53 protein-coding genes, 1 tRNA gene and 1 pseudogene (1 of these 55 running past the window's edge) are annotated in these 55,013 nt (G+C 71.3%); 36 read left to right on the top strand and 19 right to left on the bottom strand.

The annotated features are described in order from the left end of the window. The 6 genes from ACP95_RS10045 to ACP95_RS10020 form a co-directional block, all read left to right on the top strand. Nucleotides 1–1,245, top strand: the 3' portion of a protein-coding gene (locus ACP95_RS10045) for an ABC transporter substrate-binding protein (RefSeq protein WP_049981080.1). It extends 654 nt beyond the left edge of the window; the window shows 1,245 of its 1,899 coding nt (coding positions 655–1,899); its start codon lies off the left edge, out of view; it ends in the stop codon at nucleotides 1,243–1,245. A 126-nt stretch (nucleotides 1,246–1,371) separates the two neighbouring features. Next, entirely contained in the window at nucleotides 1,372–2,418 is a 1,047-nt protein-coding gene (locus tag ACP95_RS10040; protein WP_049981079.1) for an ABC transporter permease, read from the top strand. Between the two features lies 1 nt (nucleotide 2,419). Next, on the top strand, nucleotides 2,420–3,844 hold the full coding sequence (locus ACP95_RS10035; RefSeq protein ID WP_049981078.1) for an ABC transporter permease: 1,425 nt from the start codon (nucleotides 2,420–2,422) through the stop codon (nucleotides 3,842–3,844). Beyond that, nucleotides 3,841–4,863: an ABC transporter ATP-binding protein gene (locus ACP95_RS10030; protein ID WP_049981077.1), complete on the top strand. Its 1,023-nt coding sequence runs from the start codon at nucleotides 3,841–3,843 to the stop codon at nucleotides 4,861–4,863. The genes ACP95_RS10035 and ACP95_RS10030 overlap by 4 nt, the downstream gene beginning before the upstream one ends. Next, entirely contained in the window at nucleotides 4,860–6,374 is a 1,515-nt protein-coding gene (locus tag ACP95_RS10025; RefSeq protein WP_049981076.1) for an ABC transporter ATP-binding protein, read from the top strand. Before ACP95_RS10030 ends, ACP95_RS10025 begins: the two co-directional genes overlap by 4 nt. A gap of 60 nt (nucleotides 6,375–6,434) precedes the next feature. Beyond that, entirely contained in the window at nucleotides 6,435–8,804 is a 2,370-nt protein-coding gene (locus tag ACP95_RS10020) for a heavy metal translocating P-type ATPase (protein ID WP_049981075.1), read from the top strand. Here the strand turns inward: ACP95_RS10020 and ACP95_RS10015 are convergent, their stop codons facing one another. Further along, nucleotides 8,805–8,987: a hypothetical protein gene (locus ACP95_RS10015; RefSeq protein ID WP_049981074.1), complete on the bottom strand. Its 183-nt coding sequence runs from the start codon at nucleotides 8,985–8,987 to the stop codon at nucleotides 8,805–8,807. A gap of 92 nt (nucleotides 8,988–9,079) precedes the next feature. Here ACP95_RS10015 and ACP95_RS15875 point away from each other — a divergent pair, with 92 nt between their 5' ends. From ACP95_RS15875 to ACP95_RS09985, 6 genes are all read left to right on the top strand, one after another. Next, entirely contained in the window at nucleotides 9,080–9,307 is a 228-nt protein-coding gene (locus tag ACP95_RS15875; protein WP_049981073.1) for a hypothetical protein, read from the top strand. Between the two features lie 20 nt (nucleotides 9,308–9,327). Next, entirely contained in the window at nucleotides 9,328–10,248 is a 921-nt protein-coding gene (locus tag ACP95_RS10005; protein WP_161782066.1) for an LEA type 2 family protein, read from the top strand. Nucleotides 10,249–10,355: 107 nt separating this feature from the next. Beyond that, nucleotides 10,356–10,760, top strand: a complete 405-nt coding sequence (locus ACP95_RS10000; RefSeq protein WP_049981071.1) for a DUF7528 family protein — start codon at nucleotides 10,356–10,358, stop codon at nucleotides 10,758–10,760. Between the two features lie 74 nt (nucleotides 10,761–10,834). Further along, the gene (locus ACP95_RS09995) at nucleotides 10,835–11,854 is read left to right on the top strand and encodes an AIR synthase family protein (RefSeq protein ID WP_049981070.1); all 1,020 of its coding nucleotides are present in this window, start codon (nucleotides 10,835–10,837) and stop codon (nucleotides 11,852–11,854) included. Nucleotides 11,855–11,916: 62 nt separating this feature from the next. After that, nucleotides 11,917–13,257, top strand: a complete 1,341-nt coding sequence (kynU, locus tag ACP95_RS09990) for a kynureninase (RefSeq protein ID WP_049981069.1) — start codon at nucleotides 11,917–11,919, stop codon at nucleotides 13,255–13,257. A 66-nt stretch (nucleotides 13,258–13,323) separates the two neighbouring features. After that, nucleotides 13,324–14,514, top strand: a complete 1,191-nt coding sequence (locus tag ACP95_RS09985; RefSeq protein WP_049981068.1) for an NAD(P)/FAD-dependent oxidoreductase — start codon at nucleotides 13,324–13,326, stop codon at nucleotides 14,512–14,514. Nucleotides 14,515–14,575: 61 nt separating this feature from the next. Here ACP95_RS09985 and ACP95_RS09980 read toward each other — a convergent pair whose 3' ends face one another. Continuing rightward, nucleotides 14,576–14,755: a DUF5786 family protein gene (locus ACP95_RS09980; RefSeq protein ID WP_049981067.1), complete on the bottom strand. Its 180-nt coding sequence runs from the start codon at nucleotides 14,753–14,755 to the stop codon at nucleotides 14,576–14,578. 113 nt (nucleotides 14,756–14,868) lie between these two features. On the opposite strand from ACP95_RS09980, the gene ACP95_RS09975 reads away from it, so the two are divergent. The 5 genes from ACP95_RS09975 (at nucleotide 14,869) to ACP95_RS09960 (ending at nucleotide 18,626) form a co-directional block, all read left to right on the top strand. Next, nucleotides 14,869–15,093, top strand: a complete 225-nt coding sequence (locus ACP95_RS09975; protein ID WP_049981066.1) for a DUF5795 family protein — start codon at nucleotides 14,869–14,871, stop codon at nucleotides 15,091–15,093. Nucleotides 15,094–15,141: 48 nt separating this feature from the next. Further along, nucleotides 15,142–15,317, top strand: a tRNA-Trp gene (locus tag ACP95_RS15770). Nucleotides 15,318–15,572: 255 nt separating this feature from the next. After that, nucleotides 15,573–16,265 carry a hypothetical protein gene (locus ACP95_RS09970; protein ID WP_049981065.1) on the top strand — a complete coding sequence of 231 codons (693 nt, stop codon included), beginning with the start codon at nucleotides 15,573–15,575 and terminating at the stop codon, nucleotides 16,263–16,265. Then, entirely contained in the window at nucleotides 16,252–16,503 is a 252-nt protein-coding gene (locus ACP95_RS09965) for a hypothetical protein (protein ID WP_049981064.1), read from the top strand. The genes ACP95_RS09970 and ACP95_RS09965 overlap by 14 nt, the downstream gene beginning before the upstream one ends. Next, nucleotides 16,500–18,626 (top strand): type B DNA-directed DNA polymerase, encoded by a 2,127-nt coding sequence (locus ACP95_RS09960; RefSeq protein ID WP_049981063.1) that lies wholly within the window; start codon nucleotides 16,500–16,502, stop codon nucleotides 18,624–18,626. Before ACP95_RS09965 ends, ACP95_RS09960 begins: the two co-directional genes overlap by 4 nt. A 4-nt stretch (nucleotides 18,627–18,630) precedes the next feature. Here the strand turns inward: ACP95_RS09960 and ACP95_RS09955 are convergent, their stop codons facing one another. Beyond that, the gene (locus ACP95_RS09955; protein ID WP_049981062.1) at nucleotides 18,631–19,065 is read right to left on the bottom strand and encodes a universal stress protein; all 435 of its coding nucleotides are present in this window, start codon (nucleotides 19,063–19,065) and stop codon (nucleotides 18,631–18,633) included. 99 nt (nucleotides 19,066–19,164) lie between these two features. Here ACP95_RS09955 and ACP95_RS09950 point away from each other — a divergent pair, with 99 nt between their 5' ends. After that, a complete protein-coding gene (locus ACP95_RS09950) occupies nucleotides 19,165–19,437 on the top strand; it encodes a DUF2249 domain-containing protein (RefSeq protein WP_049981061.1) in 273 nt (90 codons plus the stop codon). A gap of 3 nt (nucleotides 19,438–19,440) precedes the next feature. Here the strand turns inward: ACP95_RS09950 and ACP95_RS09945 are convergent, their stop codons facing one another. Then, entirely contained in the window at nucleotides 19,441–19,656 is a 216-nt protein-coding gene (locus ACP95_RS09945) for a DUF2249 domain-containing protein (RefSeq protein ID WP_049981060.1), read from the bottom strand. Nucleotides 19,657–19,784: 128 nt separating this feature from the next. Between ACP95_RS09945 and ACP95_RS09940 the strand changes: the two genes are divergently transcribed. The 7 genes and pseudogenes from ACP95_RS09940 (at nucleotide 19,785) to ACP95_RS09910 (ending at nucleotide 26,965) form a co-directional block, all read left to right on the top strand. Next, nucleotides 19,785–20,450, top strand: a complete 666-nt coding sequence (locus ACP95_RS09940) for a helix-turn-helix domain-containing protein (RefSeq protein WP_049981059.1) — start codon at nucleotides 19,785–19,787, stop codon at nucleotides 20,448–20,450. A 227-nt stretch (nucleotides 20,451–20,677) separates the two neighbouring features. Next, complete coding sequence (locus ACP95_RS09935) at nucleotides 20,678–21,166, top strand: plastocyanin/azurin family copper-binding protein (RefSeq protein ID WP_049981058.1); 489 nt, start codon at nucleotides 20,678–20,680, stop codon at nucleotides 21,164–21,166. Nucleotide 21,167: 1 nt separating this feature from the next. Next, a pseudogene (gene nosZ / locus ACP95_RS09930) lies at nucleotides 21,168–23,173 on the top strand (TAT-dependent nitrous-oxide reductase). A 4-nt stretch (nucleotides 23,174–23,177) separates the two neighbouring features. Beyond that, entirely contained in the window at nucleotides 23,178–23,897 is a 720-nt protein-coding gene (locus ACP95_RS09925; protein ID WP_049981057.1) for a hypothetical protein, read from the top strand. After that, the gene (gene nosD / locus ACP95_RS09920; RefSeq protein ID WP_049981056.1) at nucleotides 23,897–25,288 is read left to right on the top strand and encodes a nitrous oxide reductase family maturation protein NosD; all 1,392 of its coding nucleotides are present in this window, start codon (nucleotides 23,897–23,899) and stop codon (nucleotides 25,286–25,288) included. The genes ACP95_RS09925 and nosD overlap by 1 nt, the downstream gene beginning before the upstream one ends. Further along, the gene (locus tag ACP95_RS09915; protein ID WP_049981055.1) at nucleotides 25,266–26,027 is read left to right on the top strand and encodes an ABC transporter ATP-binding protein; all 762 of its coding nucleotides are present in this window, start codon (nucleotides 25,266–25,268) and stop codon (nucleotides 26,025–26,027) included. The genes nosD and ACP95_RS09915 overlap by 23 nt, the downstream gene beginning before the upstream one ends. Beyond that, complete coding sequence (locus ACP95_RS09910; RefSeq protein WP_154018516.1) at nucleotides 26,024–26,965, top strand: ABC transporter permease; 942 nt, start codon at nucleotides 26,024–26,026, stop codon at nucleotides 26,963–26,965. Before ACP95_RS09915 ends, ACP95_RS09910 begins: the two co-directional genes overlap by 4 nt. Nucleotides 26,966–27,009: 44 nt before the next feature. Here ACP95_RS09910 and ACP95_RS09905 read toward each other — a convergent pair whose 3' ends face one another. From ACP95_RS09905 to ACP95_RS09895, 3 genes are all read right to left on the bottom strand, one after another. Then, on the bottom strand, nucleotides 27,010–27,204 hold the full coding sequence (locus ACP95_RS09905; protein WP_049981054.1) for a hypothetical protein: 195 nt from the start codon (nucleotides 27,202–27,204) through the stop codon (nucleotides 27,010–27,012). 196 nt (nucleotides 27,205–27,400) lie between these two features. Beyond that, on the bottom strand, nucleotides 27,401–27,667 hold the full coding sequence (locus tag ACP95_RS09900; protein WP_049981053.1) for a DUF7521 family protein: 267 nt from the start codon (nucleotides 27,665–27,667) through the stop codon (nucleotides 27,401–27,403). Then, entirely contained in the window at nucleotides 27,664–28,038 is a 375-nt protein-coding gene (locus ACP95_RS09895) for a winged helix-turn-helix domain-containing protein (protein WP_049981129.1), read from the bottom strand. The genes ACP95_RS09900 and ACP95_RS09895 overlap by 4 nt, the downstream gene beginning before the upstream one ends. 342 nt (nucleotides 28,039–28,380) lie before the next feature. Here ACP95_RS09895 and ACP95_RS09890 point away from each other — a divergent pair, with 342 nt between their 5' ends. From ACP95_RS09890 to ACP95_RS09880, 3 genes are all read left to right on the top strand, one after another. Next, nucleotides 28,381–28,614 carry a DUF2249 domain-containing protein gene (locus ACP95_RS09890; RefSeq protein ID WP_049981052.1) on the top strand — a complete coding sequence of 78 codons (234 nt, stop codon included), beginning with the start codon at nucleotides 28,381–28,383 and terminating at the stop codon, nucleotides 28,612–28,614. Between the two features lie 87 nt (nucleotides 28,615–28,701). Next, on the top strand, nucleotides 28,702–30,063 hold the full coding sequence (locus ACP95_RS09885) for a hypothetical protein (protein WP_049981051.1): 1,362 nt from the start codon (nucleotides 28,702–28,704) through the stop codon (nucleotides 30,061–30,063). A gap of 52 nt (nucleotides 30,064–30,115) precedes the next feature. Further along, a complete protein-coding gene (locus ACP95_RS09880; RefSeq protein ID WP_049981128.1) occupies nucleotides 30,116–30,415 on the top strand; it encodes a cupin domain-containing protein in 300 nt (99 codons plus the stop codon). Between the two features lie 18 nt (nucleotides 30,416–30,433). Here ACP95_RS09880 and ACP95_RS09875 read toward each other — a convergent pair whose 3' ends face one another. Further along, the gene (locus tag ACP95_RS09875) at nucleotides 30,434–30,985 is read right to left on the bottom strand and encodes a hypothetical protein (RefSeq protein WP_049981050.1); all 552 of its coding nucleotides are present in this window, start codon (nucleotides 30,983–30,985) and stop codon (nucleotides 30,434–30,436) included. A gap of 59 nt (nucleotides 30,986–31,044) precedes the next feature. Next, nucleotides 31,045–33,579, bottom strand: a complete 2,535-nt coding sequence (locus tag ACP95_RS09870; protein WP_049981049.1) for an efflux RND transporter permease subunit — start codon at nucleotides 33,577–33,579, stop codon at nucleotides 31,045–31,047. A 125-nt stretch (nucleotides 33,580–33,704) separates the two neighbouring features. Here ACP95_RS09870 and ACP95_RS09865 point away from each other — a divergent pair, with 125 nt between their 5' ends. Then, a complete protein-coding gene (locus ACP95_RS09865) occupies nucleotides 33,705–34,463 on the top strand; it encodes a TrmB family transcriptional regulator (RefSeq protein WP_049981048.1) in 759 nt (252 codons plus the stop codon). 57 nt (nucleotides 34,464–34,520) lie between these two features. Beyond that, entirely contained in the window at nucleotides 34,521–34,766 is a 246-nt protein-coding gene (locus ACP95_RS09860) for a hypothetical protein (protein ID WP_049981047.1), read from the top strand. A 48-nt stretch (nucleotides 34,767–34,814) separates the two neighbouring features. Here the strand turns inward: ACP95_RS09860 and ACP95_RS09855 are convergent, their stop codons facing one another. The 4 genes from ACP95_RS09855 to ACP95_RS09840 all read right to left on the bottom strand — a co-directional run bounded on the left by ACP95_RS09855 (nucleotide 34,815) and on the right by ACP95_RS09840 (nucleotide 39,662). Continuing rightward, nucleotides 34,815–36,329, bottom strand: a complete 1,515-nt coding sequence (locus ACP95_RS09855; RefSeq protein WP_049981046.1) for an MATE family efflux transporter — start codon at nucleotides 36,327–36,329, stop codon at nucleotides 34,815–34,817. After that, nucleotides 36,326–36,562, bottom strand: a complete 237-nt coding sequence (locus ACP95_RS16350) for a TetR family transcriptional regulator C-terminal domain-containing protein (protein ID WP_237560433.1) — start codon at nucleotides 36,560–36,562, stop codon at nucleotides 36,326–36,328. Before ACP95_RS16350 ends, ACP95_RS09855 begins: the two co-directional genes overlap by 4 nt. 494 nt (nucleotides 36,563–37,056) lie before the next feature. Further along, nucleotides 37,057–38,388, bottom strand: coding sequence for a homoserine O-acetyltransferase MetX (metX, locus tag ACP95_RS09845; protein ID WP_049981045.1), 1,332 nt, complete (start codon nucleotides 38,386–38,388; stop codon nucleotides 37,057–37,059). After that, entirely contained in the window at nucleotides 38,385–39,662 is a 1,278-nt protein-coding gene (locus ACP95_RS09840; protein ID WP_049981044.1) for an O-acetylhomoserine aminocarboxypropyltransferase/cysteine synthase family protein, read from the bottom strand. Before ACP95_RS09840 ends, metX begins: the two co-directional genes overlap by 4 nt. Nucleotides 39,663–39,808: 146 nt before the next feature. On the opposite strand from ACP95_RS09840, the gene arcD reads away from it, so the two are divergent. After that, complete coding sequence (arcD, locus tag ACP95_RS09835; RefSeq protein ID WP_049981043.1) at nucleotides 39,809–41,287, top strand: arginine/ornithine antiporter ArcD; 1,479 nt, start codon at nucleotides 39,809–39,811, stop codon at nucleotides 41,285–41,287. 155 nt (nucleotides 41,288–41,442) lie between these two features. On the opposite strand, the gene ACP95_RS09830 is transcribed toward arcD, so the two are convergent. Together ACP95_RS09830 and ACP95_RS09825 are read right to left on the bottom strand one after the other, a co-directional pair. Then, nucleotides 41,443–42,504 (bottom strand): mandelate racemase/muconate lactonizing enzyme family protein, encoded by a 1,062-nt coding sequence (locus ACP95_RS09830; RefSeq protein ID WP_049981042.1) that lies wholly within the window; start codon nucleotides 42,502–42,504, stop codon nucleotides 41,443–41,445. Continuing rightward, on the bottom strand, nucleotides 42,501–43,445 hold the full coding sequence (locus ACP95_RS09825; protein ID WP_049981041.1) for a 1,4-dihydroxy-2-naphthoate polyprenyltransferase: 945 nt from the start codon (nucleotides 43,443–43,445) through the stop codon (nucleotides 42,501–42,503). The genes ACP95_RS09830 and ACP95_RS09825 overlap by 4 nt, the downstream gene beginning before the upstream one ends. Before the next feature lie 102 nt (nucleotides 43,446–43,547). On the opposite strand from ACP95_RS09825, the gene ACP95_RS09820 reads away from it, so the two are divergent. Continuing rightward, a complete protein-coding gene (locus ACP95_RS09820; protein WP_049981040.1) occupies nucleotides 43,548–44,093 on the top strand; it encodes a carboxymuconolactone decarboxylase family protein in 546 nt (181 codons plus the stop codon). 11 nt (nucleotides 44,094–44,104) lie between these two features. Here the strand turns inward: ACP95_RS09820 and ACP95_RS09815 are convergent, their stop codons facing one another. Next, entirely contained in the window at nucleotides 44,105–45,022 is a 918-nt protein-coding gene (locus tag ACP95_RS09815) for a 1,4-dihydroxy-2-naphthoyl-CoA synthase (protein WP_049981039.1), read from the bottom strand. 59 nt (nucleotides 45,023–45,081) lie between these two features. Beyond that, entirely contained in the window at nucleotides 45,082–46,887 is a 1,806-nt protein-coding gene (gene menD, locus ACP95_RS09810; protein WP_049981038.1) for a 2-succinyl-5-enolpyruvyl-6-hydroxy-3-cyclohexene-1-carboxylic-acid synthase, read from the bottom strand. A gap of 112 nt (nucleotides 46,888–46,999) precedes the next feature. Between menD and ACP95_RS09805 the strand changes: the two genes are divergently transcribed. After that, a complete protein-coding gene (locus ACP95_RS09805; protein ID WP_049981037.1) occupies nucleotides 47,000–48,193 on the top strand; it encodes an NAD(P)/FAD-dependent oxidoreductase in 1,194 nt (397 codons plus the stop codon). 48 nt (nucleotides 48,194–48,241) lie between these two features. Here ACP95_RS09805 and ACP95_RS09800 read toward each other — a convergent pair whose 3' ends face one another. Beyond that, the gene (locus tag ACP95_RS09800) at nucleotides 48,242–49,102 is read right to left on the bottom strand and encodes a phosphatase PAP2 family protein (RefSeq protein WP_082224644.1); all 861 of its coding nucleotides are present in this window, start codon (nucleotides 49,100–49,102) and stop codon (nucleotides 48,242–48,244) included. Continuing rightward, nucleotides 49,099–50,886, bottom strand: a complete 1,788-nt coding sequence (locus tag ACP95_RS09795; RefSeq protein WP_049981036.1) for an ABC transporter substrate-binding protein — start codon at nucleotides 50,884–50,886, stop codon at nucleotides 49,099–49,101. The genes ACP95_RS09800 and ACP95_RS09795 overlap by 4 nt, the downstream gene beginning before the upstream one ends. 109 nt (nucleotides 50,887–50,995) lie before the next feature. Here ACP95_RS09795 and ACP95_RS09790 point away from each other — a divergent pair, with 109 nt between their 5' ends. The 3 genes from ACP95_RS09790 to ACP95_RS09780 all read left to right on the top strand — a co-directional run. After that, nucleotides 50,996–52,384, top strand: coding sequence for an arylsulfotransferase family protein (locus ACP95_RS09790; protein WP_049981035.1), 1,389 nt, complete (start codon nucleotides 50,996–50,998; stop codon nucleotides 52,382–52,384). Then, the gene (locus ACP95_RS09785) at nucleotides 52,381–53,910 is read left to right on the top strand and encodes a glycosyltransferase family 39 protein (protein WP_049981034.1); all 1,530 of its coding nucleotides are present in this window, start codon (nucleotides 52,381–52,383) and stop codon (nucleotides 53,908–53,910) included. Before ACP95_RS09790 ends, ACP95_RS09785 begins: the two co-directional genes overlap by 4 nt. 46 nt (nucleotides 53,911–53,956) lie before the next feature. Beyond that, nucleotides 53,957–55,013: thioredoxin domain-containing protein (locus ACP95_RS09780; RefSeq protein WP_154018515.1), on the top strand; the 1,057-nt coding region annotated here is incomplete at its 3' end.

Below are 55,013 nucleotides of genomic sequence, written 5' to 3'. Positions count from 1 at the left end.
GGCACGTTCGCGATCCTGCCGGAGAACTCGGTCGGCGACGTCGAGGGGTACGACGGCGAGTACTCCTACAACGAGTTCTTCAGCACGGCGGGCGAGGGGCCCACCTTCGCCGGCGCCGGCGGGTTCGAGGTCGACTCCTGGAGCAAGGGCGACGCGATCACGCTGTCGAAGTACGACGACTACTACGGCACCGAGCCCAACGTCGACGAGATCGTGTTCACGGTCGTCCCCGACGGCAACGCCCGACTCAACCGGTTCGAGAACGGCAACGCCGACATCCTCGAGGGGATGCCGACGGCCTCGTTCACGCCGAGCAACGTGAACATCGAGGAGCAGGACGGCGCCAAGCAGATCGGGACGTACGACCTCGACGGCACCGAGGTCAACTACGGCCAGATCCCGGCGCTGACCACGGAGTACCTCGTGTTCAACACACTCGAGGTGCCGATCCCGGTGCGGAAGGCGTTCGCGTACGCGCTGAACCAGCACGACGTGGCCGAGAGCGTCTACAAGGGGACGGCGACGCCGGCGTACCACATCGTGCCGCCGGCCGCCTACCCCTCCTTCGAGGAGGACGTGAGCCCGAGCGAGACGTACACCCGCCACGCCGAGGAGGGGTACCAGTCCAACCTCGAGGCCGCGGCCGACGGCTACCCGTACGGCTACGCCGAGACCGACCTCGAGTCCGCGAAGCAGGTGATGGAGGACGCCGGCTACGGCCCCGACAACACGTTCGAGATCACGGCGACGACGATCTCGGGCAACAGCGCCTACCAGCGCGTGTTCACCCGGCTGCAGTCCAAGCTCCGGCAGGCCCACATCGAGATGGACGTGACCGAGGCCCAGTTCGGGACCATCATCAGCCAGGCGATCAACGGCAGCATGGAGGTGTTCGCGCTGGGCGACGGGATGGAGTACCCCGGCCCGGAGAACTTCCTGCGCTTCCTCTGGGGCGGCAGCCCGTCGACGCAGTTCACCCGCTGGGGCGCCGAGGAGAGCTACTACGACGAGGAGCTGCGCCAGACCACCATCGACGCCTGGCAGGAGAACTACGCCGCCGAGGACTCCACGTCGGAGTCCGAGGCCGAGGCGTTCCAGACGATCGAGGAGGGGAACTGGCTATCGATGCAGGAGCTGCCGATCGTCAACCCGGCGAGCCAGCGCTTCTGGCACACCCACGTCGACGTGGAGATGTACGGCGTGATGGAGAACCAGATGTTCACCGACCTGACGCTCAGCCGGTAGAACGGTAATCGGCCGGCTTTTCAACACCCCCTTCCTACGGCTGTCCGAACGCACACGAATGCACCCAACACGCCGTCTCGACCTCCGGTACGGACGAACTGCACAGCCGACCGACGGAGGCCAGACGTGAGCCGAGCCCGCTACCTCGCGAAGCGGCTGCTCATGGCGATCCCGGTCGTCTGGCTGGGAACGTCGATGACGTGGTACATCATCTTCATGGGGCCGATCGACCCCGCCACGCGGCTGCTGAGCGAGGGGCAGGTGCGGAACCCCGCCGCGTACGAAGCCGCACAGACGCAGTTGGGACTGAACCAGCCGCCGCTGCAGCACTACGTCGACTGGCTGTCGAGCCTCATCGTCTTCGATCTCGGCCGGACCTGGCTGCTCTACCAGGGGTCGAGCGTGAACGCGCTCATCATGGACTTCCTCCCCCGGACGCTCTGGCTCGGGTTCTGGTCGGTGCTGATCGCGATCTTTGTCGGCGTCCCGCTGGGGTTCTACGCCGGGATGCGGTCGAACACCGTCTCGGACTACGTCGCCTCGATGGGCGGGATCGTCTGGCGCGCGATGCCCAACTTCTGGCTCGGCATCATGCTGCTGGCGGTGCTCGGCAGTTCGCAGGCGATCTTCGGCGTCAGCTGGGAGACGCTCGGGCCGAACCTCACCTCGGGCATCTCCGGCAACCCCGACCTCAGCTATCTCGCCGGCAATCCGCTGGCGTTCTTCACCAACATCGACGCCACCCTCGAGGCGATCAAGAAGGTGGCCCCCGCCGCCATCGTGCTCGGCTCGGCGTCGATGGGGAACGAGATGCGTATCGGTCGGACGGCCGTGCTGGAAGTGAAGAACCAGGACTACGTCGAACTCGCGAAAGTGAAGGGCGTCTCCGACCGGGCGCTCGTCTACAAACACATCCTCCGCAACGCGCTGGTGCCGCTGGTCCCGATCATCACTAGCGAGGCGTTCCTGCTCATCGGCGGGAGCGTGCTCGTCGAGTCCGTGTTCGGCATCAACGGGATCGGCTACCTGTTCTTCCAGGCGGCCATCCAGGGCGACCTCCCGCTGGTCGGGACGCTGATGTACGTGTTCATCCTCATGATCGTCGGAATCAACCTGATACAGGACGTGCTGTACACGCTGATCGACCCGCGCGTCGGGCTGGAGGGCGAGTGAAATGTCGGTGACCACGTCCCGCGTCGCGGACGCGCTCACCGACGGCCGGACGGCGCTGTGGGCCCTCGTCGGCCTGTTGCTCTTCCTCCTCGAGGCCGGCGCCTTCCTGAACTTCGTCGTCGGCCTGACGATCGACGGCATCCTCGCGCTGCCGGGCGTCGACGCCGCCGGCTTCCTGACGACGGTCGAGAGCGCGGTCCGGGAGATCCCCACGCTGCTCTCCCGGGAGACGATCCCCAACGAGGGGTACTACGACGGCAGCGGCTACGAGGGGACGTTCCTCGGCCTCTCGCCCGCGATTGCGTGGGCGCTGCGGGCGACGCTGGTGTACCTCTACGCCTTCGCCGCCTTCGGCTGGGGCGTCTGGGGCTACCGGATCTACCGCCGGAACTACCGCGCCGCCGACTGGACCCCCCGCGACGACGTGTTCGACCGCTTCCGCGGCCACAAGTGGGGGATCTTCGGGCTCGTGATCGTGTTCATGTTCGTCACGATGGCCGTGTTCGCGCCCGCGCTGGGGCCGACCACGGTCGACCAGAACATGCGCAACTCCTACGGCTACGAGACCAAGTACTGGGACAGCGACTCCGGCTCCGTGGAGACGATCCTCGTCGGCGACGCGAACCTCGACTCGCTCTCGCAGGGGAACGACCAGAACATCGGCCCGTGGACGTACGACGACTACGGCCGGTTCCACCCGTTCGGGACGATGCAGGACGGGAGCGACCTGTTCACGTTCCTCGTGGTGGGGTCGCGCATCTCCTTGGTGATCGGCGTGCTCTCGGTGGCGCTGAGCGCCTCGATCGCGGCGACGCTGGCGCTGACCTCGGCGTACTACAAGGGGCGGGTCGACCTCAGCATGGTGCTGATCTCCGACGCCGTGATGGCGATGCCCCAGCTGCTGCTGCTGATCATGCTGACCACCGTCCTCAGGGAGACGTGGATCAACGAGGTGTACAGCGGCGGGTTCCTGCTCGCGCTCATCTTCGCGTTCACCGGCTGGACGTACATGTGGCGGTCGATCCGCGGGCCCGCGCTCCAGATCTCCGAGCGCGAGTGGATCGACGCCGCACGCAGCTTCGGACAGACGCCGATCACGATCATGCGCAAACACATGCTCCCCTACGTCACCGGCTATCTGCTCATCTACGGCTCGATGACCCTCGGCGGCGCGATCATCTCCATCGCGGGGCTCTCCTACCTCGGGCTGGGCGTGGCGCCGCCGACCCCCGAGTGGGGGCGCGCGGTCAACCTCGGACAGGACTACGTGCGAACCGGCTCGTGGCACATCTCGCTGATCCCCGGCATCCTGATCACGCTCGTCGTGACCGGGTTCAACGCGCTGGGTGACGGGATCCGCGACGCGATCGACCCGCAGTCCGACAGCGCCGGCGGCGAGACCGCGGGCGCGGGGGGTGGCGCATGAGCGACACCCTGCTCGAGGTCGAGAACCTCCGGACCGTGTTCCACACCGAGAAGGAGACGATCCGCGCCGTCGACGGTGTCAGCTTCGACGTCGAGCGCGGCGAGACCGTCGGCCTCGTCGGCGAGTCCGGCTCGGGCAAGTCCGTCACCGCCCGCTCGGTGCTCGGCCTCGTCGACGAGCCCGGCGTGATCGAGGAGGGGTCGATCGAGTTCTGCGGCGACGAGCTCGTCGGCGGCAACTGGGACGAACACCGCGGCGACATCGCGATCGTGTTCCAGGACCCGATGAACTCGCTCAACCCCGTCTACACCGTCGGCAACCAGATCAAGGAGGCGCTGCGCATCCACCAGGGGCTCCGCGGGCAGGCGGCGACCGACGCCGCGATCGAGCTGCTGGAGGACGTGGGGATCCCCGACGCCGCCCGGCGCGTCACGGAGTACCCCCACCAGTTCTCCGGCGGGATGCGCCAGCGCGCGGTGATCGCGATCGCGCTCGCCTGTGACCCGGACCTGCTGGTCTGTGACGAGCCGACGACGGCGCTGGACGTGACGATTCAGGCCCAGATCCTCGAGCTGCTGGACGAGCTCCAGCGCGAGGAGGATCTGGGCGTGCTGTTCATCACCCACGACATGGGCGTGATCGAGGAGACGACCGACCGCGTGAACGTGATGTACGCCGGCGAGTTCGTCGAGAGCGCGCCGGTCGACGAGCTGTTCGACGACCCAAAACACCCGTACACGAAGGGGCTGCTCGCGAGCATCCCCGGCCGGACCGCGGGCGACGAACGGCTCCCGACGATCGAGGGCGAGGTGCCGACCTCGACGAGCGAACCCTCGGAGTGTCGGTTCGCGCCGCGCTGTCCCCACGCGTTCGACGCCTGCGAGTCGGTCCACCCCGAGCGGATCGCCGTGGGCGACCCCGACGCAGACCACGAGACGGCCTGTCTCCTCTACGACGACGAGTTCGAGGAGTCGCCGCCCGAAGACGGCGTCGTCGCCGACGGGGGTGAGACCGCATGAGCGAGGCCGAGCCGTTCCTCGAAGTGCGCGACCTGAAGAAGTACTACGACGACGGCGGCCTGCTCGGCGGCGACCCCGTGAAGGCCGTCGACGGCGTCAGCTTCGACATCCGCGAGGGCGAGACGCTCGGGCTCGTCGGCGAGTCCGGCTGCGGGAAGACCACCCTCGGCCGGACGATCCTGAACCTGGAGACCGCGACCGAGGGGGAGGTGCTCGCCGACGAGACCGACGTGACGAGCATCTCGGGCCGCGAGCTCCGCCGCTGGCAGAGCCAGGCCCAGATGGTGTTCCAGGACCCGGACGCCAGCCTCAACGACCGCATGACCGTCGGCGAGATAATCCGTGAGCCGCTGGACGCCCACGACTGGCCGAACCTCGCGGTGTCGGTCGCCGACGACCGCGAGGTGGCCGGCAAGCGCGTCCACCGCGCCGAGGGCGACGAGCGCCGTGACGTGACCGTCGACGCCGACGGCGGGGTCTCCGTCCGCGAGGGCGCGCCGCTGACCCGGGAGGACCTCACCGTCGACGCCGACGGCGACCGCGTCGACGTGACGCTCCACAAGCACGCCTCGGCGATGCGCGAGGACCGCGTGCGGGGGCTGCTCGAACAGGTCGGGCTGCGGGAGGAGCACTTCTACCGCTACCCCCACCAGTTCTCGGGCGGGCAGAGCCAGCGCGTCGGGATCGCCCGCGCGCTCGCGCTCGAACCGCGCTTCCTGGTGCTCGACGAGCCGGTGTCGGCGCTGGACGTGTCGGTGCAGGCCCGGATCATCAACCTGCTCGAGGACCTGCAGGACGAGCTCGGGCTCACCTTCCTGTTCATCGCGCACGACCTGAGCGTCGTCCGCCACATCGCCGACCGCGTGGCGGTGATGTATCTCGGCGAGGTGATGGAGCTCGGGCCGACCGAGGAGGTGTTCACCGACCCCTCCCACCCCTACACCGAGTCGCTGCTGTCGGCGATCCCCGGCTCGATGGTCGAGACGGGCGAGCGCATCACGCTCCGCGGGACGCCGCCGAGCCCGCGCGACCCGCCCAGCGGCTGCCGGTTCTCCTCGCGCTGTCCGGCGAAGATCCGGCCCGACGAGTACAGCGTCTCCGGCGAGCACTGGGAGGCGCTCGACCAGCTTCACTCGGTGTTCCGCGCCCGCTCGAACGCCGAGAAGGGGATCGTCGACGTGGTGAAGGAGCGACTGGGGATCCAGGACGTCTCCACCGTCGACGAGCTGCTGCTCGAACTGTTCGACGCCGAGCGCGACGGCGACGGCGGGATCTCGATCGAGATGCCCGACGACGCCGCGAGCGTCGTGTACGAGGCCGCAGAGCTGGCCCGTGCCGGCGACGAGGCGGGCGCCGCCGAGCGCCTCGACGACGCGTTCGGCAGCGTCTGCTCGGAGGAGCACCCCGAGGCCAACGACGTGGGCGCGGGGCGGACGAGCCGGTGTCTCCGCCACCGCGAGGAGTACGAGGACCCCGACGCGGTGATCGAGCAGCGCTACCGGAGCGACTGAGCTCGCCGTTTTTCGACCGGGAACCGACAGGGCTTACGCCTCGGACGCCCACGTGCGACCGTGTTCGGTTCGCCCGCCTGCGAGCTCTGTGACGGTCCGATCCCCGAGCACCGCGAGGGCCGGTTCTGTTCGGACGGCTGTCGGTCGGTCGCCGGGACGCTCCCGGCCGACGACGCGCCGGAAGCGGCCGCCGAGGACGACGCCGACGACGGCACCACCGCCGCCTTCTTCGCGGTCGAGGGGATGCACTCGGCGACCTGCGAGGCGTACCTCGAAGCCGTCGCCCGCGGCGTCGACGGCGTCGTCGACGCCGACGCGAGCTACGTCACCGAGTCCGTCCGCGTCGACTGCGACGGTGACCCGCCGACCGAGCGCCTGACCGAGGCGCTCTCCGGCCTCGGCTACGACGCCACCCCCCGCGAGGAGCGCACGCTGGAAGAGCGCGAGTCCGCCGAGGGCGTCGTCGAGGGCGCGCTCGGCTACCGCTACGCGGCCGGGGTGGTGTTCGCCTCGTTCCTGCTGATCCCGTACACGGTCGTGTTCTACCCCTCCCACCTCGCCACGCTGCTTGGCGCCGCCGACCCGCTGGCCGGCGAGGGGAACGTCGCGATGGTGCTGCCGGTGTTCCTGGTGCTGACAGTCGTCGTCATCTTCGTCACCGGCGCGCCCGTGCTCCGGGACGCCTACATCGCGCTGAAGCTCCGCACGCCGAACACGGGGCTGTTGGTGACGCTGACCGCCTTCGCGGCGTACTTCTACGCGACGGCAGCGTTCTTCGCGGGCGGCACCCACGCCTACTACGACCTCGCGGTCGTCGCGGTCGCGACCGTCACCGGCGCGACGTTCTACGAGTCACTCGCCAAACGGAAGGCGGCGAGCGCGCTGACCGACCTGACGGTCTCCCGCGTCGCCGAGGCGACCCGCGAGACCGCCGACGGCACCGAGACGGTCCCGGTCTCGGAGCTCGCGCCGGGCGACCGCGTGCTCGTGCCCGAGGGCGAACGCGTGCCCGTCGACGGCACGCTGGCGGAGGGCGAGTGCACCGTCGCCGAGGCGGTCGTCACGGGCGAGTCGACGCCGGTCCGAAAGCGCGCGGGCGACGAGCTGATCGGCGGCTCCGTCGTGACCGCCGGCGCGGCGGTCGTCGCCGTCGGCGACGACGTCCGGAGCAGCGTCGACCGGCTCGCCTCGTCGGTCTGGGGGTTCCAGAGCGCGACCCACGGCGACCAGCGGCGGGCCAACCGCATCGCTGAACGCGTGACGCCGCCGCTGCTCGCGCTCTCCGTGCTAGCCGGCGTCGTCGCGCTCGCGCTCGGCGGCGGCGCCGCGGCGGGCGTCGTCGCCGCGCTCACGGTCCCGCTCGCGGCGTCGCCGTGGGCGCTGGGGTTCTCGACGCCGCTGTCGGCCGGCTCCAGCGTCCAGCGCGCCCTCGACCGCGGCGTCGCGGTGTTCGACGAGACCGTGTTCGAGCGCCTGCGCGGCGTCGAGACGGTCGTGTTCGACAAGACCGGGACGCTCACCACCGGCCGGATGGAGGCGCTCTCGGCGGACGCGTCCGACGACCTGCTCGCGGCGGCCGCGGAGCTGGAGCGCCGCGCCGCCCACCCCGCGGCGGCGGCGATCGTCGACGCCTACGGCGACGCGGACGCGCCGGCCGTCGAGTCGTTCACCAGCCACGCCACCGGCGTCGAGGGCGTCGTCGGCGACCGGCGCGTGCTCGTGGGCAACCCGGAGCTGTTCGCCGAGCGGGGCTGGGCGATCCCCGAGTCGGTCCGGGAGCGCGCCGACGAGGTCCGCGACGCCGGCCACCTGCCGGTGCTAGTCGGCTCGGGAGCGACGACAGCCAACGAGGAAGGAACGGCGGACCCGGCCGGCGAGGCGGCGGGCGTCGTCGCCGTCGGCGACGAGTCTCGGGCCGACTGGGCGGCGACGCTGGAACGGCTCGGCGAGCGCGGGCTCGACGTGGTCGTCCTCACGGGCGACGACGAGTCCGCCGCCGCGGAGTTCGCTGCGAGCCCCCACGTCGATCACGTGTTCGCCGAGGTCCCCCCGGCCGGGAAGGCCGAGGCGGTCCGGCGACTCCGGGGGCGGGGGCCGGTCGCGATGGTCGGCGACGGCACCAACGACGCGCCGGCGCTGGCGGCCGCGGATCTCGGGGTGTCGCTGGGGAGCGGCACCGCCCTCGCCGCGGAGGCGTCGGACCTGGCGGTCGTCGACGACGATCTCGGCGGCGTGGCGGCGGCGTTCGACCTCTCGGCGGAGAGCTACCGGCGGCGCCGGTGGAACGACCGCGGCGCGCTGCTGTACAACGCGATCGCGATCCCGCTGGCGCTCGCGGGGCTGTTGAACCCGCTGTTCACGATGGCCGCGGCGGTGGCCTGCTGTGGACTCGTCGCCGCCAACGCGTTCCGCGAGTCGAGCGTGGCCTGATCAGTCCGGGAGGTCGAACTCCCCGAGCACGTAGAAACCCAGGGCGAACCCGGCGACGATCATGGCGCCGGCGAGCAGCTGGGAGCGCGGGCGGCTGGGGAGATACCCCGTCGCGAGCGTGCCGCCGACGACGAGCAGCGCGGCGCCGCCGAGTCCGACTACCGTCCGCGTGCGTTCGTCCATGGCCGGGTTCGGGCGCGCGCCGTCTTGAGCCGTACGCTTCCGTGTCGCGATACATCCGACCATTCAAGAGTTCGCGCTGTCCATGCCGGGGTATGTTGGGTGGGAAGCTCGTCGCCGCATCGACGCTCAAGGTGGCCGCCGCAGCGTTCGGCGTCGTGGCGCTGTCGCTGGGCGGCGCGTGGGCCGCCGGGATCGTCGGCGCGCCCTCGGTCGCCGGCGTCGACAACGCGTTCGGCCCGGTGAACGAGTCGACGACGACGATCGAGTCGGACATCGTCGTCAACAACCCCAACCGTTCGGGGTGCGGCTGGGCGGGCTGACGATCGACTACGCCGTCGAGATGAACGACGTGCGCATGGCCACCGGGGGACGCGAGGGGCTCGGGGTGAACGCCAGCGGCAACACGTCGATCCCGCTGACGACGAAGATGAACAACGACCGCATCCCGCCGTGGTGGATCAGCCACGTGGAGAACGACGAGAACACCACGCTGGTCGTCGAGGCGTCGATCCACTCCGACCTGCTGGGTCGGGAGTTCAACCCGCAGATCGAGCGCTCGGTCCAGACCAACCTGATCGGCGGGTTCAACAGCGAGGAGGACCGCCCGATCGAGGTCGACGAGCCCGCGGCGCCCGACCCGGTGCTCTGGCTCAACAGCACCAGCGGCGCCTGGGGCGACGTGAGCAACGAGAGCACCGAGATCGACACCGCGTTCGAGCTGTACAACCCCAACCCCACGCCCGTCGCGATCTCGGAGATCGGCTACGAGATCCGGATGAACAACGTGACGATGGGCGAGGGCGCGACCGAGAAGGGCGTCGCGATCGCCCCCGGGCAGACCGAGACCGTTCGGGCGACGACCGCGATCCGGAACCAGAACCTCGACGAGTGGTGGGTCACCCACCTCCAGAACGAGCAGGTCACCCAGCTCGAGGTGACGTTCTACGCCCGGGTCGACCTCTCGGAGTTCGGCGGCGACACCGTCCGGGTCCGGCTGGACTCGATCGAGCGCACGATCGAGACGGACATCTTCGGCAACGAGGACGCCGGGAACGGAACGAGCGACGGTAGCGAGAGCGAGGGGACGGCGACGCCGACCGACGGCGACGGGACCGCGACACCAAGCGACGGGAACGGCACGGCGACACCCACCGACGGCGACGGCACGGCGACGCCCGGCGACGAGGAGACGGCCACGCCGACGCCGACCCCGACGCCCACCGACGACGGGATCCTCTCGGTCGCCGGCCCCGCGGTGTGAGGGGAGTTCACTAACTGCCGACACGTTCTTCGCGGCGCCGGCCGTCCCGTCGAGCATGCGGAGCCACCACCCTCCTGATCGCGTTCTCCGCCGACGAGGAGCCGCCCGTGACCGTCGAGCGTGACGGGGAGACGGTCACCCTGCGCGTCGACGGCGAGACACAGCGGCTGAGCCGCGAGCAGGCGCTCGCGCTGCGGGCCGCCGTCGGCGATGCGCTGGAGCGCCGCGTCGAGCTGTTCCGGACGGTCGGTCGCCACCGCCGGGACGGCAGCTACGCCGTCTCCCGCCGGGGCGCCGACACGCCCGGGAACGAGCAGGTGTTCGACTCCTTCGGGGCGCTGCGGGCGCTGTTCGCGTCGCTGCCGACGGAGTTCGGCGCCGAGGCAGTCGGTGACGAGGGCGTCACCGGTTCGCGGCGCCACCTGCTCGTCCGCCACCTGGCCGAGCATCCGGCGTTCGACTGCCGGCTCGTGAGCGAGCGGCCGCTGCGGGCCGAGAAGAACCCGGACTGACCGCTCGCCGGCGGCCCGTCCACCCCTCGCCCGCAGTCGGTAGGCATACGGCGGCGTCGCCCCGAGCCACCGCCATGACCGACCGCGGCAAGATCGACCGCGCCTTCTTCGCCGAGCGGATCGCCCCCCGGCTCGGCGCCGAGCGCGACGACGTGGCGCTGGGGCCGACCGCGGGCGTCGACTTCGGCCTGCTGAATCTCGAGGGGACGGGGTTGGCGGTCGCGACCGACCCGATCTCCGTGCTCCCGGAACTCGGGTTCGAGCGCGCGGGGCGGTTCGCGCTCCACGTCGCGCTCTCGGACGTGGCCGTCGCCGGCGTCGCCCCGAGCCATCTCGCGATCTCCTTCTCGCTCCCGGAGTCGATCGGCGACGACGAGTTCGACGCGCTCTGGACCGGGATCCACGAGGAGTGCGCGGCGCTGGGGACGAGCATCGTCACCGGCCACACCGCGCGCTACCCCGGCGCCGAGCTCCCGTGGGTCGGCGCCGCGACGGCGATGGGCGTCTGCGACCCCGAGACGGTCGTGCGCCCGGACGGCGCGCGCCCGGGCGACCACCTGTTCGTGACCCGTGGGCCGGCCGTCGAGACCGCGGGGCTGTTCGCGTCGCTGTACCCCGAGGCGTTGGGCGAGCGCGGGCTGGCTCCCGAGATGGTCGCCGACGCCGCCACCGGGCTGGACGAGGCGAAACTCGTCCGCGACGCGGTGGCGGCCGCCGAGGCGGGGGACGTGTCGGCGATGCACGACGCGACCGAGGGCGGGCTGCTGGGCGCGTTCTGTGAGATGGCCCGGAGTGCGGGCGTCCGGTTCGAGATCGACGCCGCGGCGGCGCCGACGCGCTCGGGCGTGGCGGCGGTCTGTGACGCGCTCGGGATCGACCCGTGGAAGACGACCAGTTCGGGGACGCTCGTGCTCGCGGTGTCGCCCGGCGACGCCGACGCGATCCGCAGCGCCATCGACGCCCGCGGGACGCCCGTGGCCGAGGTGGGTCGGGTCGTCGAGGGGTCGGGCGTGCGGTTCCGCGGCGAGGAGTGGACCGAGCCGCCGCGGGAGGAGTCCTGGGACGCCTACGCCGAGTTGGCCGGCGCGGAGTGAGGGGCGGGTGACTGCGTGGCCGGTGTGACAACGCCTTTGTCGACGCCGCCGGAGTGTCGGGCATGAGCAGCCCCTTCTCGATCGCCCGCGAGGCCGCCGCCGCGCGGGACGCCGACGACCCGCTGGCTCCGTTCCGCGACCGGTTCGACCCGCCGAGCGACCTGTACATGGACGGCAACTCGCTCGGGCCGGTCTCCGACGACGCCGAGCGCACGCTCGACCGCGTGGTCGGCGAGTGGCGCGAGCGCGGCATCGAGGGCTGGACCGAGGGTGAGCAGCCGTGGTGGGAGTACGCCGAGTACCTCGGCGAGCGGCTCGCGCCGTACGTCGGCGCCGACGCCGACGAGGTGGTCGTCGCCAACTCCACGACCGTCAACATCCACACGCTGATCGGCACGTTCCTCGACCGCGTGGCCGACGTGCCGGCACGTGAGCTCGACGCGCCCGACACGGTCGAGGAGTCGGTCGTCGACGCCTCGGGGAGCGTCGTCGTCGCGAACGAGCTCGACTTCCCGACGGATCACTACGCGATCCGCGCGCAGTTCCGCCAGCGGGGGCTCGACCCCGACGAGCACCTCCGGCTGGTCGAGAGCCGCGACGGCCGGACGATCGAGCGCGAGGACGTCGCCGCGGCGATGGACGACGACGTGGGGATCCTGTTCATGCCGACCGCGCTCTACCGCTCGGGCCAGCTGTTCGACGTGGACGCGCTGACCGAACTCGCCCACGAGCACGACGCGCTCGCGGGGTTCGACGCCGCCCACACGGTCGGCGCGGTGCCCCACGAGTTCTCGGCGGCGGACGTGGACTTCGCGGTGTGGTGCTCCTACAAGTACCTCAACGCCGGCCCGGGGTCGATCGCGGGGCTGTACGTGAACGAGCGCTACCACGGGCTGGCGCCCGCGCTCCCGGGCTGGTGGGGGAACGAGAAGGCCAGCCAGTTCGACCTCGAACTCGACTACACCCCCGAGGCGTCGGCGGGCGCGTGGCAGATCGGCACCGTGCCGATGCTGTCGGCGGCGCCGCTCGAGGGCTCGCTCGACCTGCTCGACGAGGCGGGGATCGAGCGCGTCCGCGAGAAGTCGCTCGAACTGACCGACCTGCTCGCGACGCTCGTCGACGACCTCGCCGACGCGGGCTACGAGTACGCGGTCGGCACGCCACGGCAAGGGGAGCGCCGCGGCGGTCACGTCGCCGTCGAGCACCCCGACGCCGACCGCGTGAGCCAGGCGCTGCGGGAGCGCGGCGTCGTCGTCGACTACCGGCCGCCGAACGTGGTGCGGATCTGCCCGGCGCCGCTGTACGTCGGCTTCGCGGACGTGTACGACGTGGCCGAACAGCTCCGCGAGGTCGTCGACTCGGGCGAGTACGAGTCGTTCGCCGCGAGCGAGGGCGTCTCGTAGCGGCCCTCCCGCCCGGGCGTCCGCCGCGGCAAACACCGTTTTGTCCACAGGCGCCCCATAGGCTGTATGGACGTTCTCGTCCTCGGCGGCGGCTACGCAGGGCTCCTCGTGACGCGGAAGCTGGAGCGGCGGCTCCCGGAGTCGGCGACGCTCACGCTCGTCGACGAAACCGGGACCCACCTGGTCCAGCACGAGCTCCACCGGGCGATCCGTGACCCCGAGTACGTCGACGACATCGACGTACCCCTCGGTGAGATCCTCGACCGCGCGTCGCTCCGGGAGGCCCGGGTGACCGACGTGGACCGAGCCACCCGCACCGTCTCGCTCGCCGACGGCGACGAGCTCGACTACGACTACTGCGTCGTCGCGCTGGGGGCGGAGACGGAGTTCTACGACATCCCCGGCCTCGAAGCGCACGCGACGCCGCTGAAGCGACTGGAGCACGCCGCCGAGATCCGCCGCGGGTTCGAGGCGGTGATCGACCAGCAGGGCCACGAGGACCCGACGACGGCCAGCGAGACGACGGGCACCGTCGTCGTCGGCGGCGCCGGGCTCTCCGGCGTGCAGGTCGCGGGCGAGCTGGCGACGATGGCCCGCGAGCGCGAGGTCGCCGACGACGTCGAGATCGTGCTGCTCGAACAGCTCGACACCGTCGCGCCCGGCTTCCCCGAGCGCTTCCAGGACGCCGCCCACGAGCGACTGGAGGCGCAGGGCGTCGACGTGCGCCCGGGGACGACCGTGACAGCAGCCGACGAGGCGGAGATCACGACGGAGGGCGGGCCGATCGAGTACGACCAGTTCGTCTGGACCGGCGGGATCCGCGGCAACGAGGCGATGGGCGGCGATCGCCCGGAAGTGCGCGGTGACCTCCGGCTCGACGCTCGGACGTTCGCGCTGGGCGACGCGGTACGGATCGTCGACGCCGACGGCGAGCCCGTGCCCGCGAGCGCCTCCGCGGCCGTGCGAGCCTCGGAGACGGTCGCGCGGAACGTCGTCGCCGCGGCGACGGCCGACGGCGGGTTCGTCGACGTGGCGCAGTGGCGCTGGGAGAGCCCCGGCTGGCTGATCTCGGTCGGCGACGACGCGGTGGCCCAGATCGGGCCGACGGTGCTGACCGGCGCGCCGGCGAACGCGCTCAAGTCGGCCGTCGGGATCACCTACCTCGCGGAGCACGGCTCGTTCCGGCGCGCGCTGGACGTGCTGCGGAAGGAAGCGGACGACACGGGGAGCTTCGCGCGGCTACTCGAACAGCTCTGAGCCGCGGCTGGCGGGATCGCGCGGTCGAGAAAGGTGGGCGGCGCCGGCGGCGGTCACGGCGCTACTCGTCGTCGTCGTCGCGCATCTCGTCGAGCTTGCCGACCAGTTCGTCGGTGGACTCGGTGGACTCGAAGGAGAGGTCGCCCTCTTCGCCCCCGTCGACGTCGACGCCCTCGGCCTGCTCGTCGGTGTCCTGGTTCTGGTTCTCCTGCTCGGACTCGTCGTACGATCCAAATCCCATGTTCGGGGGGATGTGGTCGAGCCCAAAAACCCTGTGGACCTGTCGGTCCCGTGAGGGAGGTTCTCGCGGCGCGGACCGACAGGAATTACGGCTCTCGGAACGAGGGACGGGACATGAGCAACCGCGTCGTGCAGGGCCGGATGGTGACAGCCGAATCGCTGGCCGAACAGGTCGAGGGTGAGTCGATCCTGGAGGCCGAACCCATCGAGGACGCCGACCGTGACTGCCCGGAGTGTGGCGGCGACGTGATCAGCGTCGGCTACATGCCCAGCGTCACTGAGTTCGTGACCGCCTACAAGTGCCAGGAGTGTGACTGGGCCGAGATCGACCGGGACTGAACCGGATCGAAATCCCTTTACACCGAACGGATGTAGCGACGAGTGCAAGGGGACGTGGCCAAGCCCGGGATGGCGACTGACTCCAGAGGCCACGCGCCCGGTGACGAACTCCAGACTGATATACCGAGTCGGCGACTGATCATCGCCGGCGACGACGACCCTCTGGAGGACCGAGGCGCACCGGAGATATCAGTCGATCGGGGGTTCAAATCCCTCCGTCCCCATTTTTCGCTGTCGCGAACACCGTGAGCGCCGGATATCCAGTGATCGTCGAGGGAGTTGAACCGGCGAGCGACCACCGCGAGCGTTTGTAGTCAAACACCAACTACTCTCACAGCTCCCACACCGAACCTCCGCCACCGACCGGAACACCGTTCGGAACTCTCGAACCCCGCTCCCCGCCGTCGATCACGTCCCGTCCGGAACCGTTCGGAACCGGCCGGCCGACACTCATGACGCTGCTGCCGGAACAGTGAGGTATGGCTCCCACCACCGACGCCCAGTCGCTCACGATCCCCGAACTCCCGTCGCTGGAGGCGGGCATCACCCTGCTCGAGGCCGACGGCGACCCGCGGCTCCCGCTGCAGACGCTGCTGGTCGACCACCTCCTGCTCGCCGGCGGGCGCGGGGTCTGGGTCGGCACCGGCCGGTACTGCAGCACCGACACGCTCGCCGAGGTCGCGCCCGACCGGCGCGTGCTCGAGCGCGTCGACGTCGCCCGCGGGTTCACGCCGTACCAGCACGCGGCGCTGCTGGACGACCTCGCGACCCACGTCGACGACCGGACCGCCGTGGTCGCCCTGCCCGAGATCGACGCCCAGTACCGCGGCGACGATCTCCAGGGCAACGACGGCCGGACGATGCTCGTCCGCGCGCTGGCGCGGGTCGCCGCCGTCGCCCGCGAGCACGGGATCCCGGTGCTCTGCACCCGCTCCCGGGAAGACGAGTTCAGCGAGCCGGTCGCCGCCGCGGCGGCGTCGACGCTCACGGTCCGGGACACGGCGATGGGCCCGCGGTTCGTCGGCGACGGGTTCGAGACGCTGGGGTACGAGCTCGGCGACGGCTGGGTTCAGACGACGATCGCCTTCTGGCAGCGCGTGCTCGAAGCCCGGCAGCCGCTCCACGACACCGCCACGATCTCCGGGGAGGTGTTCGCCCGTGGGACGGTCTAACCCCACCCACCGCGACAGCCTGCGCCGGCTGGAGGAGCGCTGGGGCGACTACCGGCGGGGGCTCCGGCACCGCGATCAGGCCCACTTCGACCGGCTCTGGGAGCACGCCGCCACCTACGCCGACGCGTCCGGCTACCAGAACACCGAGCGCACGCTCGACCTCGCGCTCGTCTCGATCGTGCTCGCCCAGGAGCGCCGGATCGCCGCGCTCGAAGCCGAGCTGGAGGGGGATTCGTGACCTACTGCGTCGACTTCCCCGAACCCGAGACGGCCGTCGAGTGGACGCTGACCGAGTCGGGCGTCGAGCGCGAGGCGGTCACCTACCGCCCGCGGTTCTACGTCCGCGCGACCGGCGACGGCTCGCTCGCGGAGATCGCCGAGGCGGTCCGCCCGCATCCGGCGGTGACGGCGGTCGAGCGGGAGCGCCACCGCCCCGGCTGGCGCCACGAGCCGACGCCGATGCTGGCCGTCGAGGTGACGACGCCCGACGCGGTCACGCGGCTGGCGTCGACGATCACGAGCGCCGGCCGCCCCGGGGAGTACCGCTGTTTCAACGTCGACCTCTCGCGGCAGTTCCGCTACTGCGTCGAGACCGGCGTCGATCCGACGCCGAACCGATCGCCGCGCGTGCTGCGCCTCGAGGCGCCGCCGATCGGCGACGACGGGCTCGCGTCCGTGACGGCGACGACGCCGGCGGACGGGACGCGCCGGTTCGACGGCGAGCCGGCGGCGATCGCCCGCGGCGTCGAGGCGCTGATCGAGGAGACGGAGCCGGCCGTGCTGACGCTCTCTTCGGCCCGGCTCGTCCCGGCGCTGTTCGACGCCGTCGACGGCCCGCTCCGGCTGGGTCGCGAGCCGGGGTACAGCCAGCTCGCGGCCGCGAGCAGCTACGAGAGCTACGGGCGGGTCGGCCACTCGCCGGCGCGGTACGCCGTCCCCGGTCGCGCGATCGTCGACGCCGCCAACTCCTTCTTCCTGCAGGAGACCTCCATCGAGGGGATCCTGGACCTGGTCGAACGCTCCCACAAGCCGCTGCAGGAGGCGGCGTGGGCGTCGATCGGCAACGTGCTCACCGCGATCCAGATCCGCGAGGCGCTGGCCCGCGACGTGCTCGTCCCCTGGCGCTCCTGGCGGGCCGAGCGGTTCAAGCGCGCCAGCACGCTCGCGGCGGCCGACCGCGGCGGGTTCACGTTCTCGCCGGACGTGGGCGTCCACGAGGACGTCCACGAGCTCGACTTCTCCAGCCTCTACCCGAACATCATGTGCACGCGGAACGTCTCGCCCGAGACCGTCTGCTGTGACTGCCACCCCGACCGCGAGGACGTGCCCGGGCTGGGGTACGGCATCTGCCCCGAGCCTGGCTACCTCCCCGACGTGCTCCAGCCCCTGATCGACGACCGCGACGAGTTCAAGCGCCAGCTCAGCGCCGGCGAGGGCGACACCGAGGCGCTCGAAGGCGCGGCGTCGGCGATCAAGTGGATCCTCGTCTCCTGTTTCGGCTACCAGGGGTTCTCGAACGCGAAGTTCGGCCGGATCGAGTGCCACGAGGCGATCAACGCGTTCGCCCGGGAGATCCTCCTCGACGCGAAGGCGACGCTCGAGCGCCACGGCTGGCGCGTCGTCCACGGCATCGTCGACTCGCTGTGGGTGACGCCGATGCCCGACCGCGAGCAGACCGACCTCGAGACCGTCGCCGCCGAGGTCACCGACGACGCCGGGATCAGGCTGGAGTACGAGGCCGCCTACGACTGGATCGCGTTCTGCCCGCGCCGGAACGACGACGCCGGCGCGCTCACGCGCTACTTCGGGAAGCGCGCGGGCGAGCCCGTCGACGAGACGGCGAGCTACAAGCGCCGCGGGATCGAGGCCCGACAGCGCTCGACGCCGCCGTTCGTCGTCGACGCCCAGCTGGCGCTGATCCGTGAGTTCGGCCGGACGCGCTCGCCGGACGCGGTCTGTGAGCGCCTCCGCACGTTCGTCGAGCGCCTGCGGGCCGGCGACGTGGATCCGGCGCGGCTGGCGATCACCAACCGCGTCTCCAAGCGCCTCGCGGAGTACACCCAGTCGACGACGAACGTCGCCGCGCTGGAGCGGGCGGCCGACCGCGGCCTGGAGAAACAGCCCGGCCAGAACGTCGAGTACGTCGTCGTCGACGACGGGAAGGACGGTCGGGCGCGGGTCGAACTCCTGTCCGAGGAACCGACGACGTACGACGCCGACTACTACCGGGACCGGCTCTGCCGCGCCGCGGCCTCGGTGCTGGCGCCGGCGGGGGTCCGCCGCGAGGGGATCGAGACACGGCTGGCCGACCGAGTCGACGGCTCGCTCTCGGCGTTCGTCACGGAGGCGTCGCCCGACTGACCGGTCACGCCGCGTCGGCGCCCGCGCCGCCGACGACCAGCGTCGGGATCGCGGTCAGCCGAACCACGCGCTCCGTCGTGCTCCCGGCGGTGGCGATGCGCGAGAAGCCGGTCCGGCCCTGGGTCCCCATCACGATCAGGTCGACGCCGTAGTCGGCGGCGGCGTCGACGATCTCCCCGGCGGGCCGCCCACGGCGGAGGTGGCGGTTCAGGCTGACGCCGCGCTCGTCGGCCATCGCGGCCACCGCGTCGAGCGCGCGCTCGCCGGCGGCCTCCTGCGTCTCGACCTCGAAGTCCCAGTGGCCGCTGGGGCCCGCCTCCTCGACGACGAACAGCGCGTCGACGGTCGCGCCGAACCGGTCGGCGAGGTCGAGCGCGTGCTCGGCGGCGCGTTCGCTGTGGTCGCTCCCGTCGACCGGCACGAGGATCCTCCCGTACATACCCGCTGACGCGTACTGAAGCGAGATAAACGCACGGGCGGGGTCGCCCCGAACCAGTTCGGCAGAACGCTCCCCCCGGACCCGGCCGTAGGAGAGAGTATGTCGTCCGACCCCCGCCGAACTATCAACGACCGGTTCGACGAGGCGCCCGCCGACCGCCCGCTCGATCACCTGGACGTGCGGGAGCTTCCGCCGCCCGAGCCGCTCCGGCAGACGCTCGAACGGCTCGCGGAACTCGACGCCGAGACAGTGCTCGTCCAGACGAACGATCGCGCTCCGCAGCATCTCTACCCGCGGCTGGCGGACAGGGGGTACGCCTACGAGACGGTCGAGGGCGACGACGCCGTCGTCACCGCGATCTGGGAGGCCTGAGGCTCAGGCGTGGCGGATCTCGACGCGCCACTTCTCGGCGGCGACCCGTTCGGTCTCGTGGTCGAACCCGCGCTGGTCGAGGACGGCGTACAGCGGTTCGGGCTCGAAGCTGTTGATCAACACGAGCGTCTCCGGCTCCTCCAGCGCCTCCAGCTCGTCGACGATGCGACCGAACGGCTCGCCGTCGACCTCGCGCACGTCGAGGGTCCTTTCGGGCATGAATTCGCCTACGCGAGCGTCGGGGGTGGGGGTTGTGCCGAACATGGTCGCCACGCGACCGGACCGAAACGCCGAACATGTTCGGGAACATCGACTGGGGTATCCGTGCGCAACGCGGATGTAGAGCCATGCCCGAAGCGAAACTCACGCTCACGATCCCCGAGCGGACCTGGCCCGGCGAGATCTCCCGGGCCCACGACGACGCGACGATCCGGATCCTGGCGGCGATGACCGAGACCGACGCCGGGGTGGGGTTGGCGGAGATCGCCGCCGCCGACCCCCGACGGGTGCTCGCGGACGTCCGCGCCCACGACTCCGTCGACGACGTCGAGGTGCTCCAGTGCGGCGACGACGAGTGTCTCGTGCAGTTCCGGACCCACCTCCCGCTGCTGCTGCTGGCCGCGCGGGACTCCGGGCTGCCGCTGGAGATGCCGTTCGAGATCCGCGACGGGAACGCGACGTGGACGCTGACCGCTTCTCAGGACGCCATCTCCGAGCTGGGCGACCAGCTCTCGGCGCTGGGGATCGCCTACACCGTCGACTACCTCCAGCAGGAGGTCGGCGGCTCGGAGGAGCTGCTGACCGACCGCCAGCGCGCCATCGTCCGCGCGGCGATCGAGCGCGGCTACTACGACACGCCCCGGGAGTGCTCGCTGACCGAACTCGCCGACGCCGTCGGGCTCGCGAAGTCGACGGCGAGCGAGACGCTCCACCGCGCGGAGGAGCGCGTGATGAAGCAGTTCGCCGCCGCGGCGCTCGAGGAGGCGGAGCCGCGGGCCGTCGTCGAGCGGTAGGGGGCGTCTCCGGCCGACCGCGCGCGAGCCGACCGCCGCCGGGTTCGAGCCGGATCGAGCCCGGGTTCGCCGTTCTTTTCGACGACCACGACGCCGACAGAATCGACGCCGCGTTCGTCCCGCTCACACGGATAAACCCCCGCCCGAACGCGTTCGTGAGTTCTACTCCCGTGGGAATCCGCTGGACGGTTCTAGTACTGCACCTCCCAACGCCGGCCCGTAGGAGCATGACTGACGACATTTCGCGACGACGGTTCGCGGTCGCGCTGGCGTCGACGGGTATCGGGATCGGGCTCGCCGGCTGTGGCGGGGGCGGGGCGTCGACGGAGTCCCCGACAGAGACGGCGACGCCGACCGAATCCGGCGGCGGCAGCGGCGACTCGTTCGAACAGACCGACACCGTCGACATGAACGACGAACTGGCGTTCGCTCCCAAGCAGATCGAGGTGGAGGCCGGGACGACGGTCACCTGGGAGAACGTCGGCTCGATCGGCCACTCGGTGACGGCGTACGAGGACGAGATCCCCGAGGACGCCGAGTACTTCGCCTCGGGCGGCTTCGACAGCCAGCAGGCGGCCGTCGACGCCTACCCGGACGAGGGGAACGTCACCGAGGGCGGCACGTACGAACACACGTTCGAGACGACCGGCGAGTACGAGTACTACTGCATCCCCCACGAGATGAACGGGATGGTCGGCACTGTCCGGGTGGTCTGAGATGAGTACCAACGACACTACTGACGAGGAAGCGAGTACCGAGCGGAAAGACGCCGACGAGCTGTTCGCGGAGCACGAGGCACAGCTGAACGAACTGCTCGCGGACGTCGAGGGGCCCGACGCGCCGGAGGCGGAGTCGACGCTCCCCTCGCTGGGCGACGGCGTCACCCGCCGGGACGTGATGAAGGCGGGCGCGGCCGTCGGCGCCGTCGGCGGCCTCGCGGGCTGTGCGGGCACGGGCGGGCTGGGGAACAGCACGGACACCCAGGCGAACGGCGGCGACGACGTGCCCTCGCACAAGGTGCCGCCGGGCGAGCACGACGAGTACTACGGGTTCTGGTCGGGCGGCCACGCGGGCGACATCCGTGTGTACGGCATCCCGTCGATGCGCCAGCTCACCCGGATCCCGGTGTTCAACCGCGAGGGCGCGAAGGGGTACGGCTTCGACGACCGCTCCAGCGAGATGCTGGAGGAGGCCGGCGACTACACGTGGGGCGACTCCCACCACCCGAGCCTCTCGGAGACCGACGGGAAGTACGACGGCGAGTACATCTTCGTCAACGACAAGGCGAACGGCCGGGTCGCGCGGGTGAATCTCACCTACTTCGAGACCGACGCGATCGTGGACGTGCCGAACGTTCAGTCGGTCCACGGCTGCTGTATCCAGAGCCCGGACACCGAGTACGTGTTCGCCAACAGCGAGTTCCGGACGCCGATGCCGAACGACGGCCGGGACGTGAACAGCCCCGAGGAGTACGTCTCGGTGTTCTCGGCGATCGACCCCGAGAGCATGGACGTGCTGTGGCAGGTCGAGGTCGACGGCCAGCTCGACATCGTCGACTCCGACAAGGACGGCCGCTGGGTGCTCGCCTCGGCGTACAACGACGAGGAGGGCGTCGAGATCGAGACGATGACCCGGGACGACCGGGACGACGTGAAGGCGTTCGACGTGCCCGCGATCCAGGAGCTCGTCGACGCCGGCGAGTACGAGGAGGTCAACGGCGTCCCCGTCGTCGACGGGACGAAGGAGAGCCCGCACAACGAGGGCGACGACCCGATCGTGCGCTACATCCCGACGCCGAAGTCGCCCACTGCGTCGAGGTGACGCCGGACGGCAACTACGGGATGGTCGCCGGGAAGCTGTCGCCGACGGTGTCGATCATCGACATCGAGAAGCTGGCGACCGCCGACGACCCCGCGGACACGATCGTCGGCCAGCCGAAAGTCGGCCTCGGGCCGCTGCACACGACGTACGACGGCCGCGGGCACGCGTACACCTCGCTGTTCATCGACTCCCAGGTCGTGAAGTGGGACATCGAGCAGGCTGTCGACGCTGAGAAGGGCTCCGAGGAGCCGATCCTCGGCAAGATCGACGTCCACTACAACCCCGGCCACATCCAGGCGGTCCAGGCGATGTCGACGGAGCCGACCGGCGACTGGCTGGTCGCGCTCAACAAGCTCTCGAAGGACCGCTTCCTCCCGGTCGGGCCGATCTACCCCGACAACGACCAGCTGATCTACATCGGGAACGACAAGGACGACGAGACCGGCGGGATGGAGCTCGTCGCCGACCACCCGGTGTACCCCGAGCCACACGACGCGATCTTCGCCCACAAGGACAAGATCGAGCCGGCGACGACGTGGGATCCCGAGGACTACGACGAGGAGTTCGTCGGCGAGGAGGACTCCCGGATCGAGCGCGTCGACGACTCCACCGTCGAGGTGTACGCCTCCGTCAAGCGCAGCGAGTACGGCCTGCGCGAGATCACCGTCCAGGAGGGCGACGAGGTCGACCTGACGGTCACCAACATCGAGGGGACCCAGGACATCGTCCACGGGCTCGCGATCCCCGAGCACGACGTGAACCTCGCGCTGGCGCCCCAGGACACGCGGTCGGTGACGTTCACCGCCGACGAGCCCGGGGTGTACTGGGTGTACTGCACGTACTTCTGCAGCGCACTCCACCTCGAGATGCGCTCGCGACTGATCGTGGAGCCGGCCGACTAGGACCATGGAACGCCCGCAACGGAGCCAGTTCGGCGAGATCAGGCGGCTGCTGCCGCTCGTAGCGGCGGCGCTGCTCGTGGTCGCCCTCCTCTTCCCGATGTGGCACATCCGGATGGACGCGGTCCAGTACCCCAGCGAGACGCTGACGCTCGGGCTGTACGCCTACCCGCGGATCAGCGGCGACTACGTCGAGATCGCCCGTCTGAACCACTACGTCGGGTTCTACTACCCGGACCCGGTGTTCTGGCCGCCGAACTACGAGCCCCACCCCGACGCGATCGACGTGCCCGAGTGGTCGTTCGGGCCGCTGGCGTTCGTCGGCGTGGCGGCGACGAGCCTGTTCGTGGCGGTCGCGCCGACGGCGCGGAAGCTCCGGCGCGGGCTCACGGCACAGCTCGTCGGCTCGGTGCTCGTGTTCTCGATCCTGCTCGCGGACATCCAGTACCGGCTGTACCAGGCGGGCCACACGCTCGACCCGGACGCGCCGGTGATGGGCGTCGACCCGTTCACCCCGCCGCTGTGGGGGAAGTACGCGGTCGCGAACATCACCAGCTACTCCCGGTTCGGCGTCGGCGCCTACCTGACGGTGGCCGCCATCGGCCTGCTGGTGGTCGCGTGGCTGGCCCGTGACTCCACGGCGACGCTTGCCGACGTGCCCCGGCTCCTCCGGGGGCTCCCCGACCGCCTGCGGGAGCGGTCGGGACTTAGGGGGGTGAACCGCTGATGACCGACGCCGGACTCGAACGCGGGTTCGTCGCGCTCGTGGTCGTCGTGGCCGCCGCGCTCGCGGGGGTGACGTTCGCCCCCGCCGCGGCGGGGGCGGCGCCGGTGCCCGCGGCCGACGCGGACGCCGAGCGCCCCGACGGCTTCGCGTTCGACCCCGTGACCGAGTCCGGCGTCGCCACCGTCGGCGACGAGTCGTTCGACTCCGTCCAGGCCGCCGTCGACGCCGCCGAGCCGGGCGAGACGGTGCTGCTCCGCGGCCGGTTCGACGAGCGCGTCGTCGTCAACACCACGGGGGTGACGATCGCGACGGCGCCCGACGCGCGGGCCGTGATCGACGGCGGGCAGGAGGGCGACGTGCTGACGGTCGAGGCCGCGAACGTGACGGTGCGGGACGTGTGGATCCGGAACTCGGGGATGGACACGTCGACCAACGACGCCGGCGTCTGGGTCGACGCGCCGAACGTCACCGTCGCCGACAGCCGGCTGACCGAGATCACGTTCGGCGTCTGGGTCGACGGCGTCGACGACGCGGTGCTGCGGAACAACACGATCGTCGGCCGGGAGGACGTGACGCCGCGCTCGTACCGCGGCAACGGGATCCAGCTCTGGAAGACCGCGGGGACGCTGGTCGCGGAGAACCGGATCACCGACGCCCGGGACGGGATCTACTACTCCTGGGCCTCGGACGTGACCGCCCGCGGGAACACCCTCTGGGACCTGCGCTACGGGGTCCACTACATGTACTCCGACAGCTCGCGGCTGGCGAACAACACCGCCGTCGACAACGACGTGGGGTACGCGCTGATGCTCTCGGAGGAGATCGCGGTCGTGAACAACACCGCCGCGAACAACACCGGCACCAGCGGCCACGGGATCCTGCTCAAGCGCATCGACTACTCGACGGTCCGCGGCAACGCGTTCGTCGGCAACAAGCGCGGGATCTACTCGCTCAACTCCGCCGACAACGAGATCGTCGGCAACCTCGTGCTCGGCAACCGGATCGGCTTCCACCTGACCGCCGGCACCCACGGCGAGCGCGTCGTCGGCAACAGCTTCGTCGGCAACGCGCGGCACGTCCAGGCGGTCACCAGCGACACCCACGTCTGGAACGGCTCCGGCCGCGGCAACTACTGGAGCGGCGGCGGCGCCGCGGATCTGGACGACGACGGCGTGAGCGAGCTCCGCTACCGCCCCGCCGGCCTGGTCGAGAAGCTGGTCCGGGAGCACCCGACCGCCGCGGTGTTCACGAACAGCCCGGCGTTCAGCGCGCTGCGACGGGCCGAACGCACGCTGCCGATCGTCGACGCGCCGGGCGTCGTCGACTACCACCCGCTCGAACGCTCGCCACACGACTGGAGGGACCACTATGCACGCGATAGCGACGACTGACCTGACGAAACGGTACGGCGACGTGCTCGCGCTCGACGGCGTGAGCCTGTCGATCGAGGCGGGCACCACGTACGGCCTGCTCGGCACCAACGGCGCCGGCAAGTCCACGCTGTTCAAGCTGCTCGTCGGCCACCTCACCCCCGACGCGGGGCAGGTGACCGTCGGCGGCCGGGACGTGACGCAGGCCGGCCACGAGCTCCGCGAGGTGGTGGGGTACGTCCCCGAACACGCCGGGTTCCCCGACGCGCTCACGGGCCGGGAGGTGCTGGGCTACCACGCCCGACTCCGGGGGGTCCCGAAGGCGGAGCGCCCTGACAGGGTCGCCGCCGCGCTGGGGACCGTCGGGCTCGGCGAGGCTGCGGACCGCCGCGTCGGCGGCTACTCCAACGGGATGAACCGCCGGCTCGCGCTCGCGTCGGCGCTGCTCGACCGCCCGCGCCTGCTGCTGTTGGACGAACCCACCGCGGGGCTCGACCCGCTGGGCGTCGCGGAGTTCCACCGCATCCTCGACCGCCTGCGCGAGGAGTCCGACCTCACGGTCGTGATCACGACCCACGTGCTCGCGGAGGTCGAGGCGCTCTGTGAGGACGTGGCGGTGCTCCACGACGGCGAACTGCTGTTCGACGGCGCCGTCGACGCCCTGCAGGAACGGGGCGACGGCGAGCTCGAGGCCGGGTTCGGCGCGCTCGTCGCCGACGCCGGCGGAAGTCGCGGCGAGACCCTGGAGGTGGAGCGATGAGCGACGCGGGACCCGACGACGGCCGACAATCGCCGCCGTCCGGCAAGACCGACGACGGCCGACAGTCGCCGCCGTCCGGCAAGACCGACGGCGGCGTCGCCGAGGAGACCGGCCTCGGAGTGCTGGGCCTCGCCGCCGACAGCTCGGCGCTCGGCCAGATCGCCACGATCGCGCGCCTGGAGTTCTCGCTCGCGGTCCGGAACCGCTGGGCGTTCGCGCTGACGGCGCTGTTCGCGTCGCTGTCGGTGCTCGTCGTCGCCCTGGGAGGGCAGGGCGGCGTCGTCCGCGCCGACGCGGTGGTGGTGAGCCTGGTCGAGCTGTCGGCGCTGCTGCTCCCGCTGGTCGCGCTGCTGTTCGGCTACGACGCCGTCGTCGGCAGCGACGAGTCGGGCTGGCTGGGCGTGCTGTTCGCGCTGCCGGTGCCGCGGGGTCGCGTCGTGCTCGGTAGCTACCTCGGCCGGCTCGCGGTGTTCTCGGGCGGCGTCGTCGCCGGCTTCGGCGTCGGCGGGCTCTGGCTCGCGGGTCAGGGGCGGCTCACGCCGGCGTACCTCGGGCTCGTCGGCGCCGCGGTGCTCGGCGGCGCCGCGTTCCTCGCGCTCTCGGTGCTGCTGTCGACGCTCGCCGCCGAGAAGACCCACGCGCTGGGCGGCGCGCTGCTGGTGTGGGTCTGGGTCGCGCTCGTCCACGACCTCGTCTCCGTCGGGCTGATCGCCGCCGACGTAGTGGGGCCGGACTGGCTCGCGGTGTTCGTGCTCGCGAACCCCGCGACCGCGTTCCGCGTGCTCGCGCTGCAGTCGGTGCCGACGGTCACCGGCGGGATGGCCGACGTGCTGGTCGGCTCCGGCGTGACGACGCCGGTGCTCGTCGCGGCGCTGGCGGCCTGGAGCGTCGGCGGCGCGTGGCTGGCGAATCGACTGGTGGCGCGACGGAGCGTGTGAGCTCGCGCTAGGACGGGAATGTCGTGAACGAGCGGTGGCCGGGGTCAGGATTCCTCGCCCGTGGCCGCCTCCGTCCGGGTCACCCAGTCGAGCTCCAGCAGGCTCGTGAGACAGCAGTCACAGAGGGAGAGCTGCAGATTGGTCCGCGTCTCGTCGCGTCTCGAGATCCTGAGCGCGTGCGCTCGGGCCGTCCGCGCGTCGTCCTCGCAGTTCGAGCATTCGGTCGCGGGCTCCTGCATGGCTATTGGTTGGAGTCGTTCGTGTGCGATGGTAAATGTATCTATTCTATCGTAATTTCACCGATAGGTTTCTTGCCGGGAGGCGTTCACTCGCACGAACTCGAAAACCGGCGCTCCGTGTCCGTTACTTCTCGTGTGGCGAGTAGCGAATCCGCCCGAGCTACTCGACGTGTAGTGAGTAGCGGATCCGCCCGAGCTACTCGACGTGTAGCGAGTAGAGGATCACTGCGAACCCGAGCGTCGTGAACGCGCTCTCGACGACGAGCGCGAGGTCGGAGTTCACCGGCAGGAGCTGGTCGACGATGCCCGCGACCAGCGCGCCCAGCGTGACGGCGCCGAAGCCGACCGCGAGCGCGCGCAGCGCGGGCGAGCCGTTCCGTCGGTACGCTCGGTAGGCGTAGAACGTGATCGAGCCGCCGAGCAGCAGCGTGAGCGTCTTGAGCGCGACGACGGCGACGTTCATGTTTCCGTGCGCACCTCCGACCAGAGCTTCGTGAGCCGCTGTTCGGGCGTCGACTCGGTGCGGTCGATCGACAGGTCGAGCGTCCCCTCCTCCGTCAGCGAGACGTTGATCTCCTCGAAGTCGGCGACGTAGCGGGTGGTGTGACGGCCGTCCTCCCGGATCTCGGTTCGCTCATCGACCAGCGAGGCGTCGCTGAGCATGTCCAGCTTCCGGTACGTCGTCGACTGCGGGATCTCGCAGGCCTCACACAGCTCCTTGGCGGCCATCGGTCGGTCGAGCTGCTCGAGGATCGCCCGGCAGTCCGGGTCCTCCAGCGCGTCGAACACGGTCTGCAGCGTCGGCGCCTCGGCGGCGAGGGGGTCACTCGGCATCGTTCGTTCCTCGGCGAGTCGGGGTGTGTCGTGTGCGTAGCCAGTCATCTGTCTCGGGGCTGTCGGGCGATCGGCGCGGCGGTACGGACGCCATCGGCGGCTACCGGCGCGGCCCCGGCGGCCGCCTCGGTCCGTTCGGGCGCCCCGCGGCGTCGATCGTCGCCGCGGGTCGGCGTCGGTCGTGGAGAGAGATCGTGTGGTTGGCCCATGGCATCGATGTCTCAGCGTACTCCCCTGGGACACCAGTCGGTGCTGCCGAACATGTTCGGGCAACCTCACCCGGAGCCCGAGGCGAACACGTTCGGAGCAACCCTCTGGTGTGGGCGCGCCCGAGTGGGACCGATGTCCGATACGACTCTCGACGTTCGCGACGTGCCGCCGTCGGACCGCCACCCGAAGATCCACGACGCCTTCGACGCGCTCGACAGCGGCGAGGAGCTGGTGATCGTCAACGACCACGAGCCCAAACCGCTGTTCTACGAGATGCAGGCCGAGGTCGAGGCGTTCGACGCCGACGGCTACGCGGTCGAACGGCGCGACGACGACGAGTACGTGGCGCACTTCCCGAAGCAGTAGCGCGCCGGAACCCGCCGCTCCGTCCAGCCGCCCGACCCGAACGTGTTCGGAGCCACCGGGAGGCGGCTGGAGCCCCTTTTCCGAGCCATGAGCGCGATCCCGGGCGACGTGGACCCCGACCGCCAGCCGCCGATGACGGTGCCGCTCCGGCACTTCCTCGTCGCGAGCGCCTTCCTCCCGCTGGGGGTGGTGGCCGCGGTCGCCGCCGTCGCCGACCTCCGGCTGGGGCTGCTCTCGCTCGCCCACGTCCACCTGCTGCTCGTGGGCTGGATCTGTCTCACGATCGCCGGCGCGATGACCCAGTTCGTCCCGGTCTGGTCGGGCGTCGACCTCCACTCGACGCGACTCGCCGCGCTCCAGCTCCCGCTGCTCGCCGGCGGGCTGCTCGGGTTCGCGGCCGGCCTGCTCCTGACGCGGCTCGCGCTCCTGCCGGTGTTCGGCGCGGCGATGCTGCTGGGGTTCTGGCTGTTCGTCTACAACGTCGGCCGGACGCTGGCCACGGCGCGGCCGTTCGACACCACCGAGCGCCACTTCGCGCTCGCGCTCGGCTTCTTCGTGCTGGCGCCGCTGCTCGGCCTGCTGCTTGCGCTCGACTTCACTCGCCCGCTGCTTGCCGGGGGGCCCGTGACCCGAACGGGCGTCGTGGGCGCCCACGTCACCCTCGCCGTGTTCGGCGCGGTGCTCACGACGGTTCTCGGCGCGCTCTACCAGCTGGCGACGATGTTCACCCAGACCGAGCTCCACGGGATCGACGGCCCCCTGCGCCGAATCGAGGAGGTCGGCTACCCGGCCGGCGTGCTGCTGCTGGCCGGCGGGCGACTCGTCGACGCGGCGGCGCTGGCCAGCGTCGGCGGCGCGCTCGTCGCGCTGGCACTGCTCGCGTTCTCGGTCGTGCTCGCGCGGCGGCTCTGGGAGACGAAGGTCGAGCGCACACCGATGCTCTCGCGGTACGCGGTCGTCGCGGCGGCGACGGCGCTGTGGGCCGCGCTCGCGCTGCCCGCGTGGCTCGCGGATCCGCTCGCGCGGACGCGCCTGCTGGGCGCCCCCGGAACTGCCCACCTGCTGCTGCTCGGCGTCGTCGGCTTCGTCGTCCTCGGGACGGTGTACCACGTCGTCCCGTTCGTCGTCTGGGTCCACCGCTACAGCGACCGACTGGGGTACGAGCCGGTGCCGATGGTCGACGACCTCTACGACGGCCGCGTCGCCGTGGCGGACTTCTGGAGCCTCCTCGTCGGCAGCGCGCTGCTCGTTGCGGGCGACCTGGTCGATCTCCCGTCGACGCTCTCGCTCGTCGGCGGCGTCGCCGTCCTCCTCGGGAGCCTGCTGTTCGTCGCTAACGTCGCGGGCGTCGTCCGCGAGCACGCGCCGGCGTCGCTCGCGACGGTGGTGTTCGGCGGCTGGGTCGGCGTCGAGCCCCGCGACGTAGCCGGATCGATCGAGGGCGACTGACCCGAACGTCTTCGGGCGAACCCTCAGGCCGGCGCCGCGCCGAGTGGCGTCGATGCCCGAGATCACCGCCATCGACGACCTGACCGAGACGCCACACGCCGAGGTGTTCGAGCGCACCGAGCCCCGCGCGGTCCGGCTCGGCCTCGACGCCGGCGACGAGGTGCCGCCGCACACCCACCCCGGGACGAACGTGGTGCTCCACCTGCTCGACGGGCGGCTCGACCTCTCGCTCGACGGCGAGAGCCACGAGCTCGAACCCGGCGACGTGGCGCGGTTCAGCGGCGAGCGCGAGATCTCGCCGCGCGCGATCGAGGCGAGCACGGCGCTGGTCGTGTTCGCGCCGACGGCGTAGCGACAGCGCGGTTCCGGCTCAGAACGGCGCGTCCGCGGTCGACCCCTCCGTCGTCGCCGACTCCTCGCGCTCGTCCGGAACGCTTCCGGTCTCCCGGTACTCCTGCTCCAGTGACCGCAGCTGCTCGTTGACGGCGTCGCTCTCCTGGTGCATCGGCGCCGCGCGGATCCGGACCAGCTCGTAGTCGTGGCGCTCGGAGAGCCCGTTCCACGCCCGGAACGCGCCGACCGTGAGCGTGTGGGTCTGCGGGCAGAACGCCGTCGTCGGCGTGAACTCGGCGCGGAGCACGTTCCGCTCGCCTCCTTCCTCCGCGTACCGGAAGCCGGCGCCGGGGTGGCGCGTGTCCAGGTTCAGCCGGGCGAGGTTGTAGCCGAACGTCATGTCGTACACGCCGCGCTCCTCGAACAGCTCGCGGGCGATCCCGTGGACCGCGACGTGGGCGTCGCCGACGAGGACCTCGTGGTCGGCGAGGAACGATCCGGGCTCGGGGAGGTGCTCGGGGACGAACTCGCCGCGCTCGTCGAACGTCGCGTCGTCGCTACCGCCGCCGAAGGGGGAGAGTCCGGGCATGGACGAGCGTACGCGCGCTCGCTCCCTACCCGTGACCCCGAACATCTGCGGGTGGGGCCTCAGGACGACGCGTCCGTCCCCGACGCGCCCGCCGTCCCGTCGAGTCGCTCCCACACCGTCAGCAGGCTCGGCAGCACCAGCACGCTCGCGAGGAACGCGTAGGTGATCGCGACCGCGGTGATGAAGCCGAAGCGCTGCAGCGACGGCACGAGCGCGAGCACGAGCACGCCGAACCCCGCGGTCGTCGTCGCCGCGCTCGCGAGCAGCGCGCCGCCGGTCCCCTCGACGGTACGGGTCAGCGCGGCGATCGGCTCCCGGCCCGCCCCGCGCTCGTCGATGAACCGCTCGCCGATGTGGATCGCGTAGTCGACGCCGATCCCGATCCCGATGGCGGCGATGATCGCGGTCTCGGTCGTGAACGCGAGGTCGGCGAGGTACATCGTACCGAACAGCCACGCCTGGGCGAGCACGACCGGGAACAGCACCACCGCCCCCAGCGTCGCCGAGCCGTACCGCAGCCGGAAGATGATCGCGAGGAAGGCGAGGATCACCCCGAAGGTGATGAGGAACCCCTCGACCAGCGTGCGGAGCAGCGAGCGCTGGACGAGTTCGGTGGTGATCGGCGAGCCGGTCGCGATCACCTCGAGGTCGTTCCCCGACTCCATCTTGGTCGCGACGCCGCGCATCTCCTCGGTGATCGTCCGTGTGTCGGTCGTCCCCGAGAGCGCGACGGAGAGCCGGAGCGAGCGGTACTCGTCGTTCTCTCGGTGGATAGTCGCCGACGCCGCGTCCGGGTTCGCGTCGTAGACGGCGTCGTAGATCGCCGCGAGGTTCTCGTCGGGCACGCCGTCGCCGTCGGTGTCGGCGTCGTCGACCATCGCGGCAACGGTGTCGTTCTCGGCGGCGACGGCCTCGATCGTCTCGAGCGGACCCGTCACCTGCAGGCTGCCGTCGGCGCGGACCGCTGCGGAGTCGGTGTCACGGAGCGCGTCGCGGCCCGTGGCTAACGCGTCGAGCGTCCCGGGGTCCGTGACGGGGCCGCGTATTAGGAACTCGGCGCTCGAACTCCCGCGTGACTGGACGAAGTTCTCGTTGAGGTAGACGGCGTTGGCTTTGAGATCGTAGTCGCTCGGCTGGATCGCGGCGGGGAGGGCGTCCATCCAGTCCGGCGAGTCCTGCGGCAGGAACGCGGTCTGGTCGAGCGTGGTGTCGATCCCGGTCGCCGCGACGCCCCCGCCGGCCGCGAGCACGACCGCGACGGCGATCACGACGTACGGCGCGCGGCGGGCGAGTTCGGGCCCCGCACGCAGCAGGCGGCCGACGCGCTCGCCGCGCCCGAACGGGGACTGGTTCGGTTCCCAGCCGAGGCGGCCGCGGAGTCGGTCGACCTCCAGTTTCAGCGCGGGGAACAGCAGCCCGAACACGACGAAGGCGGCGGCGATGCCGAAGCCGCTGACGAGGCCGAACTCCCGGATCGAGGCGATCGGGCTCACCGCGTTCGAGAGGAAGCCGACGGCGGTCGTGAACGTCGCGGCACCGATGGCGACGACGACGCCCGCCAGCCCGCGGCGCATGGCCGCTCGCGGATCGAGAGCTGGGTCGTCGACGTTCGCCTCACGGTAGCGCATCACCACGTGGAGCGCGTAGTCGATGCTGAGCCCGATCAGCAGGAACGGGACCGCGATCAGGATCTGGGTGATGCCGATGCCGGCCCAGCCGAGGAAGCCGGCCATCCAGACGAGCACGAGGGCGACCCCGAGCAGGCCGAGCAGCACGTCGATCGCGTCGCGGTAGGCGATCCCCAGCACCCCGAGAATCAGCAGGAGCGCGACGGGCGAGATCAGCGCGAAGCTCTCGCCGGTGGCCTGGCCGCTCTCCTCGTCTACGATCCCCGGCGCGAAGACGAAGTGGTCGGTCCCGGAGAGCTCCGCGGCCGCGAGCTCCTGGAGCTCCAGCTGTGCCGCCGTCACGTCTTCGGGCAGGCTGTCGGCGGGTGCGCCGGTGGTGTCCTGATAGACCAGCACGACCCGCCCGGAGGCGGTCGTCGACCCCGGCTCGTAGCTCGTCGCGAGCAGCGCGTACGGGTCCCCCCGCGTGTCTGCCTCGGGATCGAGCACGCGGTCGACGGCCGACTCGACCTCCGCGTCGGACATCGACTCGAGCTGGTCGATCTGGGCGTCGAGCGACGGCGGCGGGCCGCCACCGCCCCGGGAGTCGTAGTACGCCGCGGTGGCGACGACGTTCGCGATGCCGACGGTCGGTTGCTCCTCCCGGAGCGTCGCGTTGATCGACACGTCCTGTCTGACCGACCGTTGGAGTCGCAGGGTGTCGAGCAGCGACTCCTTCGTCAGGACGTTGTCGCCGCGGACGACCACCTGCGCGGTCGTCGTGTTCTCGCCGGCGACCGAGAAGTTGCGCTCGATGTCGTCGAGGGCGGCGGCCTCTGGCGAGTCGCTGCTGAACCCGGCGATCGTGAGCCCGCCGTCGACGCTCCCCGCGCCCGCGCCGACGACGAGTGTCGCGACGAGGGCGGCGGCGATCACCAGCCGGCTGTGGTCGGTGACGACGGCGGCGTAGCGCTCGGCGAGCTTCATTGGTCACCTTCACTCGCCCGAGGGAAATAAATATTGTAGATAACTACAAAATATCCTGCCACCGGACCCCGGCCACTCATACCCGCCGGCGTCGAACCGGCGAGCGATCGGAGGATCCGGGCCCCATGAGCACACGAGACGCCGTCGACGCGCTGGAACGACTCGGGCTGTCGAACTACGAGGCACGCGTGTTCGCCGCGCTGCAGCGCCTCGGCACGGGGACGGCACAGCAGATCAGCGACGACTCGGAGGTGCCCCGCTCGCAGGTGTACGGCGCCGCCGACGACCTGGTCGATCGGGGGATGGTCGAACTGGTCGCGTCCTCGCCGAAGGAGTACCGGCCGGTGAGCCTCGAGGCGGCCCGCGAACAGCTGGGCGAGCGTCTCGAACGCGAGCGGGACCGCGCGTTCGAGAACCTCGCGGAGCTCCGGACCGAGACCGACGACGGCGACTCCGGCGGCGCGGTCGCAACCCTGCGGGGGCGCCAGCCCATCGACGACCGGATCGACGACCTGCTCCGCCGGGCCGAGGGGCAGGTGGTGTTCGTCGCGCCCGACTCCCGGTCGATCCCGGCGGCACTGGCCGAGACGCTCCGCGAGCGGGCTCGGGAGGGCGTCGCCGTCGTGGTCGTCACCGCGGAACCGAGCCAGCGCGAGCGGTTCGCCGACTGCCCGGTTCGGGTGTTCGTGATGGACGAGGACAACCCCGGCGACTTCGCGGGGCGTGCGCTGATGGTCGACGACCGGACGGTGCTGCTCTCGGCGGTCACCGACGACGCCGTCGGGGAGGAGGCGATGTGGACCGCCGACAGCAGCATCGGCCGGATCCTCGCGCAGTTCATGCAGTCCGGCATCGACTCCGGGATGGAGCGCACCGACGGCTGATTGTTCGACGATCGTTGTAACCAACCTTTACGGATGTCGAAGTAGTTGGCGTACCTAATGACCCAAACGCAGCCCGGACGAGCCGACGGCGCCACGGAACTGCAGACGGAACCGCCCGCTGACGTGGACTCGACCGCGGGGAAGCTGGTGTACGTCTACCTCTCGTCGGTCGTCGAGACGACCGTCGACAGCATCGCGGCGGCGCTGGACCTGAAGCTGATCGAGCTGCTGCCGACGCTGCGCTCGCTGCAGTCGGCCGGCTACGTCGAGCGCGCGGGCGAACGCTGTCGGATCGTTCGGTAGGCTGTTTCTGCAGGAGCGTGTGGCAGTGAGCGGCGTCGACGACGAGCGTCAGTCGTCGCCCGGCGTCGGTCCCGGCGTCCGATCCAGACTCACGTCGCGCCAGGTGCCGCGCTGGTACCAGAGGTACGCGAGCGTCGCGCCGAACGCGTTCGAGAGCGCGAAGGAGAGCCAGAGCCCGTCGGGCCCCATGGCGAACGTCTGGGAGGCGAGCCACGCGATCGGCAGGCGGAACACCATCAGCGTCCCCACCGAGATCACCGCGGCCACCGTCGTCTTCCCGGCGCCGCGGAAGCTCCCGTTGTAGGCGCGCATGATCCCCATGAAGCCGAACGTGGGGGCGACGAAGCGCATGAACTGCGCGCCGACCTCGATCACGCGCGGGGCGTCGGGCTGGTCGGCGCCGACGAAGATCGAGACGATCGGCTCGGCCCAGACGAACGCGATCACGCCCACCGCCGAGAGGATCAGGAACGACGCCTTCGACGCGAACGCCGCGGTCGCGGCGGCGCGGTCGGGCTTGTCGGCGCCGATGTTCTGCCCGCTCATCGTCTCGACGCCGCGGGCCATCGCGATCGCGGGCATGAACACCACCGAGAGCACGCGCGTCCCGATCCCGTACGCCGACACGACCGGCGTCGCGAACAGGCCGACGACGATCAGGAGGAGGTTGACCGAGAGCGCCCGACCCACGCCCTCGACGGAGGCCGGGACGCCGATCTCGAGGATGCGCTTGGCGAACTCGAGGTCGGGCGCCATGTCGCCCAGCCGGATCTGGACGCCCTGGTTCCCGCGGAACATGATCCCCAGGCCGATCACGAACGCCAGCGCCCGCGAGAAGATGGTCGCGATGGCGGCGCCGCGCAGGCCGTCGCCGGTGTACCCCGTCATCGCGAACAGCTGGTCCTGCAGCCCGGTCATCCCGATGATCGCGAACAGCGGGTTGTTCTCGAACCCGAAGATGAGGAACGGGTCCAGCAGGATGTTGACGACGACGGAGATCCCCATCACCACCATCGGCGTCACCGTGTCGCCGGCCCCGCGCATCAGGGAGATGAACACGAAGAAGCCGAACATGAACACCAGCCCCAGCGAGATCACCTCCATGTAGTCGACTGCCAGCGGCTTCACGTCGGGCGAGGCGCCGTAGATCCCGACCAGCGTGTCCACCACGAGGTAGCCCGCGGCGCCGAGGATTATCGAGACGACGAACGCGAACGAGACGGTTTGGGACGCCGCGTAGTCCGCCTGCCGCTCGTCGCCGGCGCCGATGTTCTGGGCGATCAGCACGCTGCCGGCGACCGAGAGCCCCATCCCCAGCGAGATGAGCAGGAACACCATCGGGAACGCGAAGCTGATCGCCGCGAGCGCCTCCGTGCTGTACCGGCCGACCCAGAACGTGTCCGCGAGGTTGTACGCGGTCTGGAACAGGTTGGTGATGACGATCGGAATCGCCAGGATGAACAACGGCTTGGCGATGCCGCCCTCGGTCAGGTCCAGCTCCTCCTGGTTGAACGCGCGCTCGAACAGGCGCCGGGCGCCCGCGAGTCGGTCGCGGAAGCTCACTCGCAACCCCCGTCGGCGACGATCATCGAGTCGATGTGGGCACGCAGCGTCTCCCGGGTCTCCTCGACGGGGCGCCCGACCGCGACGCTGCGGGTCTGGGCGCCGTTGAACACGGTCACGAGGAAGTCCGCCGACGCCTCGACGTCGAGGTCGGCGCGGAACTCGCCGCTCTCGACGCCGGCGGCGAGCTGCGCCTCGACGTGGTCACGGAGCGTCCGGTCGTGGGCCTGCAGGTGCTCGCGGAACGCCTCGTCGTAGGGGCCTGTGCCTTCATCTCCAGCACGGCCGTCTGGAACCCCAGGTCCGGGGCGTCGTCGTCCGGCGGGAACAGCACGGCGTCGATGAGGTTCAACAGCCCCTCGTAGGCGCTCTCGCCATCGACGGCGTCGAGGCGCTCGGTGAACCCCTCCAGCAGGTCGTCGAAGAAGGAAACAAGCAGGTCGTGCTTGCTGTCGTAGTGGTAGTGGAGGGCAGATTTGCTCACGTCCGTCTCGGCGGCGATGTCTTCCATGGTCACGTCCGCGTACCCGTGCTTACAGAGCGCGCGGTACGTTCCCTCGGTGATATCGCTGGTCGACTCTCCGGCACTCATACTGACTGACTAGTTAGTCAAACTGTGTGGTCAGAGAAAAGCGCTGTGGTTCGAGCGATTTCGGCCGCAGTCGACGCGGCGACGACGGCGTCGACGACAGCGGCGACAACCGACGACGGCGTCACGGCCGGGCGATCAGCTCATGAACACCGAGCACGCCGTTCCGGGCGTCCCCGGAACCCCGCGGGCGGGCTCGTCGGATTCGGCCTCGTCGTCGAGTTCGGTCCCCCGGCCGACTCCGTCGTCGGCGTCGGAGCAGGGTCGGTCGTCCCCGGGCCGCGAGGCGTCGACGCCCCCGGCGAGGAACTCGCGGATCGGCGGCCCGACGTTCTCGGGCTCGACGAGGAACGCGTCGTGGCCGTGGTCGGAGTCGACGACGTGGTGGTCGACGGGGGTGGCCGTCTCCTCGAACGCCGCCGCGATCGCCGCGCCGCCCTCGGTCGGGAAGTGCCAGTCGCCCGAGAACGAGAGCACCAGCGCCTCGCCGTCGAACGTGGCGAGCGCCTCGGCGTCGGAGCCGTGCTCCGCCGCGAGGTCGAACGACTCCATCGCCCGAGTCAGGTAGAGGTAGCTGTTCGCGTCGAACCGGTCGACGAACTTCGTCCCCTGGTGGTCGAGGTACGACTCGACCTCGTCGTAGGCGAACGCGTCGTCGACGGGGCCGTCGGGGAACGGCGACGCCACGTCGTACTCGCTCTCGCCGCGGTCGAACTTCCGGTCCATCGACGCCTTCGAGAGGTAGCTGAGGTGGCCGAGCTGTCGGGCCAGCACGAGCCCGCGGTCCGGGTGGGTGCCTTCCGCGCCGTACTCGCCGCCGTGCCAGTCCGGATCGCCCCGGATCGCCCGGCGGGCGACCGCGTTGAGCCCGCGGAGCTGGGGGTCGAGCCGGGGCGCCGTGGCGACCGGGATCGCTCGATCCACGTCCGCGGGGAAGCGCCGCACCCAGTCGAGGACGTTCATCCCGCCGACGCTACCGCCGACGACGGCGTGGAGCCGGTCGACGCCGAGCTCGTCGAGCAGCCGCCGCTGGGCGCGGGTCCAGTCGGCGACAGTCACCGCCGGGAACGAGCTCCCCCAGACGCCGCCGTCGGGGTGGGGGCTCGCGGGTCCGGTCGAGCCGTAGCAGGAGCCGGGGACGTTCACGCAGACGACGAACAGCTCCGTCGTGTCGATGGCCTGCCCCGCGCCGACCATGTCGTCCCACCACGCCCGCGCCTGCCCGGCGGTGTCGTCGTCGCCCGCGTCGTCGGCGCCGCTCGCGACGTGCTGGCTCCCGGTGAGCGCGTGGCAGACCAGCACGGCGTTCCCCCGGCCGTCCGGGCCGCCCTCGGGGTCGTACTCGCCGTAGCTCTCGTACGCCAGTTCGAGGTCGGGGACCGAGCCGCCCGCCTCGAACTCGAAGGCGCCGACCGAGCGCGTGGCGCTGGTGTGCTGTGGCGCGGCCGTCCCGTCAGTGTTCCCGGTCATGCTGTCACGCGCTCGATGGCGGCGTCGATGTCGTCGACGATGTCCTCGGGCTCCTCCAGCCCGACCGAGAGCCGGAGGAGGTCGGGCGAGACGCCCGCGGCGCGCTGTTCCGCCTCGCTCAACTGCGCGTGGGTGGTGCTCGCTGGGTGGATCACCAGCGTGCGCGCGTCGCCGACGTTGGCGACGAATCCCGCCAGCTCCACCGCCTCGCAGAACTGCTTGCCCGCCGAGAACCCGTCCTCGAGGCCGAACGCGAGCATCCCGCCGAACCCGTCGAGGTAGCGCGCGGCGTTGTCGTGGGTCGGGTGGTCGGGGAGCCCGGGGTAGGTGACCCAGGCCACCTCGGGGTGGTCGTCGAGGTGTTCGGCGACGATGCGGGCGTTCTCGCAGTGGCGGTCCATCCGCAGGTCCAGCGTCTCGAGCCCCTGCAGCGTGGCCCAGGCGTCGAAGGGTGTCTGCTGGGCGCCGAGCGGTCGGAGCCCGCGGTGGCGCAGCGCATGGGTCAGCGCCTCCTCGCCGAAGCGCTCCGAGAAGTCGACGCCGAAGGCGGGGTTCTCCCCCGCGAGTTCGGGGTAGTCGGCGTCCGGGTGGTCCCAGGGGAACGTCCCGCCGTCGACGATCACGCCGCCGACGGTCGTGCCCGAGCCGTGGATCCACTTCGTCGTCGACTCCCAGACGGCGTCGGCGCCGTGCTCGAGCGGGCGGCAGAGCGCGGGCGAGCCGAACGTGTTGTCGACGATCAGCGGGGTCGCGCGCTCGTGGGCGATCTCGGCAAGGCGCTCGAACTCCGGCGTCACCAGCGAGGGGTTCGCCATCGTCTCGACGTGGACGAAGGCGGTGTCCTCGTCGATCGCGTCGGCGTAGGCGTCGTAGTCGAGCGTGTCGACGGTCCGGATCTCCACCCCGCGGCGCGTGGCGGTGTGCGCGAAGTACGTCGTCGTCCCGCCGTACAGGTCGCCCGCGGTGACGACGTTGTCGCCCGCCGCGGCGAGCACCGTCGTCAGGCTGTCGATGGCGGCCATCCCGGCGTTGGTCGCGACGGCGCCGACGCCGCCCGAGACCGCCGCGATCCGCCGTTCGAGCGTCCGGACGGTCGGGTTCGAGATCCGGCTGTACACGTCGCCCTCGGTCTCGAGCGCGTACAGCTCCGCGGCGCGGTCGGCGCTGCCCAGGCGGTACGACGTGGTCTGGTGGATCGGCGGGGCGTACGAGCCGCCCTCGGCCGCCGGCTCGTGCCCGCCGTGGAGCGTTCGGCTCCGGAACCCGCGAGTCATGTCTATAACGCATACCTGGAAGAATAAAAATGCGCTGCAGTTTTCCCGGGGGAGCGACCGCCGGGTTCGTTCCACGCTACCAAACGCCGGACGGCTCCCGTCCCAACGAGTATTTATTTTCGAAGGTAATTCAGGAAGGTACGGATATGCCCTCGATGAATAACTCGACCGCGGATGGCTCGTCGGCGGCGACGCCGACGCTGGCGCAGGCGCTCGTGGCGACGCTCGGCGTCGTCGTCTTCCTCGGACTCGGCTCCGGGCTGCTGGGGATGTCCCCCCACGCCCCCCTGCTCTGGAGCGTGGTGCTCGCCGGCGTCGTCGGCCGGTACTGGATCGGCGTGGGGTACGACGACCTCACGGAGGGGATCGAACACGGGCTCAGGATGGGGCTGCAGGCGATCCTGATCCTGTTCACCATCTACGCGCTCATCGCGACGTGGATCTCCGCGGGGACGATCCCGGGGTTGATGTACTACGGGCTCGGGATCCTCTCGCCGGAGACGTTCCTGCCGGCGACGGCGCTGCTGGCGGCCGTCGTCGCCTTCTCGATCGGCTCGTCGTGGACGACCGCGGGGACGCTCGGCGTTGCATTCACCGGTATCGGCTCCGGGCTCGGCATCCCGATCCCGATGACGGCGGGCGCGGTGCTCTCGGGTGCCTACGCCGGGGACAAGCAGTCGCCGCTCTCGGACACGACGAACCTCGCGGCCGCGGTGACCGACACCGACCTGTACGACCACATCCTCTCGATGCGGCTCGGGACCGCGATCGCGTTCGGGCTGTCGGTACTGCTGTACGCCGCGCTCGGTCTCCGGGCCGGGGGCGCGATTCCCGCGGGCCGGGTCGCCGAGATCCGCGGCGCGCTCGCGGGCACGTACGACCTGGGGATCCTCGTCTTCCTACCGCTGCTGGTCACCTTCGCGCTCGCGATCCGCGGCGTGCCCGCGCTCGCCTCGCTCGTCGCGGGCGCGTTCGCCGGCGCCGGCACGACGGTGCTGGTCCAGGACAGCGCGTTCACCGACGCCTGGGCGGTGTTCCTGAACGGCACCGCGCCGGAAACCGGCGTGACGCTCGTCAACGAGCTGCTCGTCAGCGGCGGGCTCGCCGGCTCCGCGTGGACGATCTCGGTGGTCGTGCTCGCGCTCGCCCTCGGGGGGCTGCTCGACCACTTGGGCGTGCTCTCCACGCTCGCGTCCCGGCTCGCGGACCTGATCACGGGCCAGCGGAGCCTGGTCATCGGGACGGGCGCGTCGGCGTTCCTCGTCAACGCGTTCTCGGCCCAGCAGTACATGAGCATCGTCGTCCCCGGGATGACGCTGCGTGAACTGTTCGACGAGCACGAGCTCGACAGCTCCGTGCTCTCCCGGGCCGTCGAGTCCGCCGGGACGCCGACGGGCGCGCTGCTGCCGTGGCACGCCGGCGGCGTGTTCATGGCCGGCGTGTTCGGGCTGCAGGGGGAGACCTCGTTCCTGATCCTCACCGAGTACGCGCCGTACTACTTCTTCGCGTTCCTCTCGCCGCTGGTACTGGTCATCCTGACGCTCGCAGGCGTCGGCCTCGACTCGACGCCGCCCCGCGGTGGCGTCGACGCCGGGTCGGAGCCAGCAGTCACCGCAGACGACTGATCCAATCCCACGCGAGAGTTTATCCGGGATAGGGCGACCACCCCACGTGTGCGCTGACCACCGCCGCGGGGCGAACGAGGCGGGAGTGCGACACACCGCCCCGCGAGCGATCGTGTCGCCTGTTCGCCACCTCCAACGGTCCGGCCAGCGACAGCTCAGTCCCAGAGCAGGTCGTCGAACGCCGTCCCGACGGACCCCGGCCCGTCGGGGACGGCGATCGCTCCGTCGACGACCGGCACCGGATCCGCCCCCAGATCCGACGCCAGCATCGCCCCGGTCGCGAGCCCGCCGGCGCGGCCCCCCGGCACCGCGGCGGCGACGTGGACCGCTGCCGCGCGAGCGACGGCGCCGTCGATCGTCGTGGTCACGACGGGGTCGACACCCCGATCGACCAGCGCCGCCGCGGCGTCGATCGCGGCGTCCGGCCCGCCGAGCGCCATCGGCTTCAGCACCGCCACGTCGGCCGCGCCGGCGTCGAGCACGGCGTCGACGCCGTAGTCGCGGATCGACTCGTCGACGGCGACGGCGACGCCCCGCCCCCGCAGCGCCGCGAGCTCGGACAGCTCCTCGGCGGGGAGGGGCTGCTCGACGTACTCGACGCCGATCGTGCCGAGGGCGTCGACGGCTTCCCCCGCAGTCTCGGGGCTCCAGGCACCGTTGGCGTCGACGCGGATCGCGGCGTCGACTGCGTTCCGGACCGCCCGCACGCGCTCGAGATCGGCATTCAGCGACTGCGCCCCGACTTTGAGCTTCAGGCAGTCGAACCCCGAGGCGACCGCCTCGCGAGCGGCGGCCACGGTCTCCTCGACGCCGCCGTCGCCGACGGTGGCGTTGACGGGCACCGACTCGTTGGGCGTCGGGAACCCGCCGCGCTCGGCGAGCAGGGCCGCGAGCGAGCGACGCTCCGCCCGCGCCGCCGCGTCGAGCACCGCCAGCCGGTAGCCGTGGCGGGCAGCCGGCGTCGACGGCCGTTCCTCGCCGACCGTGTCGGCGACGAGCTGCCACGCCTCCGGCGGCTCCCGGAGCGCGTCCGTGCAGGCGTCGTACGACTCGGTCCACCCGGGCAGCGGCGTCGCCTCGCCGACCCCCCGAACCGTGCCGCCGTCGACCGATCGTTCGACGCCGACGAGGACGCCGCGACGCTGCTCGATGGTCCCGTCGGCGGTCGACAGCGGCCGCGACAAATCGAGTGTGAACGGTCGGCGTTCGGGGCTCATCCGAAGATCAACCCGGCGGCGAACAGCGCCGCGTACAGCGCGAGCAGCTGGCCGGTCCGCTCCAGCGCGGGGTTCAGCGCCTCGCCGGCGGTCTTCGTCAGCACCGTCCGGGCGACGACAGCCGCGAACGGCAGCGAGAGCAGCGGCAGCAGGACGGCGGGGCCGAACGATCGCGTGAACAGGAACACGGGAACCGCGTAGGCGAGCGCGAGCATCGCGACGTACTCGGCGCGGGCGACGCCGTAGCCGAACCGAACCGCGATCGTCCGCTTCCCGGTGTTGCTGTCCTCCTCCTTGTCGCGGACGTTGTTCACGACGAGGACGTTGGTCGTGAGCGCGGCCATCGGGAGGCTGGCCAGCAGCGCGAGCGCGGGCACGGTTCCGGCGGGCAGCCCCGTCGGGATCCCACTGACGGCGGCCGCGGCCTGCACGTAGACGGTGCCCGCGACGGCGACCGGGCCGAAGAAGACGAACACGAACAGGTCGCCGAGCCCGTGGTAGCCGAGGGGGTAGGGACCGCCCGTGTAGGCGATCCCGGAGGCGACCGAGAGCAGCCCGATCACGAGGATCGGGACGCCGCCGACCCAGACGAGGTAGCTGCCCAGCAGTATCGCGGCGGCGAAGGTGAGCCACATCGCGCGTTTGACCGCCGCGGGTTCGATCAGCCCGCCCGCCGTGACCCGGGTGAACCCCTCGCGCTCCTCGGTGTCGGCGCCCTGCACGGCGTCGTAGTAGTCGTTCGCGAAGTTGGTGCCGATCTGGATCAGGATCGCCCCCACCAGCGCCGCGGCGGCGGGCAGCGGCGCGAACACGCCCTCGTGGACGGCGACGCCCACGCCGACCAGAACGGGCGCGATCGCGGCCGGCATCGTCTGGGGCCGGGCGGCCATCACCCACGCGCGCCGCCGAGAGATGTCGGCCTCGCTCGTCTCCGTACTCATTGCCGGGTGGTCGGGGCGGACGCGCCATGAAGGGTTGGTTCTCGGCCGCCACCGACCACGACCGGACGGGAGAGCTATACGCACCCCGCGTGACGGTGCCGTATGGCACGCGTCCCGTACGTCGATCCGGAAGATCTCCCCGCGGAGTACCGCGATCTCGTCGTCTCGAAGCTCCAGGGCAAGCCCGTGAACGTCTACGCCGCGATCGGCAACAACCCCGAGGTGCTGGCCGGCACCCGCGCGTTCCTCTCGTCGCTGTGGGAGTCGACCGGCCTGCCGGATCGTGAGCGCGAGCTCGTGATCCTGCTCGCCGCCGCCGAGAGCGACTCCCGCTACGAGTGGCACCAACACGTAGGAATCGGCGGCGACGCGGGCGTCACCGAGGCGGAGATGGCCGCCATCGCCGACGGCGACCTCGGCGGCTTCGAGGGCGACGAGGCCGTACTGCTGCGGTACGCGGCAGCGGTGCTGGACCACGAGGTCGACGACGCTCTCCACGACGCGTTCGTCGGCGCGTACGACGAGTCGACGGCCGTCGGCGTCGCGTCGCTCGCGAACGGCTACCGATCGCTCGCGGGTGTGCTCGACGCGCTCGACGTGGGGCTGGAGGACGGCGAGGAGTTCCGGGGCTGGGACCCGCGTACGTAGTCGACGATCGCCTAGTAGTGCCAGGGGTAGCCCGAGAAGTCCGGCTGTCGCCCTTCTAAGAACGCGTCGCGGCCCTCCGCGGCCTCGTCGGTCATGTACCCCAACCGCGTCGCCTCGCCGGCGAACACCTGCTGGCCGACCATCCCGTCGTCGGCCATGTTGAACGCGAACTTCAGCATCCGCATCGCCGTGGGGCTCTTGCTGGTCATCGTCTCGGCCCAGTCGATCGCCGTGTCCTCCAGCTCCTCGTGGGGGACCGCCTCGTTGGCCATCCCCATGTCGACGGCCTCCTCGGCGGAGTAGGTCTTCCCGAGGAAGAACACCTCGCGGGCCTTCTTCTGGCCGATCTGTCGCGCGAGATACGCCGAGCCGAACCCGCCGTCGAAGGAGGCCACGTCGGGGTCGGTCTGGAGGAACTTCGCCTCCTCCTCGCTGGCGAGCGTGAGGTCACAGACCACGTGCAGCGAGTGGCCGCCGCCGACGGCCCAGCCCGGGACGACGGCGACGACGGGTTTGGGCATGAAGCGGATCAGGCGCTGCACTTCGAGGATGTGGAGTCGGCCGGCCTTGGCCTGCTTGACCGCCTCGGAGTCGTCGTCGGCGGCCTCGTCGTCGCCGCGGTACTCGTACCCCGAGCCGCCGCGGACCGACTGGTCGCCGCCGGAACAGAACGCCCAGCCGCCATCCTTCTCGGAGGGGCCGTTGCCGGTCAGGAGGACGGCGCCGACGTCGGCCTGCTTGCGCGCGTGGTCGAGCGCCGCGTGGAGTTCGTCGACGGTGCCGGGGCGGAACGCGTTGCGCACGTCGGGCCGGTCGAACGCGATCCGGACCGCCGGGAAGTCGACGCCGCGGTGGTAGGTGATGTCGTCGAACTCGCCGGCGCCGTCGACCTGTTCCCAGCGCTCGGGGTCGAACAGCTCTGAGACCATGTCGGAACGGCGACGCCGCCCCGCAAAAACCCCGCGGTCGGCGCGGCCGTCGCGGGCGCTCAGTTCGCCGATTCGCCCGCGAGCTCGTCGATCACCTGCTCGCGGAGGTCGTCGCGAGTCGCGTGGGAGTCGGCGGCGTCGGTGACGACCTCGACGACCGTGGTCCCCTCGCTCGCGACCGCCTCGGTGTAGGCGTCGACGAACCCGTCGCGGGAGTCGACGCGCTCGTACTCGAGCCCGTACAGCTCGCCCGTCGGCTCGAAGGCGATCCCGTGGGGCGTCTTGAACTGCTCGGTGAACGGCGGGTCGAACGACTCGATCGGCAGCATGTGGAAGATCCCGCCGCCGTCGTTGTTGAGCAGGACGATCGTCGCGTCCACGTCACAACGGGCGACCGCGAGCAGTCCGTTCATGTCGTGGTAGTACGCGAGGTCGCCGATCACCAGCGTCAGGTGGTCCGTCGTCGCCGACCCGGCCCCGAGCGCCGTCGAGGTGATGCCGTCGATCCCCGAGACGCCGCGGTTCCCGAGCGCGGTCACGGCGTCCGGGCTCGGCGGCGCGAAGCGATCGAGATCGCGGACGGGCATCGAGTTCGAGACGAACAGCGTCGTCGGTTCGGGCGCCTCGGCGACGGCGTCGGCGACGATCCCGCCCTCGAACAGCTCGTCCTGGGCGTCGACGGCGTCCCAGTGGGTTTGCTCGGCCTCGGCCCAGAGGCTCCGCCAGTCTGCCGAGTCCGGGCCGGCGACGACCCGCGAGAGCGCTTCGGCCAGCCGCGAGGGGTCCGCGACGACGAGGTCGCTGGCCGTGAACTCCGCCTCGCGCCACTTCCCCGCGGGGTCGACGAGGATCTGTTGCGCGTCGGTCCGGGCGAGGTACTTCCGCAGCGGCTTCGAGGTGGGCGAGGCGCCGATCCGGAACACCGCCTCGGGATCGGGCCAGTCGGCCGTGACTGCCTCGTCGAGGTAGGCGTCGTAGCCGCCGAGCACGGGTGCGACGCGGGTGTGGCCGCCGAAGCGGAGCCCCGAGAGGGGGTCGGCCAGGATCGGGAACCCCGTCGCGTGGGCGAGTGCGACGACGGCCTCGGGGTCGATCTCGTGTGGGTCGGCGGGGCCGGCGACGATCAGCCCCCGCTCGACGCCGAGGTCGTCGGCGAGCGAGCGGATCTCGGCGTCCGGGAGCTCCGGCGCCCCCTGGGTGCGCTCGACGAACGGGGGCGACGACGCGCCGCTGTTGGGGGCTGTGGGGGCGTTCTCCGCGCCGCCCTGCCGGCCCTCGGCCGCGAGCGCGTCGAGATCCTCGGGCACGTCGCCGGGAACCTCGGTCGGCTCCAGCGGCTTGCGGAACGGGACGTTGAGGTGGACCGGGCCGGGGTCGGTCCCCTCGGCCGCGGTCAGCGCGCGGGCGACGCTCGTCCGCAGCGAGCGGAGCTTCCGCGCCTCCGCCTCGGGCTCGGGCAGGTCCTTGTACCACCTGACGGCGTCGCCGTACAGCTTCTCCTGGTCGGCGGTCTGATTCGCGCCCGAGTCGCGCAGCTCCGGCGGGCGGTCGGCCGTGAGCGCGAGGAGGGGGACCCGCGACTGGTCGGCCTCCATCACGGCCGGGTGGTAGTTCGCGGCGGCGGTGCCGGATGTGCAGACCAGTGGGGTGACCTCGCCCGTGCGGCGGGCCCGCCCCAGCGCGAAGTAGGCGGCGGCGCGCTCGTCGAGGTGGGAGAACACGCGGATCTCCTCGTGCTCGGCGAACGCGACCGTCAGCGGCGTCGAGCGCGACCCCGGCGAGACGCAGGCCGCGGTGACGCCGCCCCGGGCGAGCTCGTCGACGATCGCCCGCGCCCAGAGCGTGTTGCGGTTCGGTGCGGTCATTGTCGGCGTGAGGGGGGCGGGGCTGTTGGTTCCTGCGTTCCCGGACGCCCTCGCCGTGCGGCGTCGCGTCGGTTCCGTAGCGACTTTACCGGTGCCCCTGTCACCTCCGGCCATGACCGATCGCATCGTCGTCGTCGGGGCTGGCTACGCCGGCGCCGGAACTGTCGACTCGCTGAAGGACGAAGTGCCCGATGCGGGCCTCGAAGGCGACGTGGAGCTCGTCTGGATCAACGAACACGACTACCACCTCGTCCTCCACGAGTCCCACCGCGTCATCCGTGACCCGAGCGTGGCGTCGAAGATCACCGTCCCCTGCGAGTCGATGCTCCCCGACTGGGGCGAGTTCGTTCAGGACCGCGCCGTCGGCCTCGACACCGACGACCGGACCGTCGAACTCGAAGACGGCGATCCCGTCGACTACGACTACCTCCTGCTCGGCGTCGGGAGCGCGACCGCGTTCTTCGGCATCGACGGCCTGCGCGAGCACGCGCTCACGCTGAAGAGCCTCGCCGACGCCCGCGAGATCCACCACTCGGTGCGGGAGGCCGCCGCGGACGCCTCCGTCGCCGACCCCGCGCAGGTGATCGTCGGCGGCGCCGGGCTCTCCGGCATCCAGGCCGCCGGCGAGATCGCGGCGTACCGCGACGAGCACAACGCGCCCGTCGACGTCCACCTCGTCGAGGGGCTGGAGGAGGTGTTCCCCAACAACCCCGACGAGGTCCAGCAGGCGATCCGGAGCCGGCTGGAGGACGCCGGCGTCAACATCGAGTGCGGCGAGTTCATCTCGGAGGTCGACGACGAGACGGTGTACCTCGGCGGCGGCGAGGACGAGGCGCCCGACGAGATGCCGTACGACGTGCTCGTCTGGACCGGCGGCATCACCGGTCGGGAGGAGCTGGAGAACACCGACCTCGAGAGGGACGAGCGCTCCCGCCGCGTGTTCGCCGACCGTGACTTCCGGACCAGCGACGACCGGGTGTTCGCCATCGGCGACACCGCGCTGATCGACCAGGGCGACGACGACGTGGCGCCGCCGACGGCCGTCGCCGCCTGGACCGCCGCGGAGGTCGCCGGCGAGAACCTCGTCCACGCCGTGCTCGACGAGCCGCTCTCGACGTGGACGTACGAGGACAAGGGGACGCTCATCTCCGTCGGCGACGAGGCGATCGCCCACGAGATCGACGCGCTGCCGTTCGGCACGTTCGGCGGCCCCGGCGCGAAGTTCCTGAAGAAGGCGGCTGCGGTCCGGTGGATCGCCTCCATCTCCTCGGTCGGCCGAGGGATGAGCGCCTGGAGCGACATGTAGCCGTTCGGCGCCAGTTCTCGGAGCCCATTCTCCCTCGGCTGCTGCCCGCTACCGGCGGAACTGTTCGAGCCCGGCGCCGGGCGCCCGTTCGGTCCCGATCGCGTCCGTCCCGTCGCCGTGTTCGTCGTCGGCGACGCGGGCGCCGACGGCGACGCTGAACGCCGCGAGCAGGATCCCCGCCAGCACGTCGGTCAGCCAGTGGATCCCGAGATACATCGTCGCCACCGACACCGACGCGGCGCCGACGGTCGCGATGGGGAGCCAGCCCGGCGCGGCCGCGCGGTAGCGCACGGCCAGCAGCGCGACCGTCACCGACAGCGACGTGTGCAGCGACGGGAACACGTTGGTGTTCTCGTTCACCCGGCTCGTCAGGTGCTGGACCTCCGGCCAGTTGGTGAACAGCAGCGACTCCACCGCGCCGGGCATGAAGTTCCGCGGCCCGTAGGCGACGAACAGCACGTAGCAGACCAGCCCGATCCCGTAGTTCAGCGCGTACGCCACGAGCGTCGCCGCCAGCGGGCGGGTGTCGTCGTGGAGCGCGTACAGCACGATCGGGAACGTCAGCAGGAACACGTAGCCGAACACGTAGACGAAGCTGAAGTAGGCGGTCAGCTCCGGCGTCGCCAGCGCCTGCAGGTCGGCGACGAACGCCCCCTCGAGGGCGTGGATCGCGCCCGTGATGTTCAGCCCGATCAGCCAGGAGAGCTCGACGCCCACGTCGCGGACGGCGCCGTTGGCGACCAGCAGCACGCCGAGGACGGCGGCCGTCGGGCCGACGGCTCGGACGTTCTCCCGGAGCGAGCCGCGCCGGAGCTCCCGCCCGGCCAGTCGCCGGACGACGCCGAGACTCAGCAGATGCAGCACGAGCACCACCGCGACGACGTTCGTCAGCACCGTGAGCAGGCTCACGGTCCACCTCCGACGAGCGTGCCGTCCTCGTACTGGTAGCCCGCCTCGCGGAACGCCTCCCGGGCGGCGTCGACGTTCAGCTCGCCCTCGCGGCCGAAAAACGGGACGGCCGGGTTGCCGCCGTCCCACTCGAGGTCGTCGGGGTACCACTCCGTCCCCTGGAGCGGCCCGACGGCGGGGCGGGCGTACCCGTCGAGGACGTGGTCGCCGAGGAACTGCTCGTCGACGAGGCGAGCGAGCGTGTTCCGGAACCGCGGGTTGTCGAGATGCGTCCGGCGGGTGTTGTAGCCCAGAACGTACGGCCGGTCCGAGCGGCGCACGAGCAGTTCGGCGGCCTCGCTCCGGCCGATCCGGGGGACCGTCGCCGCGCCGACGGCGGTGCCGGTCACGTCCGCCTCGCCGTCGGCCACCGTCTCGACGGCGGTCACGTCGGAGCCGACGACCTGGACCGAGAGCGCGTCGACCGCCGGCTCGGCGATCCAGTCGGGGAACTCGGCCGTCTCTCTGGTCGAGAAGTGGCCGTCGACGCGCTCCAGTCGGAGAGACTCGCGCGGCGTGTTCCGGACGTACGCGAACGGGCCGCTCCCGACCGGCGGGATGTTGTTCGAGACGAGCGCCTCGGTCACGGTGCCGACCGGGATGCCGCCGATGGCGGCGGTGTCGGTTCGGTCGCGCCAGACGTGCTCCGGGAGGATCGGCACCGTCAGCGCGCGCCCGACGACGCCCCGATCGGCGTCGGCGAACGTCACGTCGAGCCGTCGGTCGTCGACGACCGCGACGTCGTCGACGAGGCTGCTCTGGCCCCGGTACTCCGGCGACGGCACCTCGGCGTCCTCGTCGTCGTCGCCCAGCGTGGTGTCCGCGAGCAGGTCGTAGGTGAACGCCACGTCGGCGGCGGTCAGCGCCTCGTCGTCGTGCCAGGTCACGTCCTCGCGCAGCGTCACCCGCGCCGCCGGCGGGTCGCCGTCGACGAGGTCGATCGACGTCGCGAGCCACGGCGTCAGCCGGCCGTCGATCCGCCGGGCAAGCGGGTCGTACAGCAGCCCGGTCAACACGCCGCTGCGCCGGAACTCGACGGCGAGGGGGTTCAGGTTCGTCGTCGCGCGCCGGTCGGTGCTCACCACCCGGAGCACCGTCTCCTCACCGCTCCGCTCGTACTCGCCGGCGAGGCGCAGGTAGCCCACGGGCGAGCGGAGGTCGGTCGCCTGCCAGTTCGGCCCCGCGGCGCTCCGGGCCGCCCGGATGTCGTCCGGGACCGTGAGCAGGGTGAACGGCTGGGTTCGGGCGATCGTCCGCTGGAGACTCTCGAGCGCGCTGCGGCGCTCGGCGCCCGCGCTCCGGCGCTGGCGTTCGATCGCCTCGTCGGCGTCCAGGTTGGTGTAGCCGAAGGGGTTCTGCCACCCCGGCGCGTCGGCGAACCGCGAGTGCAGCAGCGTCGTCAGTGCATCTGGTTCGCGGAACTTCTCGGGCAGGCGCATCACGAACAGTTCGAACTCCGTGCGCAGCAGGCTCTGGCGCATCAGCTCCTGCTCCGCCATCGGGAGCACGGTGGTCTCGATCCCGGCCGCGCGGAACCAGGAGGCGACCTCGCGGGCGAGCGCCAGCGCGTACGGGTCGGCGTCTGTCGGGAGGGTCTTGATCCGGAACGTGACGGGCTGTGTCGACCGCCAGCCGGTGAGGTTCCGCGCGCGCTGGAGGCAGCCGGCGCCGAAGACGGTCGCACCGCTTCCGAGGGCCGCGAGAACCGATCGCCGGTCCGCGGGGAGCCGCGACTCGCTACCCATTGTCACCGAAATTGGGTGATCGATGGCCATAGGGGTTGTGCTGTACCCTCCAGCCCCCACCCCCCAGTGACGGACAGACTTTAGCGGCCACGACGACACTGACCGCCCGATGGAGTTCTCGAAGCGGGCCTGCCGCTTCCTGCTCGCGGCGCTGGTCCTCGTCGCCGCGTCGACGCTCGTCGCGGGCTACGCCGAGAGCGAGCGCACGAACGACCGCGTCACCGGCGACCCCGCCGTCGAGCAGGCGTTCCGGTCCGGCGACGACGGCGCCGTCGTCGGCGCGCGCGACGCCGTCACCGTCGTCGCGACGGACTCGAACGCGTTCGTCAGCGACGAGAGCGACGCACCGCGGGCACAGGCCGAACTCGCGGCGTTCGCCCCCGACGGGAGCCTCTACTACTACCAGAACGACCACACGCGCTACTGGGACGTCGACCCCGTCGCGGGCACCAGCCACACCGTCGAGTTCGTCTACGCCGACCACCTCGACGCCGACGAGTGCGACGGGGCGGTCTGTACACGTAACGGCGTCGAGCGCGTCAACCTCACCACGGGCGAGCGTACCGACGTGTTCAGCCGGATCACCGCCGGCAAGCACTCGACGCGCTGGCACGACGCCGACCGAATCGACGACGACCGCTTGCTCGTCGCCGACATCGCGCAGGACCGCGCGTTCGTCGTCAACACCACGACCGGGCTGATCGAGTGGTCCTGGGAGGCACAGGCCGACTACCCCGTGGAGAGCGGCGGCCCCTTCCCCGAGGACTGGACCCACATCAACGACGTGGAGCACGTCGAACTCGACGGCGAGTCGGCGGTGATGGTCAGCCTCCGGAACCAGGACCAGGTCGCCTTCGTCGACATGGACGGCGAACTGATGGACGAGTGGACCCTCGGCGCCGACGGCGACCACGCGACGCTGTACGAGCAGCACAACCCCGACTTCATCCCGGCCGAACGGGGCGGCCCGGCGCTGCTCGTCGCGGACTCCGAGAACGGCCGGATCGTCGAGTACCAGCGCGAGAACGGCGAGTGGGTCGAGTCCTGGACCTGGGCCGACCAGCGCATCCAGTGGCCACGCGACGCCGATCGCCTCCCCAACGGCCACACGCTGGTCACCGACTCCAACGGCGACCGCGTGTTCGAGGTCGACCGCGAGGGCGAGATCGTCTGGGCCGCCGACGTGGGGTTCCCCTACGAGGCCGAACGCCTCGGCACCGGCGACGAGAGCACGGGCGGCGAGAGCGCGGCGTCGCTGGGGCTGGCCAGCCGTGAGCCGGCCCCCGAGGCGGCGTCGATGCTCCAGCGCGTCGAGAACGCGCTGCCGCCGACGGTGGTGAACGCGGTCGCCTACGCGTTCCCGCGCTGGGTCGGCCTTCTCGAGGGCGCCGCGCTCGTCGTCCTGCTCGGGAGCCTGCTGCGCTGGGCGACGCTCGAGTACCGCTGGCTGGAGTACACGATCGCGTTCCGCTCACCCATCGAGCGCCGCCGGAAATGAGCCACGTCGACGACCTCCCGATCCAGCGCGACGACGCCCCCTGGCTCGGCGCCGCGCTCGGGGCGGGGCTGCTCGCGGTCGGGATCTACCTCGCGACGAACCCGTACCCGGCCTACGGCGCGGGGCTGTACCTCCGGATCGCCGACACGATCGCCGCCAACGGCTACGCGCCGCCGGCGCGGATCGCGGGCTACACCGCCGACGGCGTCCCCTTCGCCTACCCGCCGCTGCAGTTCTACGCGCTCGCGGTGCTGCTGGATCTCGGCACCGATCCGGTCGCGCTCGCACGCTTCCTCCCCGGAGTCGGCGTCCTCGCGGCGCTCGTACCCGCCTACCTGCTCGCGCGGGGGTACACAGGCTCGCGGCCCGCCGGCGCGGCCGCGGGCGTCGTCGTCGCGCTCAACCCACAACTGCTCCAGTGGCACGTATCTGCTGGCGGGCTGGTCCGCGCGTTCGCGTTCTGCTACGCGCTGACGGCGATCTACGCCGGCTATCGGGCGTTCGAGACCGGCTCCCGGCGGGCGGTCGCCGTCGGCGCGCTCGCCTTCGGTGCGACCGTGCTCACCCACCCGACGTACTCGCTGTTCGTCGTGGTCACGTATTTGCTCCTCTGGGCGACCCGGGACCGCTCGCCAGCGGGGTTGCTCCGGGGCGCGGCCGTCGGCGTCGGCGGCGCCGTCGTCGCGGCGCCGTGGCTGGCCTGGGTGACGAGCACCCACGGGACCGACGTACTCACGGGCGCCGCGGGCACCCACGGCGGCATCGGCGGCGGCGCGGCGACGGTCGGCTTCTCCGCGACGCTGCTACCCCTCCTCGGCGCGGCGTACCTGCTGTACGCCCGTCGGGAGTACTTCCTCGCCGCGTGGGCCGCCGCCGCGGAACTGTTGTTCGCCCAGCCCCGGTTCGCGTTCACCGTCGGGAGCGTGATCGCCGCGGTCGTCGGCGTCGACGTGGCCCGCCGGGTTCCCTCGTTGGACGGCCGCGTCTCCCTCCCGGGGGCTCGCGCCGTCGAGCGCCGCGAGGTCGCCGCGGCCGTCTGCCTCCTCCTCGCGAGCGTCGCGGGTGGGGGGTACCTCGCCTACGAGATGACGCTGCCGGGCGACCCGTCCACTCCCGAGTTCCTCGACGACGAGGACGTGGCGGCGATGGCGTGGGCCGAGCGCGAGACCCGGCCCGACGCCACGTTCGTCGTCCTCGGCGACGCCGCCGAGTGGGTGCCGGCGCTGGCTGATCGGACGATACTGGTCGGCCCGTGGGGGGTGGAGTGGCGCGGGCCCGAGGCGTACGACACCCAACTGACAACGTTCGAGACGCTGTCGCGGTGTGACGGCGTCGACTGCGTCGAGCGCGAACTGGCCCGCGTCGACGCCGACCCCGACTACGTCTACCTCCCGAAGGGGGCGTACACGGTTCGGGGCGAGTCGGAGGTGACGTTCGGCTCGCTCGACCGCTCCTTCGCGGCGTCGCCGGACTGGGAGCGCGCCTACGAGAACGAGGGCGTCGTCGTCTACCGCGCGGTGGGGTAGCGCCGCGACCACGGGCTACTTCCCCCTCGGCGCGCATTCTCCGACAATGAGTGACTCCGCCAGCGGCCGGAACCGCCTCGACGAGGAGGCGAGCCCGTACCTGCAGCAGCACGCCGACAACCCAGTCGACTGGCAGCCGTGGGACGACGACGCCCTCGCCGAGGCCCGCGAGCGCGACGTGCCGATCTTCCTCTCGGTCGGCTACTCGGCCTGCCACTGGTGTCACGTGATGGCCGAGGAGTCCTTCGAGGACGAGCGCGTCGCCGAGGTCCTGAACGAGCAGTTCGTCCCGATCAAGGTCGACCGCGAGGAGCGCCCGGACCTCGACCGCGTCTACCAGACGGTCTGTCAGCTCGTGACCGGCGGCGGCGGGTGGCCGCTGTCGGCGTTTCTCACGCCCGAGGGCAAGCCGTTCTACGTCGGGACGTACTTCCCGCCCGAGTCCCAGCCGGGGCGCAACGTGCCGGGGTTCGAACAGCTCTGCCGGCAGATCAGCGACTCGTGGGCCGACCCCGAGCAGCGCCCGGAGATGGAGACCCGCGCCGAGCAGTGGACCAGCGCCGCCCGCGACCGCATGGCGCCGACGGGATCGGCCGACGACGCCGCGCCGCCCAGCGACGGGATCCTCGACGACGCCGCGGCGGCGGCGATCCGCGGCGCCGACCGCCAGCACGGCGGCTTCGGCCAGGGCAGCCCGAAGTTCCCCCAGCCCGCACGGGTCGAACTGCTGCTCCGCGTCGCCGCGCTCGCCGACGACCCAGAGCCGCTGACGGTCGCCGAGAACGCGCTGAACGCGATGGGGAGCGGCGGGCTGTACGACCACCTCGGCGGCGGCTTTCACCGGTACTGCGTCGACGAGGACTGGACCGTCCCGCACTTCGAGAAGATGGCGTACGACAACGCCACGATACCGGCGGCCTTCCTCGCGGGCTACCGCGCGACGGGCCGGGAGCGCTACGCGGAGCTCGTCGACGAGACGCTCGCGTTCGCGGAACGGGAGCTCTCACACCCCGAGGGCGGCTTCTTCAGCACGCTCGACGCGCGGAGCGAGACGCCGGCAGGCCGGCTCGAGGAAGGTGAGGAGCCGGAGCGTGAGGAGGGGG

Origin of the sequence: Halolamina rubra, assembly GCF_000739555.1 — an archaeon.
Lineage (GTDB): Archaea > Halobacteriota > Halobacteria > Halobacteriales > Haloferacaceae > Halolamina > Halolamina rubra.
The sequence above is the reverse complement of the archived record's forward strand: the minus strand, read 5'-3'. Positions and strand labels throughout refer to the sequence as shown.

Bases quoted from the DNA above. Each gene is read 5' to 3' on its own strand.
- ACP95_RS09915 (WP_049981055.1), top strand. From the start codon at position 25,266: ATGCACGCGATAGCGACGACTGACCTGACGAAACGGTACGGCGACGTG.
- metX (WP_049981045.1), bottom strand. From the start codon at position 38,388: ATGACCGGGAACACTGACGGGACGGCCGCGCCACAGCACACCAGCGCC.
- ACP95_RS09925 (WP_049981057.1), top strand. From the start codon at position 23,178: ATGGAACGCCCGCAACGGAGCCAGTTCGGCGAGATCAGGCGGCTGCTG.
- ACP95_RS09910 (WP_154018516.1), top strand. From the start codon at position 26,024: ATGAGCGACGCGGGACCCGACGACGGCCGACAATCGCCGCCGTCCGGC.
- ACP95_RS09865 (WP_049981048.1), top strand. From the start codon at position 33,705: ATGAGCACACGAGACGCCGTCGACGCGCTGGAACGACTCGGGCTGTCG.
- ACP95_RS09945 (WP_049981060.1), bottom strand. From the start codon at position 19,656: ATGCCCGAAAGGACCCTCGACGTGCGCGAGGTCGACGGCGAGCCGTTC.
- ACP95_RS09955 (WP_049981062.1), bottom strand. From the start codon at position 19,065: ATGTACGGGAGGATCCTCGTGCCGGTCGACGGGAGCGACCACAGCGAA.
- kynU (WP_049981069.1), top strand. From the start codon at position 11,917: ATGAGCAGCCCCTTCTCGATCGCCCGCGAGGCCGCCGCCGCGCGGGAC.
- ACP95_RS09890 (WP_049981052.1), top strand. From the start codon at position 28,381: ATGTCCGATACGACTCTCGACGTTCGCGACGTGCCGCCGTCGGACCGC.
- ACP95_RS10035 (WP_049981078.1), top strand. From the start codon at position 2,420: ATGTCGGTGACCACGTCCCGCGTCGCGGACGCGCTCACCGACGGCCGG.
- ACP95_RS09840 (WP_049981044.1), bottom strand. From the start codon at position 39,662: ATGACTCGCGGGTTCCGGAGCCGAACGCTCCACGGCGGGCACGAGCCG.
- ACP95_RS09905 (WP_049981054.1), bottom strand. From the start codon at position 27,204: ATGCAGGAGCCCGCGACCGAATGCTCGAACTGCGAGGACGACGCGCGG.
- ACP95_RS09870 (WP_049981049.1), bottom strand. From the start codon at position 33,579: ATGAAGCTCGCCGAGCGCTACGCCGCCGTCGTCACCGACCACAGCCGG.
- ACP95_RS09880 (WP_049981128.1), top strand. From the start codon at position 30,116: ATGCCCGAGATCACCGCCATCGACGACCTGACCGAGACGCCACACGCC.
- arcD (WP_049981043.1), top strand. From the start codon at position 39,809: ATGCCCTCGATGAATAACTCGACCGCGGATGGCTCGTCGGCGGCGACG.
- ACP95_RS09785 (WP_049981034.1), top strand. From the start codon at position 52,381: ATGAGCCACGTCGACGACCTCCCGATCCAGCGCGACGACGCCCCCTGG.
- ACP95_RS09950 (WP_049981061.1), top strand. From the start codon at position 19,165: ATGTCGTCCGACCCCCGCCGAACTATCAACGACCGGTTCGACGAGGCG.
- ACP95_RS09885 (WP_049981051.1), top strand. From the start codon at position 28,702: ATGAGCGCGATCCCGGGCGACGTGGACCCCGACCGCCAGCCGCCGATG.
- ACP95_RS15875 (WP_049981073.1), top strand. From the start codon at position 9,080: ATGTTGGGTGGGAAGCTCGTCGCCGCATCGACGCTCAAGGTGGCCGCC.
- ACP95_RS09820 (WP_049981040.1), top strand. From the start codon at position 43,548: ATGGCACGCGTCCCGTACGTCGATCCGGAAGATCTCCCCGCGGAGTAC.
- ACP95_RS09975 (WP_049981066.1), top strand. From the start codon at position 14,869: ATGAGCAACCGCGTCGTGCAGGGCCGGATGGTGACAGCCGAATCGCTG.
- ACP95_RS09980 (WP_049981067.1), bottom strand. From the start codon at position 14,755: ATGGGATTTGGATCGTACGACGAGTCCGAGCAGGAGAACCAGAACCAG.
- ACP95_RS10030 (WP_049981077.1), top strand. From the start codon at position 3,841: ATGAGCGACACCCTGCTCGAGGTCGAGAACCTCCGGACCGTGTTCCAC.
- ACP95_RS09825 (WP_049981041.1), bottom strand. From the start codon at position 43,445: ATGAGTACGGAGACGAGCGAGGCCGACATCTCTCGGCGGCGCGCGTGG.
- ACP95_RS09900 (WP_049981053.1), bottom strand. From the start codon at position 27,667: ATGAACGTCGCCGTCGTCGCGCTCAAGACGCTCACGCTGCTGCTCGGC.
- ACP95_RS09940 (WP_049981059.1), top strand. From the start codon at position 19,785: ATGCCCGAAGCGAAACTCACGCTCACGATCCCCGAGCGGACCTGGCCC.
- ACP95_RS09790 (WP_049981035.1), top strand. From the start codon at position 50,996: ATGGAGTTCTCGAAGCGGGCCTGCCGCTTCCTGCTCGCGGCGCTGGTC.
- ACP95_RS10015 (WP_049981074.1), bottom strand. From the start codon at position 8,987: ATGGACGAACGCACGCGGACGGTAGTCGGACTCGGCGGCGCCGCGCTG.
- nosD (WP_049981056.1), top strand. From the start codon at position 23,897: ATGACCGACGCCGGACTCGAACGCGGGTTCGTCGCGCTCGTGGTCGTC.
- ACP95_RS09935 (WP_049981058.1), top strand. From the start codon at position 20,678: ATGACTGACGACATTTCGCGACGACGGTTCGCGGTCGCGCTGGCGTCG.
- ACP95_RS09860 (WP_049981047.1), top strand. From the start codon at position 34,521: ATGACCCAAACGCAGCCCGGACGAGCCGACGGCGCCACGGAACTGCAG.
- ACP95_RS09830 (WP_049981042.1), bottom strand. From the start codon at position 42,504: ATGAGCCCCGAACGCCGACCGTTCACACTCGATTTGTCGCGGCCGCTG.
- ACP95_RS09895 (WP_049981129.1), bottom strand. From the start codon at position 28,038: ATGCCGAGTGACCCCCTCGCCGCCGAGGCGCCGACGCTGCAGACCGTG.
- menD (WP_049981038.1), bottom strand. From the start codon at position 46,887: ATGACCGCACCGAACCGCAACACGCTCTGGGCGCGGGCGATCGTCGAC.
- ACP95_RS10005 (WP_161782066.1), top strand. From the start codon at position 9,328: ATGAACGACGTGCGCATGGCCACCGGGGGACGCGAGGGGCTCGGGGTG.
- ACP95_RS10025 (WP_049981076.1), top strand. From the start codon at position 4,860: ATGAGCGAGGCCGAGCCGTTCCTCGAAGTGCGCGACCTGAAGAAGTAC.
- ACP95_RS09875 (WP_049981050.1), bottom strand. From the start codon at position 30,985: ATGCCCGGACTCTCCCCCTTCGGCGGCGGTAGCGACGACGCGACGTTC.
- ACP95_RS09815 (WP_049981039.1), bottom strand. From the start codon at position 45,022: ATGGTCTCAGAGCTGTTCGACCCCGAGCGCTGGGAACAGGTCGACGGC.
- ACP95_RS09995 (WP_049981070.1), top strand. From the start codon at position 10,835: ATGACCGACCGCGGCAAGATCGACCGCGCCTTCTTCGCCGAGCGGATC.
- ACP95_RS09805 (WP_049981037.1), top strand. From the start codon at position 47,000: ATGACCGATCGCATCGTCGTCGTCGGGGCTGGCTACGCCGGCGCCGGA.
- ACP95_RS09985 (WP_049981068.1), top strand. From the start codon at position 13,324: ATGGACGTTCTCGTCCTCGGCGGCGGCTACGCAGGGCTCCTCGTGACG.
- ACP95_RS09970 (WP_049981065.1), top strand. From the start codon at position 15,573: ATGGCTCCCACCACCGACGCCCAGTCGCTCACGATCCCCGAACTCCCG.
- ACP95_RS09795 (WP_049981036.1), bottom strand. From the start codon at position 50,886: ATGGGTAGCGAGTCGCGGCTCCCCGCGGACCGGCGATCGGTTCTCGCG.